Here is a 56,515-nt window from a genome sequence, read left to right on the forward strand (position 1 = left end):
TGCGCCGTTGCCGAAATGAAACGGCGCGATATTGCGGTACGTGCCGAGAGGTTTACGCGGGAGGTCATCTACCCCTCGTTGTTCCGACCAGGCCAGCCGGCGTCGAATGTTGAACTGTTACAGCGCGCAACCCGAGACTTGGCCAAGGCCACTACGCCACTCGCGTTCAACCGTGTGCTTGATGACCTCAGCGAAAATTACCAAGCGCGCAACAAACCCTGGGGCACGCCTTCCAGTTCCACCACTGTGGAGATGGCCAAGGCTTGGCGCATGCAGGTTTAGTTGTCTGGCCACTGAACAGCTACCGCGCCAGCCTGTCGTAGCTACAGGCACCCCCTCGGACTCTGGAACATCATGGCCACCAACGAAGACGGCAAGACCCCCAACCTGTCGCAGGAAGAGCAACAGGACGTGGACAAGAACCAGCCACCCCGTGCTGCGGTGCTCCACGAAATCATCCGTACCCAGGGCGACCAGGAGTTGGAGCGCAGTGTCGCCGCCTTGTGGTGGTCGGCCCTGGCCGCAGGCTTGACCATGGGCCTGTCGCTGATGGCCATGGGGCTGCTCAATTCACGCCTGCCGGACGGCGAAGCGTTCAAGGTGATCGCCAGCTTCGGCTACTGCGCAGGCTTCCTGGCGGTGATCCTGGCGCGCCAGCAACTGTTCACCGAAAACACCCTGACCGCCGTATTGCCGGTGATGAGCAAACCTACATTGGCCAATGCCGGGCGGCTGATCAGGCTCTGGAGCGTGGTACTGGTGGGCAACCTGTGCGGCACGCTGTTGGTGGCGTATGTGATGCTGCACCTGCCGATCTTCGACACCAAGACCGACATGGCTTTCCTGGAAATCGGGCGCAAGATCATGGAAAACGACGCCGGCCAGATGTTCGCCAAGGGCATCGTCTCCGGCTGGATGATCGCCACCATGGTGTGGATGATCCCTTCGATGGAAAGCGCCAAGATGTGGATCATCATTCTGATCACCTACCTGATGGCCCTGGGGGATTTCACCCATATCGTGGTGGGGTCAGCGGAAGTCTCATACCTGGTGTTTGCCGGTGAGTTGCCCTGGAAGGATTTCTGGCTGGTGTTTGCCGGCCCAACCCTGGCCGGCAATATCATCGGTGGCAGCTTTATCTTTGCGTTGATCAGCCATGCGCAGATTCGCAGCGAGAGCAAGCTGATTTCCCCTGACCACTCCGGGGCACGTCAGGGCAAGGAAAGGACGTGATCTCGTCCCGCAAAGACTGATGCGGACCCTTTGCGGGACACTTGGGTTAAAGTCTTCAGGCGTTGAGCGATGCGCTGGCAGGCTCGGCGACAACTGTGCGATCAGGCGCCCTCAGTTGACCCTCCCACCGGGCAATCACCAATGGCGCCAGCGCGTTGCCCAGCACATTCAGCGCCGTGACCGGCATGTCCATCAGGCGATAGACGCCAGCGATAATCGCCACCCCTTCCACGGGAAGGCCCGCCGCAGTCAAGGTCGCGGTAAGGATGATAAACATGAAACCCGGCACGCCCGCCGCGCCCTTTGACGTCAACACCATGATCAATACCAGCATCCCCTGATCCGCCAGGCTCAGGTCGATGCCATACGCCTGGGCGATGAACAACGTACCCAACGCAGCAAAAAGCGATGCGCCATCCAGGTTGAACGAATAGCCCAGCGGGATAACCATGCTGGTAATAGGGCGTGGTGCTCCATAGCGCTCCATTTTCTCGATCAGTTGAGGCATCACTGTCGCTGACGCGGCGCTGCTATAGGCCAGCAACAATTCACTGCGTATCTCCCGCACCAAGTGGAAGAAGCCGACACCCGCCAGGCGTGCAACTGCGCCCAATACGCACAATGCAAATAACAGCACTGCGACATAAGTCGTGCCGATCAGTTTGGCCAGCGGCAGCAAGGCACTGAGGCCAAAGCTGGCGATGGTGACTGCGATCAGCCCGAAAATGCCGATTGGCGAGTAATGCATGACCAGATGGGTGACTTTGAACATGGTGTCGGAGATGGCCTGCATCACACTGATCAAGGGGGCCTTGCGCTGCTCGGGCAGCATAGACAAGGCGCAGCCGAACAGGATGGCGAAAAACAGCACGGAGAGCAGCTTGCCTTGTGACATGGCCAAGACGATGTTATCCGGCACGATCGCCAATAGCGTTTGCCCCAGATTCTGCGTTTTGCCGTTGGCGGCCAGCTCTGTGACTGGCGTCTGCAACGTACTGCCAAATTCGGCACCCGAGCCGGGCTCGACGACGTTTCCAACGATCAGGCCAAAGACGATTGCAACACTGGTGATCGTGAAGAAGTAAACGAAGGTCTTCACGCCGACGCGTCCCAGGGCGGCAGGATTTCCCATGCCGGCAATGCCGACTGTCATGCAAGCGAAGACCAGAGGCACGACGATCATCTTCATCAGCTTGATAAACAAGTCACCTGCCGGTTGCAGCAAATTGTCAATGAACCACAGCTTGTGGTCGGGAAACTGGTTGAGAAGGATGCCGACGATTATCCCGGCAGCCAGGCCGATCATGATGCGAGTCACAAGGCTGGTTGGTTTTTTGGTGGTCATGGGGGTTGCCCTTATTGTTGTAGATGTCAGGGATTTATTGAGCGAACAGCCCGGCGAAGTCCTTGAACCCTTTCACCTCGATGGGGTTGCCGCTGGGGTCAAGAAAAAACATCGTGCGTTGCTCGCCTGGCTCGCCAGCGAATCGGATCACTGGCGGAATCTCGAAACATGTACCCAGGTGGGTAAGACGTTCGGCAAGCGTTAACCACTCATCAAGCGGTAACACCACACCGAGATGCGGCATCAGGACATGATGCTCACCCACCAGCCCGGTACGCGTGGTGGGAAACGGCGTACCCAGGTGCAGTGAAAGTTGGTTCCCGAAAAAATCGAAGTCGATCCAGGTCTCGCTGCTGCGGCCTTCCGTGCAGCCCAAAACATCTCGATAAAAAATGCGCGCCTGGTTTAGGTCATAAACATGATATGCAGCGTGGAAAGGTCTGTTCATGGGGGATCTCCGTGTGGGGGAGCCCTCAAATTAAACAGGCCGTGTGTCCAGGTAAAACGGGTTCGCCTTGGTCTGAGCGAAAGGAAAACTTATGGATGTTCGATTCCTGAGAAGTCTGGTCGCCGTCATTGAAGCCGGCTCCATTGCGGCGGCCGCGCGCCGCGAAAACCGTAGCGCAGCGGCGATCAGCCAGCGAGTCAAAGCGCTTGAGCGGACGCTGGGGTGCACGCTGCTTATGCGCACTGCGCATGCCGCGTGGCCCTCGGACCAGTGCCTATTGTTGTTACCAAAAATTCAAGCAGTCATTGAGCAGGCGCGTGAGTTGCAGGAGGACCTGAGCCAGGATGGCTTATCGGGGGAGATCAAGATCGGTGCCATTTCGACGGCATTGACCGGCGTCTTGCCGGGGGCGATCGAGCGACTGGCGCTGTCGGCACCTGGGCTGAGGCTGAAGATCACACCGGGAGATTCCAGAAGCCTCTATGAGAGATTGCTGGCCCAGGAGCTGGACGCGGCGATTCTTGTCAGGCCACCCTTTCAGCCACCCAAGGCGTTGGCGACGACCTTGTTGCGGGCCGAACCTCTGATCCTGATTGCCCCCGCTGAGTGGGGCACGCAAACGTTAGAAGCATTGCTGCGCGAGCGATCATTCATTCGCTACGACGCTCGTTCGTGGGGTGGGCAGATTGCCCAGCGTTTCCTCGACGAGCAGTCCTTTGATCCGCAAGTGTTGTGTGAGCTGGATGCCTTGGAAACCATCGTCATGTTGGTTGCCCAAGGCATGGGGGTATCACTGGTACCGCAGTGGGCAGGGATGTCTCGCAATGGCCTGTGTGTCTTGCCGGTCGACGACGCGCCGCGCTATGCGCGGGATCTGGTCGTCATGCATAGCTCGACGCCGCGCCGCCCACTGGCGATGCGTCACTTGCTTGAATACCTGCGCAATTGCAGCGCGCCCGCAGGCAAGCGTGTGGTGTAACGACGTAAATCCCCACCCCTTCACTGAGGTTCGGCGATGCGCTTTACGACTCGGCCAATGGTCAATCCCTGCACCAGGATCGACGACAGCACCACGATGTAGGTGATGCTCAGCAGCAGATCGCGCTCCGGGCCCAGTGGCAGGGCCAGCGCCAGTGCCACCGAGACCCCGCCGCGCAGGCCGCCCCAGGTCAGGATACGGATGGTGCCGCGTGGCACCGTGCGCCAGCGCCGCAGCAATAGGATCGCCGGGGCCACGGTCAGCAGGCGCGACAGCAGGATCGCCACCGCCAGCAAACTGGCTGCGAACACGTGCAGCCAGTTGAACGGCAACAGCAGCAGCTCCATGCCGATCAGCGCAAACAGCAGCGCGTTGAGCATGTCATCGAGCAATTCCCAGAAGCCGTCCAGGTAGCGCCGGGTCATGTCGTTCATCGCCAGCTTGCGTCCCAGGTTGCCGATGATCAGCCCGGCCACCACCATCGCGATCGGTGCGGAAACGTGCAGTTCGGTGGCCATCGCCGAGCCGCCGATGACCAGGGCGAGGGTCAGCATCACTTCGATCTGGTGCTGTTCGATGCTCTTGATCATCAGGTACACCAGGTAGCCGATCAGCCCGCCGAAGACCACGCCACCCACTGCCTCATGGGCGAACAGCATGGCCGTGGCGCCCACGGTGGGCGTCTCGCCCAGCTGCGCGATACCCAGCAATACGGTAAACACCACCACCGCCGTGCCGTCGTTGAACAGGCTTTCACCCACAATCGTGGTCTTCAGCGGTTTCGACGCATTGGCGGTTCGCAGCACGCCCAGCACCGCAATGGGGTCGGTGGGCGAGATCAGTGCGCCGAACAACAGGCAGTAAAGGAAGCTCACGTGCCAGCCAAACAGGGCGAAGATGTAATACGCCAGGCTGCCGATCACCACAGTGGCGATCAATACGCCGAAGGTGGCCAGCAGGCCGATGGGCCAGCGGTAGCTGCGCAGGTCGTTCAAGTTGACGTGCAAGGCGCCGGCGAACAGCAGGAACGACAACATCCAGTTCATCAGCAGGTCGCCGAAGTCGATCTGGCCGATCAGTTGCTGGATGCGTTCCTCCAGGCCTGGATAGCCGAGCACGCTCAGGCCTTGCAGGATCAGGGAAAACAGCAGGGCCGTGACCATCACGCCGATGGTGGGCGGCAGGCCGATAAAGCGGAAGTTCACATAGGTGAGCAAGGTTGTGAGGCAAATAAAGGCGGCGACAAGTTCAAGCATCCGGGGTCCTTGGAAGGTGGGGGGTGGGTTGTTAATGGGGGATGGACCGCAGTAGCGGCGTGAGGTTGCAAGGTCTTGGGTGAAAGTGCGGTAGAACCTTTCGGTATCGCGCGGCTCATAGCGGTTAGGTGCGATATCGGGTTTTTAGTGCTAGAACTCTAATCGCTGCATAAAACGACAAAAGGACTGAGTGATGACGGCTGCTTTCTGGTGTGTATTGATCGCGATTTTCCTGCCTTACCTGTGCACGGGCGTGGCCAAGTTCAGTGGCGGCAAGTTCGGGCCGCGGCAGAACCACGACCCGCGTGCTTTCCTGGATACCCTTGAAGGGTTTGCCAAGCGCGCCCACAGTGCGCAGCTCAACAGCTTTGAAGTGACACCCGCGTTTGCCGCCGCGGTGATTATCGCCCACCTGGCCGGCACGGCCGAACTGGTGACCATCAACGTGCTGGCTGTGCTGTTTATCACCAGCCGCCTGCTGTACATCATTTGCTACCTCGCCGACTGGGCGATACTGCGCTCGCTGGTGTGGGCGGTGGGCATGGCGTTGATTGCGAGCTTCTTCTTCGTCTCGATCTGAACCGGTTTCTGTAGGAACGAGCTTGCTCGCGAAGAACGAACAGATGACGCGGGCTGCCAGAAAGCGCTGCGTTATCGTTGACGTTTTTCGCGAGCAAGCTCGCTCCTACGGTGTGTTTTCGGCGAGTGTCAGGTTCCTGTGGGTGCATCCGGCACCTGCGGCAACGCCGCGCCCTTGGGCCACAGCATCCAGATCTGTCCTTGCTGCTTCATATTTCCCGCCAGCTCTCCGGCAGCATCACCCGTGCCCCAGAACAAATCCGCGCGCACTTCTCCGGTGATTGCACCGCCGGTGTCCTGCGCGGCGACCGGGCGTGCCAATGTTGAGCCGTCGGGCTTGGTAGTCGACAGCCACAACAGGCTGCCCAACGGAATCACCTTGCGATCCACTGCTACGCTGTAGCCAGCGGTCAACGGCACATTCAGCGAACCGCGCGGGCCTTCATTACTGTCGGGGCGAGCGCTGAAGAATACGTAGCTGGGGTTGCTGGCCAGCAGTTCCGGGATGCGCTCCGGGTGCGCCTTGGCCCAAGCGCTGATGGCACCCATGGTCACGTCTTCTTTTTTCAGCTCGCCTTGCTCCACCAGCCAACGGCCGATAGGGCGATAGGGGTAGCCGTTCTGGTCGCCGTAACCGACGCGCAGTTGGCGTCCGTCCTTGAGTTGAATGCGCCCCGAGCCCTGGATCTGCAGGAATTGCAGGTCCATTGGATTGGTCAGCCAGGCAATCGGCTTGGCGGTGGAGCCCTGGCCGTTGATGGCGCTGGCATCGTCATAGGGCTTGAGCACGCGGCCTTCGAGGCGGCCGCGCAGGCGCTTGCCCTTGAGTTCCGGGTAGATGCTTTCCAGATTGACGATGATCAGGTCATCCGGCACGCCATACACGGGTATGTGAGCGGCGGCGGTCTTGGTCAGGCTGCCGGGGTAGACCGGTTCGTAGTAGCCGGTGATCAGGCCGTTGGGGGTGTTGTCAGCCGAACGCAGGCCGAACACATCCAGGCGCTCCTTGAGAAAACTGCGCACCGCCACGGCATTGCCGGGCACGCTGGCTGCTGCGGCACAGGTCGCGCCCCATACCGGGTCTGCTTTGAGGCGCTGGCAGGCGCTGCGCCAGGATTCAAAACCGGCCAGCAAGTCCGCGTCGGACACGTTCGGCAAGGCCTCCCAAGGGGCATTCACGTAGGTGGCCACGGCGTGGGGTTTAATTATTTCATCTTTGCCGGCGTCTTTGCCCGCGTCGCAGCCTGCCAGCAGCGCAAACATCGGCAGAGCCCATGCCAGCCGGCGGCTCCAGTGTTTCAGTGTGAGATTCATACAAACAGTTCCTGAAGCGATTGCCCGCGCCGCAGCGCCTTTGGGCAACCCTTATTATTAATAGGGCTATTGGTCTTTACGAGCAGGGCGAGGATACTGGCCGCCGTTTCCCGTGACCCTGAGCCGCCATGACTTTTAAAAAAATGACGCTTGTGCTGTTGGCCTGCCTGACACTGTCCGCCTGCGGCGGCGTCGATCCGAATTCGCCCCTGGGCCAGCGCAAGGCGGTCTTCAAGCAGATGCTCAAGACCTCTGAAGACCTGGGCGGCATGCTGCGCGGGCGCATTGCCTTTGATGGCGTGAAATTCGCCGAAGGCGCGGTCAAGCTCGATGCGCTGTCCCATGAACCGTGGAAACATTTTCCGAGCGTACGCGAAGAGGATCACACCAGCGCCAAGGACGACGTGTGGCAAAAGCAGGCGCAGTTCCAGCAACTGGCACGCGACCTGGAAGCGGCCACCGGTGAGTTGGTGATCGCCAGCCAGGTGCAGCCCTACAAGGCCGGCAACCTTACGCCTGCCGTACAGAAAGTCGAAGATGCCTGCAGTGCCTGCCATAAACAATTTCGCGACCACTGACCGGTTTTACTGGTCGAGTTCTTCCACGGCGTCCTGCAGTTCCTTGCGTGACTCGGCGAGCTTGTCCTTACGCTTGTTGATCTTGTCCGCGTCGCCTTTTTTCATCGCCTTGTCGAGGTCGGCCTGACGGCGGCTGACCTCGTGCTTGGCGTCGAGTACCTTGTTTTCGCGCTCCTTCCTCAAGGCGGCATCCGTGCAGTTGGCGGTGACTTCGCTCAGGGCTTTTTCCAGGCCGGCTTGCTGGTCGCTGTTGCCGTGGGCCTTGGCCTGTTCGAGCTGGGTGCTGATGGCCTGGCGTTTGGCGGCACAGCCGGTGAGTGGGGTGGCTTCTTCGGCGGCGAGCAGTGGCGTGGCCATGAAACTGGCGACGGTCAACAGGGCGAAAGGGGCGAGGAATTTCATGGGGAGCTCCAGGTGCGCAAATAGCAGGGTGAATTCTGCTGTGATTCAAAGGTGGCTGGGTCGGGTTCAAAACCCGTCTATTCCGGCCATGCGTAATGTTTCAGCCAGGGTCTGTACATGTGGGTCGCGAAAAAAAGCGCTCAGTTGCGCCGCGCGGCCCGGGCCGATGCCATCGATGGCCAGCCAGGCCTGGGTGTCTCTGGCGACCAGCGTCTGCCAGTCGCCTTCCAGGTTGTTACGTGCCGCAGGCGGTACACCCAAGGCCTTGAGCCATTGTGCAAAGGGGCGTTGCCGAGCGCTGTGGAGGCCTTCGAGCAGTCGTGCGCGGCTGCGCTCACCGAAGCCATCAATGTTAGCAAGCTCTGCCGCATCCAGGGTTAACCAATCGAGAAAGCCTGCGATTAGACCGGCCTGGATCAATATGTTCCACGTCTCGCGGCCTATGTGCGGCAGTGCCAGGCCCTGGTTGCCGCTCAGCCAGGTAAGGCGTGCGAGAAGCTGTTCTTCGCAGCCGGGCTCCAGCTGCCAGCAACTCAAGGCGTGAAAGTCCCGAGGGTCGGGTACTGGCAGGTCGACCCTGGTGGTATTGCGCAGGATCACCTGGTCCAGTCGAGGGATCACTTGGCCCGCCAGGCTGACGGACACCTGGTCGCCCGGGCGAATATCCAGGGCCTGCCAGCGCTTCAACGAGCCGGCGCTGACCCGGCTGATCCGGCGGTCGTCCAGGCGCACAGGCTCCAGTTCCAGAATCGGGGTGATACGTCCGGTGCGGCCGATCTTGAACTGCACCTCGCGTACCAGCGCCAGGGCCTGGGAGGCGGGGTACTTCCAGGCGACAGACCAGTAGGGCGCACTGGCCTGCCAGCGTTCAGCGGGTGCGCGCTGCGCCTGGTGCAGCACCACGCCGTCACTGGCAAAGGGCAGGGGGTGGTTGTACCAATAGGTGCGCCAATGTGCTGCTTCGATGATGTCCTGGATCGGCTGGCTATAGCGCTGGCTGTCGGTGAACCCCCAGCGTGCCAGGGTGGCCAGGCGCTCGGGAAACGCCGCAGGGCCTTCGGGCCAGGCCCAGATAAACAGGCCGATACCGGCAGCGTCGGTGTCGCTCAACTGCCGACGGTTCATTAGCCCGGCCACCTTGCTGCGCGCGTTGAGCCCGCCGTGTGCCGATTGCACATGCTCGTCGAGGCGCCAATAAAGTTCGCCTTGCAGCACCAGGTCAATGGGTTCCGGCAGTTGCTGGACAATGCCGGGGATCTTGCGCGCGGAGGTCGACCAGTCTTGGCCCAGCTTGCCATCGCCACGGCTGATCAGCTGTTTCAAGCGACCCTGGCGGTACACCAGGGTCACTGCAACGCCGTCCACCTTGGGTTGGATCCATACATCCTGGCGCGTGCCTAGCCAGGCTCCCACGGCTTGCTCATCCAGGCGTTTTTCGAGGCCGGTATGGGCGACCGGGTGCGGCAAGGTGCCCCGTGAACTGGCCAGCGGATCATCAGGCGCCGTGGGGTTGGGCACGCACTGGCGCCAGTGGGCCAGACGCTGGCGGGCCTGGTCGTAGAGTTCATCACTGACGGGGGATTGGCCGAGGCGGTGGTAACTGTCGTCCCACAGGCGGATTTGTTCGGCCAGGGTGCCGACCTGGGCCCTGGCCTCATCGGGGCAGTTTTCAGCCCAGGCCGAAAAGGGTAGAGCGCTGAGTAGCAGAGCAATCAGTAAACGCATCATGAGCATCCTTGCTCGAAAGGGGCGCCCAGCCTAAATGATCCCTTCACCCACAAAAAAGCCCCGACGCTGCGGGGCTTTTTACCGGGTGTTTCGGCTTACTTGAACAGGCCGCCCAGTGCTTTCACGGCATCAGGCTTATCAGCCTTGGCTTCCTGCTTGGCGTCGGCTTTGGCCTGGGCTTGGGCGAGTTTGTCACAACCTTTGTTGATCTGGTCTTGCGCCGCTTTGAAAGCCTTCACTTTCAAGCTGTCTTTGCTGGCTTCGGCCGCGTCGATCTTGGTTTGCAGGTCTGCGGATTGCTTTTGGCAGTCGCCGGAATTGCCGACACCCAGCTGGGAGCCCAGGGCGCCACTCAATGCGCTCAGGTCGGCGGCGTGGGCCGGCAGGGCGAACAGGCTGAGCAGAAGGGCGGCAGGGGCGAGCGTGGAGATGCGCATGAAAAACCTCAATGTTCGATTGCCTGCGCACTTATGAATCCCGGGCTGGTGCAGGGCAATATCCAAAATAAGGTGAAGGCCCGAGAGGGCGCGGATTCTAGAGGGCCATTATTGTGCCTGCAAGCTTTGGATCCAAAAAATGTGAAGGCGGTCCCGCAGGCAATAAAAAGCCCCGCCGGGCAAACCCGGCGAGGCTTTATGTACCGTGGGCGATTACAGGCCGGCGGCAGTGCGCAGGTCGTTGGCGCGGTCGGTTTTTTCCCAGGTGAAGGTGGTGAAGGTGTCGTCGCCGACGGTCTTCTGCGCAGGGGTACGACCGAAGTGGCCGTAGGCTGCGGTTTCCTGGTACATCGGGTGCAGCAGGTCGAGCATGGTGGTGATCGCGTACGGGCGCAGGTCGAAGATCTCGCGCACCAGCTTGACGATCTTGTCATCGCTGATCTTGCCGGTACCGAAGGTATTCAGCGAGATCGACGTCGGCTGGGCCACGCCGATGGCGTAGGACACCTGAATCTCGCAACGCTCGGCCAGGCCGGCAGCGACGATGTTCTTGGCCACGTAGCGACCGGCGTAGGCAGCGGAGCGGTCAACCTTGGATGGATCCTTGCCGGAGAACGCGCCACCGCCGTGACGGGCCATGCCGCCGTAGCTGTCGACGATGATCTTGCGACCGGTCAGGCCGCAGTCACCGACCGGGCCACCAATGATGAACTGGCCGGTCGGGTTGATGTGGAACTGGGTGTCCTTGCTCAGCAGTTCGGCCGGCAGCACATGCTTGACGATCAGCTCCATCACGCCTTCGCGCAGGTCGGCGTAGGAAACGTCCGGGTTGTGCTGGGTCGACAGGACAACGGCGTCAATGCCAACCACCTTGCCGCCTTCGTAGCGGCAGGTCACCTGGGACTTGGCGTCCGGGCGCAGCCAAGGCAGCACGCCGGATTTACGCGCTTCAGCCTGACGCTGCACGAGCTGGTGCGAGAAGGTGATCGGTGCCGGCATCAGCACATCGGTTTCGTTGCTGGCGTAGCCGAACATCAGGCCCTGGTCGCCGGCGCCCTGGTCTTCCGGCTTGGCACGGTCGACGCCCTGGTTGATGTCGGGCGACTGCTTGCCGATGATGTTCATCACGCCACAGGTCGCGCCGTCGAAACCGACGTCGGAGCTGTTGTAGCCGATGTTGGTGATCACGTCACGAACGATCTGCTCCAGGTCAACCCAGGCGGTAGTGGTCACTTCGCCGGCGATGATCGCTACACCGGTTTTCACCAGGGTCTCGCACGCCACACGGGCGAACTTGTCTTCAGCGATGATGGCGTCCAGCACCGCATCAGAAATCTGGTCGGCGATTTTGTCCGGATGCCCTTCAGACACGGACTCGGAGGTGAAAAGGGAGTATTCGCTCATCTCGATGTTTTCCTGATATTTACCGATGGTGAGTGTCGCCAGTCGGTCGCTGAAAGTGGCGGACCTGGATCTGGAAACCATTACGTAAACCTACATAGAGGCTTTCCCCGGGAACGAGTCCCGCAGCGGTGGCCCAACGGGCCAGATCGTCCTGTTCAAAACCCAACCAGAGATCACCGCAGGCCTCCCTGGCCCAATTCTGGTTGTGGCTGCATAAATCCGTAACCAACAGGCTACCGCCGGGGTGCAGCAACCCGGCCATTTGCTTTAAAGCGTCGGCGGGGGCGGCGAAATGGTGCAAGACCATGTTCAGCACCACGCAGTCGGCCTTGATCGTTGTGCTGCTCAGGGCGTCAGCCAACTGCAGGCTGACATTGCCCAATGCCTCGCGCTCACAGAGCTGGCGTGCCAGTTCGAGCATCGCCGGGCTGTTGTCCAGCGCCGTGACCTGCCGAAAGCGGCGTGCCAGTTCCGGCAGGAAGCCGCCATCTCCAGGCCCGACTTCCAGCGCCGTCGCTTCTTCACTGAAGCTCAGCTTGTCCAGTAGCGCCAGTACACTGTCGCGGTATTGGGCCAGACCTGCGATCAAGTCCTGCTGGGCGCGAAATTTTTCGGCAACCCGTGCGAAAAAGTCCTGGCTCGCGGCGGCACGTTGCCCGTGGACCTGGCCGATGCGTGACTGCACGTCATGGGGCAGGCTCAGGCTGTCCACTTCTTCAAGCAAGGCAGCGTGCAACTTGCCGCCGAGCAGGTCGGTATGGGGCAGGGCGCGGCGATAGAAAATCGCATTGCCTTCGCGGCGGGTGGCGACCAGGTCGGCCTGGGCCAGCACCTTCAGATGGTGGCTCATGCCCGACTGGCCGATGGCGAAGATCTGTGCCAGTTCCAGTACGCCGAATGAGTCGTTGGTCAGTGCGCGCAATACGTTCAGACGCAATGGGTCGCCAGCGGCCTTGCACAAGGCTGCCAGCTCTTCGCCGTCGTCAGGACGCAGGGTGGGCACAGGTAGGTTCATAAGGCCAGCAGTCTAGTGACGGGTGAGTATCCCCGCAAGGTCAATATCAAAAAGTTTTGATATTGATCGATAAGTGGCGGTTATAAGCCGTCGCTATAACCTTTAGACGAAGCGGTTAAAGGTTTCTGCAAGCGATTGCCGCCCAAAGCACAGGAAAAACACCTGCAAGTGACTATCTGTCATTGCCCGCAGGCGGTGGCTGAGGGAAAATGCCGATCCTTTTTTCCGTTTCTTTTAATCATTCACTCTTCAAAATCCTCAGGAGAACAGCGATGCCCAGCCGTCGTGAGCGTGCCAACGCCATTCGTGCCCTCAGCATGGATGCCGTGCAAAAAGCCAACAGCGGCCATCCCGGTGCCCCGATGGGCATGGCGGATATCGCCGAGGTACTTTGGCGTGATTACCTGAAGCACAACCCGAGCAACCCGTCGTTCGCCGACCGTGACCGCTTCGTGCTGTCCAACGGCCACGGCTCGATGCTGATCTACTCGCTGCTGCACCTGACCGGCTACGACGTCACCATCGATGACCTCAAGAGCTTCCGCCAGCTGCACAGCCGCACCCCGGGTCACCCGGAATTCGGCTACACCCCAGGCGTCGAGACCACCACCGGTCCCCTGGGCCAAGGCCTGGCCAACGCCGTAGGCTTCGCGCTGGCTGAAAAAGTCCTGGGCGCGCAGTTCAACCGCCCTGGCCACGACATCGTCGATCACCATACCTATGTGTTCCTGGGTGATGGCTGCATGATGGAAGGCATTTCCCACGAAGTCGCGTCCCTGGCCGGTACCCTGGGCTTGGGCAAGCTGATCGCCTTCTACGATGACAACGGTATCTCCATCGACGGCGAAGTCGAAGGCTGGTTCACCGATGACACCCCCAAGCGTTTCGAAGCCTACAACTGGCAGGTAATCCGCAATGTCGACGGCCACGATCCGGAAGAGATCAAGACTGCCATCGACACCGCCCGCAAGAGCGCGCAGCCGACCCTGATCTGCTGCAAGACCACCATCGGCTTCGGCTCGCCGAACAAGCAAGGCAAGGAAGACTGCCACGGCGCCCCATTGGGTGACGCTGAGATCGCCCTGACCCGCGAAGCGCTGAAGTGGAACCACGGCCCGTTCGAAATCCCGGCCGACATCTACGCCGAATGGGATGCTAAGGAAAAAGGCCTGGCCACCGAAGCCGAGTGGGATCAGCGTTTCGCTGCCTACTCCGCCGAATTCCCTGAGCTGGCCAATGAGCTGGTACGCCGCCTGGCCGGTGACCTGCCTGCCGATTTCTCGGAAAAAGCCTCGGCCTACATCGCCGAAGTCGCGGCCAAGGGCGAGACCATCGCCAGCCGTAAAGCCAGCCAGAACACCCTGAATGCCTTTGGCCCGCTGCTGCCTGAGTTCCTCGGTGGTTCGGCCGACCTGGCCGGTTCCAACCTGACCCTGTGGAAAGGCTGCAAAGGTGTCTCGGCCGAAGACGCCAGCGGCAACTACATGTACTACGGCGTGCGCGAATTCGGCATGAGCGCCATCATGAACGGCGTGTCCCTGCACGGCGGCCTGGTGCCTTACGGCGCGACCTTCCTGATGTTCATGGAGTACGCGCGCAACGCCGTCCGTATGGCTGCGCTGATGAAAAAGCGTGTGATCCATGTGTACACCCACGACTCCATCGGCCTCGGCGAAGACGGTCCGACGCACCAGCCGGTCGAGCAACTGACCAGCCTGCGGACCACGCCGAACCTGGATTGCTGGCGCCCAGCCGACGCGGTGGAATCCGCGGTGGCCTGGAAGCACGCGATCGAGCGCAAGGACGGCCCTTCGGCGCTGATCTTCTCCCGTCAGAACCTGCAACACCAGGTGCGCACCGAGGCGCAGATCGCCGACATCAGCCGTGGCGGCTACGTGCTCAAGGACTGCATCGGCGAGCCGGAGCTGATTTTGATCTCCACCGGTTCCGAAGTGGGCCTGACCGTTCAGGCGTACGACAAGCTGACTGCCCAAGGCCGTAACGTGCGCGTTGTGTCCATGCCGTGCACCAGCGTGTTCGAGGCCCAGGACGCCGGCTACAAGCAATCGGTGCTGCCGTTGCAGGTCAGCGCGCGTATCGCCATCGAAGCGGCGCACGCCGACTACTGGTACAAGTACGTGGGCCTGGAAGGCCGCGTGATCGGCATGACCACCTACGGTGAGTCGGCGCCGGCGCCAGCGTTGTTCGAAGAGTTCGGTTTCACCCTGGAAAACATCCTGGGTCAGGCTGAAGAGCTGCTGGAAGACTAAGTCAGTCTGCGTTGTCTGTACTGGCGCTATCGCGGGCAAGCCCGCTCCCACATTTGGATCTCGGTCTGATGTGGGAGCGGGCTTGCCCGCGATAGCGTCAGAACATTCAACACCGAACTAACCTTGATCGAGAACCCCATGCCCCAACCGCGTCCCTACAAAGTTGCACTCAACGGCTACGGCCGCATTGGTCGTTGCGTCTTGCGTGCTCTGTTCGAGCGAGGGGCGGCAGCCGGGTTTGAAATCGTTGCGATCAACGACCTGGCCGACATGGCCAGTATCGAATACCTGACACGCTTTGACTCCACCCATGGCCGTTTCCCCGGCGAAGTGCGGGTCGAAGGCGATTGTCTGCATATCAACGGCGACTGCGTGAAAGTGTTGCGCAGTGCCACCCCCGAGGGCATCGACTGGGCGGCGCTGGGCGTCGACCTGGTGTTGGAATGCTCCGGTGCCTATCACACCCGTGCCGATGGCCAGCGTTTCCTCGACGCCGGCGCACCGCGTGTGCTGTTTTCCCAGCCGATGGCCAGCGAGGCGGACGTCGACGCCACCATCGTCTACGGCATCAACCAGGATTGCCTGACCGGCAGTGAGCTGCTGGTGTCCAATGCCTCCTGCACCACCAACTGCAGCGTGCCGCTGTTGCGCCTGCTGGATCAGGCGATCGGCCTGGATTACGTGTCGATCACCACCATCCACTCGGCGATGAACGACCAGCCGGTGATCGACGCCTATCATCATGAAGACCTGCGCCGCACGCGCTCGGCGTTCCAGTCGGTGATTCCGGTATCCACCGGTCTGGCGCGCGGCATCGAACGCCTGCTGCCGGAACTTGCCGGGCGAATCCAGGCCAAAGCCGTACGGGTGCCGACGGTGAACGTGTCCTGCCTGGACATCACCATGCAAACCGTCAGCGACACGGATGCGACGGAGGTCAACCGGATCCTGCGCGACGCCGCCACCAGCGGCCCGCTCAAAGGCTTGCTGGCCTACACCGAGTTGCCCCACGCCAGTTGTGATTTCAACCATGACCCGCATTCGGCGATTGTCGATGCCAGCCAGACCCGCGTTTCCGGCCCGAGGCTGGTGAACATCCTGGCCTGGTTCGACAACGAATGGGGCTTTGCCAACCGAATGCTGGATGTTGCGGAACATTATCTGCATATCGCCTCTAAACAACCTCAACAGTAATTCAGGAACTGCCACCCATGACCGTGTTGAAGATGACCGACCTCGATCTGCAAGGTAAGCGCGTACTGATTCGCGAAGACCTCAACGTCCCCGTCAAGGACGGTGTTGTCACCAGCGATGCGCGAATCCTGGCCTCGCTGCCGACCATCAAGCTGGCCCTGGAAAAAGGCGCGGCCGTGATGGTCTGCTCCCACCTGGGTCGCCCGACCGAAGGTGAGTTCTCCGCCGAAAACAGCCTCAAGCCGGTAGCCGACTACCTGAGCAAGGCCCTGGGCCGTGACGTGCCGTTGCTGGCTGACTACCTGGGCGGTGTCGACGTTAAGCCTGGCGACATCGTGCTGTTCGAAAACGTGCGCTTCAACAAAGGCGAGAAAAAGAACAGCGACGAACTGGCCCAGCAATACGCCGCCCTGTGCGACGTGTTCGTGATGGACGCGTTCGGCACTGCCCACCGTGCCGAGGGTTCGACCCACGGCGTGGCCAAGTTCGCCAAGGTGGCGGCTGCCGGCCCATTGCTGGCGGCTGAACTGGAAGCACTGGGCAAGGCCCTGGGCGCTCCGGCCCAACCGATGGCGGCCATCGTTGCCGGCTCCAAGGTGTCAACCAAGTTGGACGTGCTCAACAGCCTGAGCCAGATCTGCAACCAATTGATCGTTGGTGGCGGCATTGCCAATACCTTCCTGGCGGCAGCAGGCCACCCGGTGGGCAAGTCCCTTTACGAGCCGGACCTGCTCGACACCGCCCGTGCCATCGCCGCCAAGGTCAGCGTGCCGTTGCCGGTGGACGTGGTGGTTGCCAAGGAGTTCGCTGAAACCGCCGAAGCCACCGTCAAGCTCATCGCCGAGGTGGCCGCCGACGACATGATCCTGGACATCGGCCCGCAAACTGCAGCCAACTTTGCAGAACTGCTGAAAGCCTCCCAGACCATCCTGTGGAACGGTCCGGTCGGCGTGTTCGAGTTCGATCAGTTCGGCAACGGCACCAAAGTGCTGGCCAAGGCCATCGCAGACAGCTCGGCATTCTCCATCGCCGGCGGCGGCGACACCCTGGCGGCCATCGATAAATATGGCGTTGCCGACCAGATCTCCTACATTTCTACCGGTGGCGGCGCATTCCTCGAATTCGTCGAAGGCAAAGTCCTGCCCGCCGTTGAAGTGCTGGAAACCCGGGCCAAAGGCTAAGGCTCGTGATCCGGAAAAGGAGTATTCCCATGATCAAGTCGTTGGCAATGCTGATCGCGGCGGGCCTGATGGCCGGCTGCGGCAGCACGCCAAGCGCAGCGCCGGCGGCAGGCAAACCTGCCACGGAGCAGAAAAAAAGCTGCTACCAGGCTGACTGGCAAGCCGAGACCATGCCGGTGATCAACAAGCGCATCGGCAACGAACGGCTGGAGAAATACGACTCCGCGCCCAACGGTCAGGAACAGGGTTGCCCTTGACGGGTCTGATCAACTAACCGACGGCATCGGCGGCCTTTGGCCCCGCTGCGAGGATTGGCAATGAAAGGCGTTTTCGCCCTGGCAGCCCTGGCTCTACTGGCCGGTTGCAGCAGCATGAACATGTTCAACAAGGCAGAGCCTGCCGATAAGTGGACCACCTGGACCTGCGACAGCAAGGCCGAGGTCAACTGGCGCTTCGCCAACCAGGCCCGCAGTGAGGTGGATGTACGCCTCGGCGGTTCCGACCAGGTTTATCGCCTCAAACAGGATGTGGCGGCTTCGGGCGTGCTGTACAGCAACGACCAGTTGGCGTTTCACACAAAAGGTGAGGAAGGCCTGGTTTACTGGGTCGCCACCGACGATTTGATCGGGCGGGGCTGCAAGGCCCAATAAGATTTCAAATTTGATGAGATCCAAATGTGGGAGGGGGCTTGCCCCCGATAGCGGTTTGTCAGCACCCCCATGTGCTGACTGAGCCACTGTCATCGGGGGCAAATTCCCTCCCACATCAGCAATAACGATTCAGCACGCCAGGCATGCAAAGCCTGACCTGCAATAACTTGAATAGCAGCCGCCGCTACGGCAGGCTTGCACGATTAACGACCCTCGACCGGGAGAGACAACACAATGGCACTTATCAGCATGCGTCAAATGCTGGACCACGCAGCCGAGTTCGGCTACGGCGTCCCAGCCTTTAACGTCAACAACCTTGAGCAGATGCGCGCCATCATGGAAGCCGCTGACAAGACCGACTCCCCAGTGATCGTCCAGGCTTCGGCCGGTGCGCGCAAATACGCCGGTGCCCCGTTCCTGCGTCACCTGATCCTCGCCGCGATCGAAGAATTCCCGCACATCCCGGTGTGCATGCACCAGGACCACGGCACCAGCCCTGACGTGTGCCAGCGCTCCATCCAACTGGGCTTCAGCTCGGTGATGATGGACGGCTCCCTCGGCGAAGACGGCAAGACCCCGACCGACTACGAGTACAACGTACGCGTAACCCAACAAACCGTGGCCATGGCCCACGCCTGTGGCGTTTCGGTTGAAGGCGAACTGGGTTGCCTGGGCTCCCTGGAAACCGGCATGGCCGGTGAAGAAGACGGCATCGGCGCCGAAGGCGTGCTGGATCACAGCCAGATGCTGACCGACCCGGAAGAAGCCGCCGACTTCGTCAAGAAGACCCAGGTCGACGCCCTGGCCATCGCCATCGGCACCAGCCACGGCGCCTACAAGTTCACCAAGCCGCCGACCGGCGACGTGCTGGCCATCGACCGCATCAAGGAAATCCACAAGCGCATCCCTAACACCCACCTGGTGATGCACGGTTCTTCCTCGGTCCCGCAGGAATGGCTGGCGATCATCAACCAGTACGGCGGCGACATCAAAGAAACCTACGGCGTGCCGGTTGAAGAAATCGTCGAAGGCATCAAGTACGGCGTGCGCAAGGTCAATATCGACACCGACCTGCGCCTGGCGTCCACCGGCGCAATGCGTCGCCTGATGGCCACCAACCCTAGCGAGTTCGACCCGCGCAAGTTCTTCGGTGCGACTGTGACCGCGATGCGTGATGTGTGTATCGCTCGTTACGAAGCCTTCGGCACTGCGGGCAACGCTTCGAAGATCAAGCCGATCTCGTTGGAAGCGATGTACCAGCGTTACCTGAAAGGTGAGTTGAACGCTAAGGTGAATTGAGCCTTAGGCGTTAAAAAAGAAGCCCGCAGCGATGCGGGCTTTTTTTGTTTTTGATTAGGTAAGTTTAAGAGGCAGAAGATTCGCGGGATAATCGTTTAATTCTGCATTAGCTGACAGGTGCGTGCGATTGTTTTCTGTACAAATATAAATAGACCGCAATGGACAGCAATGCAGTTAAAAATGCCATGCCCGCAGCCACAACAAAAGGTGCTGGGCGACCACCTGCGATTATTAGCATTGTTCCTAAAGAAGGTCCCGTTATGACGCATAGTATTTGGATGCTTCTGAAAGACATGGATACTCTTCCGATATTGTCAGTAGGGCATAATTGCTGAAGGATTATATTTGAAGATATTATTAGCGTTTCATAACCGAAGCCATTCAAAAACCAAACCAATGGATAGAGATAGGCTCTTCCAGGTAATTGGAAAAATACTAAAACTGCGGTCAGGATTAATGCGGTAGAGAAAACAACTAATGCGCTGGACCGAAGAAGAATCTCATCGAAATTGCTCAATTTGAATTTCATCAGCAATGCGGCACATATTGCACCTCCGGCTGTTGCTGAGACGATTATTGAAAAATTAACTGGAGGTAAACCTTCATAGGCTAGAAAGGACGCCAAATGCGGGTCGTAAATTCCTAAAGCCAGCGATGTAAGCAGGGAGTACAAAAAGCCTATGCGTAGTTGAAAGGGCAAGGCATTGAATATAGAGAGTCCTCTTGTAATGTCGCGATAAAGTGGCAGGGCGTTGGTAGCGGTACCATTCATTTGCGTTCGGAATGCCAGGCAAATAGACCTTAAGAGTGGGAAGGTTAATAAAACGGCGACTGCCGAAAAAAGAATAAATTCTTAGGTGCTAATACTGCCGTTAACAAGCCTGCAAGTAACGGCGCAAAAATTTTGGAAGATTGATCAAATACACTCACGTGGCTGAAAAAAGATTTGCGCTCCTCGGCATGTATCAGTTGCCGAACTATAATGGTTATCGAAGGAAAGTAAAATAAATTTGACACACCTTTGAAAATAACGAAAAGCAAAAAGCTCTGAAGATCTGGAGACACTGCTAGCCCTACGGTAGACAGTGTGCGGAGTAAGACGCCGGATACTAGTGTTTTCCTTACGTCATATCGATCTATCAGCGTTCCTACGATAGGACCTAGAAACAACATAGGGGCGCCCAGGCAAAAAGCCAAGAACGCTATTGATGAAGGAGAGGCATGCCATAGATAAACGGGAACCGTGAAGATTAAAAAAATATCAAGCCATAGTGAGAAGCTGGATAGCGCTTGCACGCAAATAAGCTTACTTGACGTTTTCATCAGGTCGATCTGAATGTAGGAAAAGTGTGTCTTCAAATACGAAGCCGTCGAGTTCATGTTCACTGGCGAATCGATACAAGTCGCTAAGTCTATTTATAAAGCCGCGCCCGTTAAAATTTAAGGAAGTGTTACAACGTACGCCGACTCCTGATATAGCACGATAGGCGCTTAGCAGTTGATGTATACGAAAATTTTGCAATTCATTGACTGATTGAGGACGCGCTGAGTTATCAACGTGCGTCACCGCCGGAATGCTGGCTGAAATAACTTTACGAAACTCCAGCATGTAGGGTGAGGGGTTAGACGGGCAGAAGTATTCAGCCATACATTCTTCTAAACATATCGGTGCTATAGGGCGGAATCCTTCGCGCCTCTTGATTTTGTTCAACTTAATGAGATTCTCTCTAGGATAGGGCGCCGCTAATATTGAGCGATTTCCTAGTGCTCTAGGACCCATTTCATATCTGCCCTGCACCCAACCTAATATGCAGCCTTCATGAAGTAATCGCGCTACACGTCTCGTATCATAGGGTTCACTAATGAAGGTGCCTGATACGAAATCGGCTGCGGAAAAACTCACTAACCGCTCAAATTCTCTTGTGCTTATTTGGTATTGGACGTGATTTCTATAGTCCCACAATAAGAATAAGCTGCGCCATCTTTAAGCACTAAAAATATGTCGTTCGAGAGCCATTTTTTTTCGCAGTACACATAGTCGCCTGACCACCCATGAGTGAGGTTCATTTTTAGTGGCTGCCTGAGCCGAAGCCCATGCGGTACATCATTATTTAATCGCTAGCTTTCTGCTATCAGAAGCTTCGATAGCGCTACCCCCCATCGTTGGGAATAAATTTGTAGTGAGGTATAGTCACCGTCTTAATTGAGAAGTGAGGGGTCTGGTACGCGTCGTTTGACTGGTTGTTGAGCGTCGGTTCTATAATTACACGTTTCATATATAGTTCCTCTGTGTTGGTGCCTTCGCAGTTTTGCGATGCACTTAAACCGTATGAGGACTTATTATGAATGTCAATTTCTGTTTTTTGAATTGTATTGTTTTTCAGCTGAGTCTTTGTGTGTTTTTGTAGGGAGTTGTCGGATAGTTCTGATTAGTATTTCCTACATCTCGCTCCATCGCGGATATCTAAAAATACTGATTAATACACAAGGCGGTAACATCCAGTTGCATATATGCCGAAGATTCGGTTGTCGTTGTGGTTCACATGTTTTTCTTCGCGGGTGCTCAATTTAGAGCGTTCAGTCGGGGGCACCAAGTGCGGCGTATGGAATGTCTACGTTGATATTGGCCTGTATCTGGGGTTTACCCTAGTTGCCGTGAACGCCGTACTGGGGGTAACTCCTCGAAGATCCAGCCGATTTTTCAGGGAGGGCTGTACCAGCTCTCAGCAAAATCTAGTACAGCGCTTAAATCCTGAGCAACAGGCATAAAAAATCCGGAGTTCTTATCAGACTCCGGATTTTCCGGCTGCTTGAGGATTAGTCAACAATCCTTAAGTGAACAGCATTGCGCGTTACTGCAGGCTTGTTGTTAGGATTTGATTACCCCGCGGGTGGGGTATCAAAGCCTCGTCGCTCAATCACATAAAAGACATCGCTCACGTCCTGCACCAGAATGCTTGCGGTATTGGCAACGTTATTAAGATCACGCTCGGCGAAGTCCGGCAGGCTGGAGCAGGCGATCAGATTGAGGTATTCAAGGGCGGCGTTGAGGCGTTCACGCAGGCAGGCGTGGAGGTCGCTGTCGATTAACAGCACCGGGTAATCGGTGGCAGTTTCGGTGCAGGGGGTGAAATGACGGGGTGGCAGCTGTGTGCGGGTTCGCAGACCGAGGATACGAGGAACCCGGCAGGCCCGAAGGTCTCCCATACACAGCCATCATAAAATAAACGCTGGGCGCAACAGCGCTCGTCGTTTAGCGGGATGGCGGAGTGTCAGTCGCGGGAAGTACTGGCTACACTCCGCCATCGCGGGCAAGCCCGGCTCCTACAGGGCTCGTGGCTGTTCAAGAGGTGGGAATAGTCTCTGACGCCGTCGGGCAATGCCTGCTCGAATCGAGGCCGATCCGTTCACTCGTGATCAATATCCAACTTCGCAAACGTCACCTTCGCGCCTTCCTTGCTGTCCCCACTGTTGTCCTGCACATAAGCGCCCGCCTTGAAGTACAGCGGTTTGGCGGCCCACGCCGCACCAATGCGCTCGTTCCACTCGCTGTCGGCGGCATACACGCTGAGCAGCCCGGCTTTGTTGAGGTTGATCACGTAGGTAAAGCTTTTCTCCAGCGGCACATTGGACGCGACGATGATCACGCGGCTTTCATCTTCATCCGGGCGCATGCGCACCTTGGCGACGATGTTGCCGGTCTGGGTCTTTTCCTTGAACTGGTATTCGAGCTTGATCAGCGGTTTCTGGCTGTCGTAGGCGTGGATCTGGCCGATGACGATCTTGCCGCTGGAGGGCACCTGGTTGACCGCCAGGGTGGCGCGCAGGAAGTTGTCGGCTTCGGGGTAGGTCCAGTTGCGCAGGCGGCCGTCGGCGTAGGTTTCGCGCAGTTCGCTGCGCGGGTACACGGCGTTTTCGGTACGAGTGCCGGTGACGGGGGTCCAGAATTGCACGTTGCTGCCTTCGGCCTGGAAGTATTGGTCATTGAAGCCGCTGAGCAGCCTGGGGGTGTCGATGGTCGCGGGGGGCGAGCCGACCGGAATGCTCAGGTTCCAAGTGGAGAGGTCGATCATGGCATTGGCCTTTTACAGGGGGTGAAGGCTTTGGCCCGGGGGCCTGACAGGTTCTTTATAGGCGGTGGTCGGCCAGTTGTTAAACGTTTGCTGGCAATTTATTGGCGCCAAGGGAATGCCAAAAAGCCATGTTTCCCATGAATCGTGGGCTGTAGAGGTTGACCGTTAGTCGGCTGACTGAACTTTGGCGTAATGATGGCATCCACGTCACTTCTGATTTTCAGGATCCGGGGCTAGAGTGAGGCCTCAATGTTTGTCCGGGTTTTCTCTCAGAAGTGACCGGAGTAGACCCAAGGAAGAGACCTAGCATGGAATGCGTTCCACCTCATGGCGATGGCAGTTCGGTTCTTCTGGTGGTCGATGACTACCCGGAAAATCTGATCAGCATGCGTGCACTTCTGCAACGTGATGATTGGGTGGTGGTAACGGCCGCGTCCGGGGTGGAAGCCCTGGAGTTGCTGCTGCAGCATGAGGTCGACCTGGTGCTGCTGGATGTGATGATGCCCGGCATGGACGGTTTCGAAGTCGCCCGCTTGATGCGCGGCAGCCAGCGCACGCGCATGACCCCGATCATATTTCTGAGCGCCAACGCTCAATCCCCCGCCGCCGTGCTGGAAGGCTACGCCAGCGGCGCCATCGACTACCTGTTCAAGCCCTTCGACCCGCACGTCCTCAAGCCTAAGGTCCAGGCGTTGCTGGAGCACCAGCGCAACCGCCGAGCCTTGCAGCGCCTGAGCCATGACCTGGAGTCCGCCCGGGCGTTCAATGCGTCGGTGTTGGATAACGCCGCCGAGGGCATCCTGGTGGTGAGTGAAGAGGGCGTGATCGAATACGCCAACCCGGCGATTTCGCGCCTGCTCAATGCTACGATCCAGGAGCTGCAAGGCCAGGATTTCCTGCGTTTCCTGCAAAAGCCCCACGTGCCCGTCTGGCTGGAATCGCAGATGTACGCCGGCTACCGCCGCGGTGAAACCTGGCGCCTGCATGATGCGCTTCTACGCACCGGCCGCGGCCAGCAGGTGCCGGTGGCGTTGTCCTCTGCGCCGCTGCCCGCTGAACAGAAGGCCATGGTGGTGACGGTGCTGGATATGTCCGAAGTGCGTCACTTGCACCAGCAGCTGGAGTTCCAGGCCGTGACCGACCCGCTGACCGGTCTGCTGAACCGGCGCGGTTTTTACCAGGCGGTGGAAAACACCTTATCGCGCAGTGAACGGACAGAGCAGTCCCTGGTGTTGCTGTACCTGGACCTCGACGGTTTCAAGCGGGTCAACGATTCCCTGGGCCATGATGCCGGCGACCGCGTATTGCGCTGGGTCTCGGAGCAATTGCAGGGCTGTCTGCGTTCCTACGACATTATCGGCCGCATGGGCGGCGATGAATTCACGGCGTTGCTGGAGCTGGACTTTCCGGAGCAGGCGGCAAAGGTTTCGGAAAAACTGATCGAACGAGTGTCGGTGTGCCAGCAGGTCGACGGTTTGGATGTCATGCTCGGCGTCAGTATCGGCATTGCCACCTTCCCGGATTGCGGCGCGGATTTGAGTGGTTTGCTACGTGCGGCCGACATCGCCATGTACGAAGCCAAGCGCGCCGGCCGTCAGCAATATCGCTATTACGACCAGGAAATGAACGGCCGCGCCCGCTCGCGGCTGATGCTCGAAGACAGCGTGCGTACGGCGATTCAAAACAAGGATTTCACCCTGGTCTATCAGCCCCAGGTTTCGCTGGTGGATGGGCGCTTGCGCGGCGTTGAGGTGTTGTTGCGCTGGCAGCACCCCAGCGTCGGCGATGTGCCGCCAGGGCTGTTTTTACCGTTGCTGGAAGAAGCACGGCTGATCAGCCAACTGAGCGCATGGATTTACCAGCAGATCGCCGCCCAGCGCCAGGCGTGGCAGGCCGCGTTCGACGATGAGTTGGTGCTGAGTGTGAGCCTGAGCAGCAGCCAGTTCAATATGCCCAACCTGGTCAATCAACTGCAGCAGATGCTGGAGCGCTATGGGCTGGAGGGGTACCAGTTGGAGGTGGAAATCGGCGAGGATTGCCTGATGAGCAACCTGGAAGAGGCCGCCAAGCAGCTCAAGTTGCTGCGCCGTATCGGCGTGCGTATCGCCCTGGATGACTTCGGTTCGGGACAGTGTTCCCTGGCGCATTTGCGCGACCTGGCCTTCGATACGCTCAAGCTTGATCCGCAATTGGTTGCGCGGCTGCCGGGCTCGGTGCGGGACGCGGCAATGGCGCGCAGCATTATTGAGCTGTGCAGGCATTTTGAGGTTGTCGTGGTGGCCGAGGGCGTGGAAACCCAGGAGCAGGCCCAGTGGCTCAAGGCCCAAGGTTGCCCGTTTATCCAGGGGCCGTGGGCGGCGCAGCCCCTGATGGCTGAAGAAGTGGTCGACTGGTCACGCGCCCGCGTGCGCTGAATTCGCTACACTGGCGCCCATCCGAATTCTGTTGCAGACCCCAATGACCGCGCTGAAATACCTCCAGGCCTACCCCGCTGCCCTCCAGGAGCAAGTACGTCAACTGATCGCCAAGGACCAGTTGGGCGCCTACCTGGAGCAGCGTTACCCCGATCGCCATGGGGTGCAGAGCGACAAAGCCCTGTACGCCTATGCCCAGGCCTTGAAGCAGGAACACCTGCGCAACGCGCCGGCCATCGACAAAGTGCTGTTCGATAACCGCCTGGACCTGACCCACCGCGCCCTGGGCCTGCACACTACGATTTCGCGGGTGCAGGGCGGTAATCTCAAAGCCAAGAAAGAGATCCGCATTGCCTCGCTGTTCAAAGAGGCCGCACCGCAATTCCTGCGCATGATCGTGGTTCATGAACTGGCGCACTTCAAGGAATCGGACCACAACAAAGCGTTCTACAAACTCTGCGACTACATGATGCCCGGCTACCACCAGGTTGAATTCGACCTGCGGGTGTACCTCACGTATCGCGACCTGCAGGGCAAGCCCTGAGCGCACAAGGCGACCAACCATGGATGTGAGCAAGACCAAAAGCAGCTTCTACCGCCGGCTGTACGTGGCGTACCTGATCGACAGTGGGCTGGCCAGCAGCGTCCCGGCGCTGACCGACATCACCGGTATGCCCCGGCGCACCGCGCAGGACACGATTGCGGCGCTGGCGGACCTGGATATTGTGTGTGAGTTCGAGCAGGAAGAGGGGGCCCGCAACCATGCCGGGCATTATCGGATTCGCGATTGGGGCGCGATTGATCGGGGGTGGATCGAGGTGAATCTCAGCCAGATCAAGCGGGTTCTGGATTATCCCTGAGTTCAGCGGTGGCGGCCTCAAGTACGCCGCATCCCGATATGTGGAATGTCATCCTCCAGGTATTCCTCACCCGCCACCACAAACCCATACCGCCCGTAATACCCCTGCAGATGGGCCTGGGCTGACAGGAAGATCGGCGTCTCAGGCCAGATATCGTCAATCTGCCTGAGGGTTTCTTCCATCATCTGGTGCCCCAGCCCGGTGCCCCGTGCAACCGGCGCCACGATCACGCGGCCGATCACCACGTCGCCGCCCTGGGACTCCGGGTCCAGCAGGCGCAGGTAGGCCACCAGTTCGTCGTCTTTCCAGGCCATCAGGTGATGGGTATCGCCCGCCAAGTCTTGCCCATCGATGTCCTGGTAGACGCACTTCTGCTCGACAACAAAGACCTCGCCGCGCAAACGCAAAATGGCGTACAGCTGCTCCTTGCCGAGGTCGGTGTGATGTTTGCAGACCCAATCGACTGTCATGGTGTGTTCTCACTTGAATGTCTGTTCTGGATAGTAAGCGCGGCGGACGACTCTGTCTAAATCGACTATTTTTGTGAGTGAAATCAATTTGCCATTATTGAGTGCTCTCGACGTCCGTTTCTTTGTGTAATCTGAGCTAATGTTAGAACCTCAGGCCCTGCCTGAGCCAAGGCCACCGCCTGCCGCCAAGGATTTTGAGCATGCCGCGATTGTCTCGTGCCGTTGCTTTGATTGGAGTGTTGTTGCTGGCGACACCTGTGTTCGCACAGCGTCTGCGCCTGGTCGCGGATGCCTGGCCACCGTTTACCGATGCCACCTTGATCAACGGTGGCCTGGCCACCGATATAGTCACCACGGCCCTGGCCCGTGCGGGCTATGCCAGTGACTTCGAACAAGTGCCCTGGGCGCGGGCGCTGATGGGTGTGGGCGACGGGCGCTATGACGTGCTGGTCAACGCCTGGTACGACGAGGCCCGTACACACTTGGGGCAGTTTTCCGGCGAATACCTGCTCAATCGCGTGCGTTTCATCAAGCGCCGTGACGATCCCATCGAGTTTCAGAACCTGGAGCAGTTGCACGACTATCCCATTGCCGTGGTGCGCGGTTATGCCTACTCGGCGGCGTTTGATGGGGATGGGCAGTTGCAGAAAGTGCCGGTGCATAACTTCGCCATGGCGGTGCGCATGCTGGCGGCGCAGCGGGTGCGGTTGACCGTGGAGGATGAGTATGTGGCGCGCTATTACCTGTCGCGCGAGTCGGCGCGGGTGCGCAATGCGGTGGAGTTTCTGCCCACGCCGCTGAGCGAAAACAGCCTGCATATCCTGGTCAGCCTGAAGAACCCTGAGCATGCGCAGATCGTTGCCGGCTTTGACCGCGAGATTGCCAGGATGAAGGCGGATGGCAGTTATGAGCGGCTGATGAAGGCCCATGGCATGTAGGGCCTGTGTGGGCCTCATCGGGGGCTTGCCCCCGATAGCGGTCTAAGCCGCGCTGGTGTCCTTGATCAAATGCGCCGCCAGCGTGCGCAACGGTCCCAACTGTCTGCATATCAACGCCAACTGCGTCTGCACCAGCCGCTGCCCTTCATCAATCTCATCCGGCATCTGCTCCAGGTCCGCCGCCAGGGCCTCCTCGGCATCGCTCTGAATCGCAATCGGCTGCTTGTTCGCCAGCCCGGTGGCGATTTCGTCAATGCTCGCCGCCAGGCTATTGCCGGCGCCATCGATCAAGTGCGCGCGCACCTCGGCCGGCAGTTGGGTTTCGCGGTGTGCCCCGAGCCCCGACAGGTAGCTGAGCAAGGTGTGCGACAGCACCAGGAAGCGGAAGCCCACGTCCGCTTCCTTACGGAAATGCCCAGGTTCCATCAGCATATTGGCCAAGGTAGTGGACAGCGCTGCATCGGCGTTGTGGGCATTGCGCCGGGCCAGGCGGTAGGCCAGGTCGTCGCTCTTGCCAGCGGCGTATTGCTGCATGATCTGGCGCAGGTAGATGCTGTTGCAGGTCAGGGTGTTGGCCAGCACTTTGTTCAGGCGCCGGCCTTGCCAGTCCGGGAGGAACAGGAACACCGCCAGGCCCGCGATCAGGCTGCCGAGCAGGGTATCGAACAGGCGTGGCAGGAACAGTCCGTAGCCATCGCCCACCTGGTTGAAGCAGAACAGCACCATCAGGGTGATCGCCGCCGTGGCCAGGGTGTAGCGGGTGGTGCGGTTGATAAAGAACACCAGGCCGGCGGCGATGGCGAACATCGATTGCACAAGCGGGCTTGGGAACAGGTCGAACAGCGCCCACGCCACGGTGAGGCCGATGGCGGTGCCGATGATTCGCTGGCCGAGCTTGCGCCGCGTGGCACCGTAGTTCGGTTGGCAAACGAACAGCGTGGTGAGGATGATCCAGTAACCCTGGGAGGCGTGGATCGCATGCAGCATGCCGTAGCCGATGGTCAGCGCCAGGGACAGGCGCAGCGCGTGGCGGAACAGCAGCGATGTCGGCGTGAGTTGGGTGCGCAGGCGCGTCCACATTTCCTTCAGGTTGCGTGGGGCGCGGTCCAGCAGGTTGCTGTCGGTGGCGTCGGCCAGGGCGTCGGGGTTGCTGGCGTCGCCGAGCAGGCGGTCGAGGGTGGACAGGTTGGCCGCCAGGGCGCGCAAGGAGCGCAGCAGGCCGCGCCAGGCCGGGTTGCTCTGGATGCGCAGGTGTTCCAGGGAGGCGTTCAGGTCGCTGAGGGCTTCGGCGAAGCTGTCGTCATAGATGAACGGCTGACGCAACTGGATCGACTCGGCCAGGGACTGGCAGGCCTTGCCTTGCTGGCGCAGCAGGCGTTGGCAGCGGAACAGCACATCGCTGTGGAAAAACGCATCGGCCAGGGCGTTGTAAGGATAGTGGGAGGAGCTGGCGCGTTCGTGGATGTCCTGGGCCAGGAAGTACAGCTTGAGGTAGCGACTGACCTTCGAGCCGGGTCGGCCATTGCCGACGCGGTGCAGGATGATTTCCTTCGCCGCATTCAGCGCCGCCACCACCCGGCCATTTTGCTGGGCCAGTTCCAGGCGGCGGGCTTCTACGTCCAGTTGGCGAATCGGTTCGAACAACGACGACTTGAGCTTCAGGTAGCGCCCCAGCTCACGGAACAACCGCGCCAGGCTCTGCTGCACCGGCTGGTTGGAAAACAGCGCCTGCCACAGCACCGACAACGCACCGTACCAGGCGGCGCCGGCCACCAGCAGCAACGGCTCATGCCAGAAATCACTGACGGCGCCGCCGCGCTGGTCCACACCGATCATGGTGTAGACCGACAGGATCAAGGTGGCCGAAGCAATCGCACCATAGCGTTCGCCCAAGGCGCCGAGCATGGTCAGGCAGAACGTGGCCAGGGCCAGGGAGATGGCGAAAATCCAGGGGTAGGGGAACAGCAGCTCCACCGACAGCGCGGCAATGCTGAAACACACCAGCGTCACTGCCAGGGCGTTGAGGCGGCCTTGCCAGCTGTCGTCGGTCTCGGCCAGGGCGCTGGCGATAATCCCCAGGAACAGCGGGATCAGCAGGGTCATTTCATCCTGATACCAGCACAGCGCCATGCTGCCGGTGAGGGCGATAAACACCCGGATGCTGTAGCTGAATTTATCCAGCGCCCACAGGCGCCGCATGGACTGCTTGAACGAGGTCGATGACATGAAGTCTGGAGTCTTCCGGGACGATGCCGCTAAATTGAGCCATCAGTGACGCCACGGCAAGGGTGGTGATCACATCTGGCAGCAAATTATTCCCAGGCATACCGCAAATCAAAATGTGGGAGGGAGCAAGCCCCCTCCCACATTCTTCAGGCGTACTGCGCTGCGGCGTAACCCGACGCCCACGCCCACTGGAAGTTAAACCCGCCCAGATGCCCGGTCACATCCAGCACTTCCCCAATAAAGTACAAACCCGGGCTTTTCAGTGATTCCATGGTCTTGGACGAGACTTCCCGCGTATCCACCCCACCCAAGGTCACCTCGGCCGTGCGGTAGCCCTCGGTGCCCGCCGGCACCAGTTGCCAGCTCGAGAGTTTTTGCGCGATGTCGGCCACTTCAGCGTGGGTGTACTGCTTCATCGGCTTGGACGCGAACCAAGTGTCCGCCAGCAGATTGGCCATCTTCTTGGTGAAGATTTCACCCAGCAGGGTTTTCAGCTCGCTGTTGGGGCGCTCCACCTGCTGTTGTTGCAGCCAGGTGTGGGCGTCGTGGTCGGGCAGCAGGTTGATCTCCAGCGTGTCGCCGGACTCCCAGTAAGAGGATATCTGCAGAATCGCCGGGCCGCTGAGGCCGCGATGGGTAAACAGGAGGTTCTCGCGAAAGCTCTGGCCGTTGCAGCTGACCAGGCAATCCACCGAGGTCCCGGACAACTCGCCGCACAAGTCCTTGAGCTGGTCGGTGATGGTGAACGGCACCAGCCCGGCGCGGGTCGGCAACAGCTCATGGCCGAACTGCCTGGCGACTTGATAGCCAAAGCCGCTGGCGCCCAGGGTCGGGATCGACAGGCCGCCGGTGGCGATCACCAGGGATTCGCAGCGCAGTTCACCCAAGGTGGTTTGCAACTGGTAGCCGCTGTCGACCTTGGCGATTTCTTCAATCGAGGTGTCCAGGTGCAGGCTCACGCCGGTCTGGATGCACTCGTCCAACAGCATGCCGAGGATGTCACTGGATTTGTTATCGCAGAACAGTTGGCCGAGTTTCTTCTCGTGGTACGGCACGCCGTGCTTGGCCACCAGGCCGATAAAGTCCCACTGGGTATAGCGGGCCAGGGCCGACTTGCAGAAGTGCGCGTTGTGCGAGAGGAAGTTGGCCGGCTCGGTGTACATATTGGTGAAATTGCAGCGGCCACCGCCGGACATCAGGATCTTCTTGCCGGCCTTGTTCGCATGGTCGAGCAACATCACCTTGCGCCCACGCCCGGCGGCGGTCAGTGCGCACATCAAGCCTGCGGCGCCGGCGCCAATGATCACAACTTCGGTCGAGCGCACAGCAATGTCCTCACAAAAATACGGGTCTGAAATGCAATCAAAACTGGGGGAGGGGGGTTGCTGTGGTGAGGGGAGCTTGCTCCCGATTCAATGGGGCTGCTTCGCAGCCCAGCGCGGGGCAAGCCCGCTCACCACAGCAGGCCCGCTCCCACATTGGATCTCCATATAGGTCGGAGATCGTGTTACAGGATCCGCACACGCAACGAACGGCCTTTGATCTTGCCGTCGTTCAAGCGCTGCAACGCCTGCTTGGCGATGCCGCGTTCCACGGCCACGAAGGCCTGGAAGTCGAAGATCGCGATCTTGCCGACCTGGGCACCGGGGATGCCGGCTTCACCGGTCAATGCGCCGAGGATGTCGCCCGGGCGCACCTTGTCTTTGCGCCCGGCGGCGATGCATAGGGTGCTCATCACCGGCAGCAGCGGACCACCGCTTTGCGGCTTGAGGTTGTCCAGTTGGTCCCAGTTCAGCGGCGACTTCTGCAGTTGCTCGATGGCTTGGGCGCGGTGTGCTTCGGACGGCGCCACCAGGCTGATGGCGATGCCGGTCTCACCGGCGCGACCGGTACGGCCCACGCGGTGGATGTGGATTTCCGAGTCGCGGGCCAGTTCGACGTTGATGACCATGTCCAGCGCGTCGATGTCCAGGCCGCGGGCGGCGACGTCGGTGGCCACCAGCACCGAGGTACTGCGGTTGGCGAACATCGCCAATACCTGGTCACGGTCGCGCTGTTCCAGGTCGCCATGCAGGCCGACGGCGGAAATGCCCTTGGCCGTCAGGTGGTCGACGGTTTCCTGCACTTGCTGCTTGGTGAAGCAGAACGCCACGCAGGAGGCCGGGCGGAAATGCGCCAGTACCTTGGTCACGGCGTCCATGCGTTCTTCCGGGGAGATCTCGTAGAAACGCTGCTCGATCTGGTCGTCGGAGTGGAACGCTTCGGCTTTCACTTGCTGCGGCGCGCGCATGAACTTCGAGGCCAGCTGCTTGATGCTCACCGGGTAGGTGGCCGAGAACAGCAGGGTCTGGCGGCGCGGCGGGGTCTTGCTGATGATGTCTTCGATGGCGTCGTAGAAGCCCATGTCGAGCATGCGGTCGGCTTCGTCGAGGATCAGGGTGTTCAAGCCGTCCAGCACCAGCGAACCCTTGCGCAGGTGTTGCTGGATACGGCCCGGGGTGCCGACGATCACGTGGGCGCCGTGCTCCAGGGAAGCGATCTGCGGGCCGAGGGACACGCCGCCGCACAGGGTCAGGACTTTGATGTTGTCTTCGGCGCGGGCCAGGCGGCGGATTTCCTTGGCGACCTGGTCGGCCAGCTCACGGGTCGGGCACATCACCAGGGCCTGGCAGCCGAAGTAGCGCGGGTTGATCGGGTTCAGCAGCCCGATGCCGAACGCCGCGGTCTTGCCGCTGCCGGTCTTGGCCTGGGCAATCAGGTCCAACCCCTTGAGGATCACCGGCAAGCTTTGCGCCTGGATCTGCGTCATCTCGACATAACCCAGCGAGTCGAGGTTAGCCAGCATGGCGGCGGACAGGGGCAAAGTATTAAAAGCGGTGGCGATGGTAGTCACGGGACTGGCTCTGCAAAACAAAATGTCGCGCAGTGTACCAGCCCTGTAGGAATTTCCCCGCAAGTTCTAGACGAGACGCCGGTTAATGCTCGATATGCTGTTCCGGGCTGGCCGCCCGTTTGCCGTCTTGGGGCGACAGTTGCAGGAAGATCGCCGCCGCCAGCATCGCCATGATGCCCACGGTGAGGAAGGTCAGCTGGAACGCGCCGAGCACCGTGCTCACGCCGTCGTTGCCCGATTCGGCGGTAAACCCGCCGAGCAATGCACCGGCACAGGCCACCCCCAGGCTCAGGGACAGTTGCGCCACCACCGACAGCAGACTGTTGCCGCTGCTGGCCTGGGCGTCGTCAAGGTCGATGAGGGTGACGGTGTTCATCGCGGTAAATTGCAGCGAGTTGATCGCCCCCAGCACCGCCAGCATGGCCAGCAGCAGCGGGTAGGGCGTCTGTTCGCTGACCAGGCCCATGCTCGCCAGCATGATGCCCAGGGCCAGGGTGTTGCCGGTCAGCACCACGCGATAACCCAGACGCTCGATCAACGGACGCGCCACCGACTTGGCGAACATCGCCGCCGCCGCCAGGGGCAGCATGCTCATGCCGGCCTGGGACGGCGAATACCCCAGGGCCACCTGCAGCAGCAACGGCACCAGGAACGGCAAGGCACCGCTGCCCAGGCGCGCGAACAGGTTGCCGAGGATGCCCACCGCGAAGGTGCGGGTCTTGAACAGCGCCGGTGAAAACAGCGGGTTATCGATATGCCCGGCGCGCAGCCAGTACGCCGCCAGGCACGCCAACCCGCCGAACAGCAGCAGCATCACCCGCAGGTGCGGCAGGTGCAGCTCGCCCAGGCCTTCCATGGCAATGGTGATCAGCACCATCGCCGCGCCGAACAACAGGAAACCGATGCCATCGAAGCGTGTGCGCTCGCTGCCGCGCAGGTCGGGGATGAATTTCCACACGGCGTAGCAACCGATCATGCCCACCGGCAGGTTGATCAGGAAGATCCAGTGCCAGGTCAGGTATTGCACCATCCAGCCGCCCATGGTCGGGCCGAGCAAGGGCCCGAGCAGACCGGGGATGGTGATGAAGCCCATGATCCGCACCAGTTCGGAGCGGGGGTAGGCACGTAGCACCACGAGCCGCCCGACCGGCAGCATCAGCGCACCGCCGAGGCCCTGGATGACCCGCGCGCCCACCAGCATGGTCAGGCTGCTGGACAGGGCGCACAGCAAGGAGCCGATGCTGAACAGCATGATCGCGCCAAAGAAGATTTTTTTGGTACCGAAGCGGTCGGCGATCCAGCCCGAGGCCGGGATCAGTAAGGCGACGGTGAGCATGTAGGCGATCACCACCCCTTGCATGCGCAGCGGGTTTTCCGCCAGGTCCCGGGCCATGGCCGGCAGTGCCGTGTTGAGAATCGTCCCATCCAGCGATTGCATGAAGAAGGCAATCGCGACCACCCAGGGGAGCCAGCGGGCGGTCTTGGCATCGAGAGGGGCACGATCTGGCATGGGGTACCTTTTTGTTAGCCGGCTATGTGTCGGCGATTATGCGCCATTCGTCGCTCCTTTTCCCACTGGCGGTTCATCTAAGTCCGACAAGTTCGCGTGCTCTCCCACCAGGAAATCCAACAACGCCCGGTGCACCGCCAAAGCCGCCTCGCGGGACTCCAGGTCGAGTAAATGCCCAGTGTGTTCGGCCACCGCAAAGCTGCTGTGGCCCACGTACTGTTTGAACAGTCGGGCCTCGGCGGCGGGGGTGTATTCGTCCAGCGCACCATTGAGAAAGTGCACCGGGGTTTCGATCTGCCGCAGCGCCGGCAGGTAGTTGCCATCACCCAATGCCAGCACCTGGTGGATATGAAAGCGCGCCTGACGGTACTCGGTGGTGGCCATGTTCGACAGGTGCCGATGGTTGTTGCGCTTGAGGCGTGGCGACAGGTATTTGCCGACGGTCTCGTTCAGCAGGTGACCGACGGCGGATTTGTCATCGGCGTCGATCAGCACCCGCACGCGCTCCACATAGTCGAGCATGGCCTGGTTGAGGTTGGGCGCCAGGGCCATCACCACCGAGCTTTCGATCGACGGCGGGTTGTGCGCCAGGGTCAGCAGCGTGGAGATGCCGCCCCAGGAGGCCGAGACCAGGTGGTTGACCTGGAAGCGCTCGACCAGGGCGCGCAGGATTTGCACCTCGTCATCCTTGGTCACCAGATCCAGGTCGGTGTTGTGTTCGCGGGAATAGCCCGAGAAGGGCAGGTCGAACAACAACACATTGAAATGCTCGGCCAGGCATTTGCTGGTACGGGCGAATGAGCGTGTGGTGGACAGCGCGCCATTGACCATCAGGATGGTCTTCTTTTCCGAATCGTTTCCCAACTGCTCAACATGAACGTTGTAGTGCTTGAACAGCTTTTCTATGACAAAACTTCCATGGTTCATGTCAACGCTCCAGCTTGCCCTTCCCGGGCAAGGTCGTGCTCTCGTGGGTGAGGTGGCGGGGTGCCACTAACCGTTATAACGAGGTTTTTCGCAGGCGACAACAGGCTGCCCGTGCAGACTGGGAGGAAGAGAATTTACGGTAGGAAGGTCTGAAACCGGGATGTCTGAAATCAGCACAGGACAAGGTGGGAGAGGGCAAGCCCGCTCCCACAGGGGGGTGTATCTACAGGGTCAGGGTCAGGCGTTTAACCAGGGCACCCGGCAACAGGTTGGACGCGGTATTGCGCTGGCCGTAGGTGCTGGCCGACAGCAGCAGTTCCCGCTCGGCGGTCAGCGCTTCCAGTTGCGAACCGAGCAACTGGTAGACACTGTCATCAAAACGCATGGTGCTGACTGGCGCCTTGATCTCGCCGTCTTCCACCCAGAACGTGGCAAAGCGCGTCATGCCGGTCAGGCGTGCGGCGGGCAGGTCGGAGTAGTTCAGGTACCACAGGTTGCTGATGTAGAGCCCTGTGCCCAGTTGCTTGAGGATATCGGCCTGGGCCAGGTTGCCCGCCGCGATCTGCAAGGCGCTGGGGGATTCGTCGCCGCTGGCGCCGTTGGCGCTGAGGCCATATTCGGCGGCGCTGCGCGAGTTCACCAGTTGGCCGTCGGCCTGGCCGGCGTTGATCAGCGTGACGTCACTGCGCGGGTAGCCTTCGCTGGAGAACGCCTGGCTCAGGGAATCGGTGATGTGTTCTTTCACCGTCACCAGGGGGCTCAAGGACTGCTCGCCGGCATACAGCCGTTGCAACGAGCTGCCTTTGCTGGCGATGGCCTGGGCGGAAAAACCACCCCAGGTGATGATGCTGATGATTTCTTCCAGCGCCGCCGGCGCGAGGTAGGCGCGGTACTGCCCGGGCGCCACGGTGTGCAGCGGGCGGCCGAGGAATTCCAGCTGTTCGCGGGCCCGTTGGAAGCGCCGGGCGAACTCGGCGCTGTCCCAGGCGTCGCCGGCGTAGCTGGCCTTTACCGCTTCGCCATTGGCGTGGAACAGGCTGAAATCGAAGTTGAAGCTATTGGCCTGATGCCAGCCAAACGCACCGTCCGAACTCGCGAAGCCCCGGCTGATTGGGCCGGCGGCATAGAAACCGACCAGGTCGAGGCCATCGGCGGCCTGGCTGATTTCTTCCAGTACCTGGGCCAGGTCGGGCAGGGGGCGGGCCTGTTCGTGGTGGCTTTGCCAGGCGTTGTGGTTGAGCAGCAGGTACGGGTCATGGGGCAGCAGCGGCAGGGTTTCGCGCAATTGCTGCAGGCCGTCGGCGAGGCGCTGGCGATCCAGCTCGGGCTCGCCGGCCAGGGTGATGCCGAGGTCGGCATGGCGGCCATCGCTGATCAGCTTGAGGTTGAGGCTGGCCTGCTGCACGTGCCCGGCCTGACGCACCTTGGCGTGGTTGAAGCGCACGAACTCCGACGATTCTGCCGCGTAGCCCAGGTGGAATTGTTCCTTGTCGGTGATGGCCTGCTTGAGCCACTGCACCAATGCCTTGAAGGTGTTCATCAGGCATCTCCTCCAAATACGTCAACGTTGCTGAACACACAGGCCGGAGAAGCATGGCCGACGCGGATCACCTGGTTGGGCTCGCCCTTGCCGCAGTTCGGCGTGCCCAGCACCTTGAAGGTGCTGGCGTCGCCCACGGCGCTGAGGTTGCGCCAGAACTGCGCGGAAATCGCCCGGTAGTTGGGGTTTTTCACTACGCCCTTGAGCTCGCCGTTTTCAATCAACTGGCCCCACTCGCAGCCGAACTGGAACTTGTTGCGCGCATCGTCGATGGACCACGAACGGTTGGTCGACATCAGGATGCCGCTTTCGATGCCGCCAATCAGTTGCGCCAGGCTCTTATCGCCGGCTTCGATATTCAGGTTGGCCATGCGGTCGATCGGCGCGCGGTTCCAGCTGCTGGCGCGGCTGTTGGCCACGCCGCCCATGCCGGCGCGGAACTGCGACAACGCCCCACCCAGGGGCTTGAGCAGCAGCCCTTCGCGGATCAGGAATTGCTTGCTGGCGGCGGTGCCGTCGTCGTCATGGCCGTAGCTGGCCAGTTGCTCGGGAATGTCCGGGTCGAACGTCACGTTCAGCAGCTTGGAGCCGTATTGCAGGTGGCCGAAGTCACTGGCCTTCACAAAACTGGTGCCGGCGTAATTGCGCTCGTCGCCGAGGATACGGTCGAGTTCCAGCGGGTGGCCGATGGACTCGTGGATCTGCAGGATCATCTGGTCGGGCATCAGCAGCAGGTCGCGCGGGCCCTGGGGCGTGTTGGGCGCCAGCAGCAGTTGCAGGGCTTCGTCGGCAATGCGCGGCGCGGCGCCGACCAGGCCGAAACGGCTGATCACGTCAAACCCGCCTTGCTGGCCGAAGTTACTGCCGCCGAGGGTGCGCGACTGGCTGTCGTTGCCGTCGTAGGCGGTGACGTTGACGCCGGGGAACACAAACCGCTGGGCCTGGCGCAGTTCGGCGCCGGCACTGTTGAGGTAGATCTGCTCGACATGGGTCAGGCCGAGGCTGACTTCCCAGTTCACCAGGCGCTCGTCCTGGGGCACTGCAGAGGATTCATCGCCGAGCAGTTGGTAGCAGTCGCTCAAGGACGGGAAGGCGTGCTCCAGGTTTGGCGACAGGTAGTCGGCGACGTCGCTGGACACCGGTTGGTTGCGCAGGTCGAGCAGGGCGTGCGGTTTTATCAGTCGGGCTTGCTGTTCGGCGCGCTCGAGGGCGGCTTGCAGGCCAGGCAGGGAAATATCGTGGGTCGCGGCGTAGGTTTCCACACCGTTCAAACGCACGGTGAGCATGGCACCTTCGTCGTGGTTCAGGTGCGGCGGTTCGGCGACGTTCTTGCGCACCGACAGGTACTGGCCGGACTCGCGCACGTAACGCAGGGAGAAAAATTCGGCGGTGGTGCGCAGGGCACTGAAGTGCTGCTTGAGTGTGGCGTGGTGGTCGAACATGGGGCCTTCCTTGTGGGCGGCTCAGCGCGGGCAGGCACACAGAGTAGGCCTGGGCTGGGGAGCGATCAAGGAGAGGTGATTCTTTGTAGCGAGTGCCCCTGTGGCGATCGGGCTTGCCCGCGTTGGGCTGCGCAGCGGCCCCCAAAATCTTGGGAGCGCTGCGCACTCCAGCGCGGGGCAAGCCCGCTCACCACAGGGTTTGGCGTTATTGCGCCAATGGCCCCACTTCACGCAACGGCTTGCCACGTACTGGCGCGTCGCCGGCCACGTAGTAGTCGGCAGTGCTGCGCGGCAGCGGCTGGCGGCCACGGATCTTGTCGGCGATTTTCTCGGCGATCATGATCGTCGGCGCATTCAGGTTGCCGGTGGTGATGATCGGCATGATCGACGCATCGACTACGCGCAGGCCCTGCATGCCATGCACGCGGCCTTCGCCATCGACCACGGCCATCTCGTCGTCGCCCATCTTGCACGAGCAGGACGGGTGGAACGCGGTCTCGGCGTGCTCGCGGATGAACTTGTCCAACTGCTCATCGGTTTGCACCTCGATGCCCGGGCTGATTTCGCGGCCACGGTACGGGTCCAGTGCCGGCTGCTGCATGATTTCACGGGTCAGGCGGATGCCGTCGCGGAATTCCTGCCAGTCCTGCTCGGTGGCCATGTAGTTGAAGAGGATGCTCGGGTAGTCCCGTGGGTTCTTCGACTTCAGTTGCACGCGGCCACGGCTCGGCGAGCGCATGGAGCCCATGTGCGCCTGGAAACCGTGCTCTTTCACACCGTTGCTGCCGTTGTAGTTAATCGCGACCGGCAGGAAGTGGTACTGGATGTTCGGCCATTCGAATTCTTCACGGGTACGGATGAAACCGCCGGCTTCGAACTGGTTGCTGGCGCCGATGCCGGTGCCGTTGAACAGCCACTCGGCACCGATGGCCGGCTGGTTGTACCAGAGCAGCGATGGGTACAGCGACACCGGCTGGGTGCATGCATATTGCAGGTACAGCTCAAGGTGGTCCTGCAGGTTTTCGCCGACGCCAGGCAGGTCATGGACCACCGGGATGTCGAGGCTTTCCAGCAGTTTGGCCGGGCCCACGCCGGAGCGTTGCAGCAGTTGCGGCGAAGCGATTGCACCGCTGCACACCAGCACTTCTTTACGCGCACGGGCTTCAACGCGCTCTTCGGCTGCACCGATCAGGTAACGCACGCCAACGGCACGCTTGCCTTCGAACAACACTTTGTCGGTGAGGGCGTGGGTGACGATGGTCAGGGTCGAACGCTTCTTGGCCGTGTCCAGGTAACCGCGCGCGGTGCTGGCGCGACGGCCGTTCGGCGTGACGGTACGGTCCATCGGGCCGAAGCCTTCCTGCTGGTAGCCGTTCAAGTCTTCGGTGCGCGGGTAACCGGCCTGCACGCCCGCTTCAACCATGGCGTGGAACAGCGGGTTGTTGCCGGCTTTAGGCGTGGTCACGCTGACCGGGCCATCGCCGCCGTGCCAGTCGTTCGGGCCGATATCGCGGGTTTCGGCCTTACGGAAATACGGCAGGCAGTCGAGGTAGCTCCAGTCTTCCAGGCCCGGCAGTTTCGACCAGTTGTCGTAGTCCATGGCGTTGCCACGGATGTAGCACATGCCGTTGATCAGCGAAGAGCCACCCAGGCCCTTGCCGCGTCCGCATTCCATCCGGCGGCCGTCCATGTGTGGCTCCGGATCGGTTTCGTAGGCCCAGTTGTAGCGCCGGCCTTGCAGTGGGAAGGCCAGGGCGGCCGGCATCTGGGTACGGAAGTCGAGGCGGTAGTCGGGGCCGCCGGCTTCCAGCAGCAGGACGGTGACGCCTTCGTCTTCGGTCAGGCGGGTTGCCAGGGTGTTACCGGCGGAGCCGGCACCCACAATGATGTAGTCGTATTCTTGGGACATAAATGCACCCTCTTTGAAGTGTGGTCAGGTCGGGCCTCATCGGGGGCGCGCGCCCTCCCACATTTGACCGGGTTTACACAGTCAAAGGTGGGAGGGGGCTCGCCCCCGATGGCGGCCTCAAAGGCACTACAGAACCCGGGTCTTAGAACACCGAGGCGTAGTCGCCCAGCTCAACCTGTACCGATTTGATGCGGGTGAAGTTGTTCAGCGAGCTGATGCCGTTTTCACGGCCCACACCGGATTGCTTGTAGCCACCCACCGGCATCTTCGCGTCGGATTCGCCCCAGGCGTTGATCCAGCAGATGCCCGCTTCCAGCTGGTGAATCACGCGGTGGGCGCGGTTCAGGTCCTTGGTCACAAGGCCCGCAGCCAGGCCGAAGTCGGTGTCGTTGGCGCGGCGGATCACTTCTTCTTCGGTTTCATAGGTGAGGATGCTCATCACCGGGCCGAAGATTTCTTCACGGACGATGGTCATCTCGTCGGTGCAGTCGGTGAACACGGTCGGGGCCACGTAGGCGCCTTTGGCCAGGTCGCCGTCGGTCAGGCGGTCGCCGCCGCACAGCACGCGAGCGCCTTCTTCCTTGCCTTTGGCGATGTAGCCCAGCACGCTTTCCATGTGGGCGAAGCTGACCAGCGGACCGAAGTTGGTGTTGGCGTCCTGCGGGTCGCCAACGCGGATGCGCGCAACACGCTCAACGATCTTGGCTTCGAATGCCGCTTGCAGGTGCTTGGGCACGAACACGCGGGTGCCGTTGGTGCAGACCTGGCCGGAGCTGTAGAAGTTGGCCATCATCGCGATGTCGGCCGCACGATCCAGGTCGGCGTCTTCGAACACGATCAACGGCGACTTGCCGCCCAGTTCCATGGTCACTTCCTTGAGCGACGAGCTCGAAGCGCTGGCCATGACTTTCTTGCCGGTGTCGGTGCCGCCGGTGAACGAGACTTTCTCGATGCGCGGGTGCTCGGTCAGCCAGGTGCCGACTTCACGGCCGCTGCCGGTCAAGACGTTGAACACGCCGGCTGGAACGCCGGCTTCGGTGTAGATCTCGGCCAGTTTCAGGGTGGTCAGCGAGGTGACTTCGCTTGGCTTGAAGATCATCGCGTTGCCGGCGGCCAGGGCCGGTGCGGATTTCCACAGGGCGATCTGGATCGGGTAGTTCCACGCGCCGATACCGGCGACCACACCCAGCGGCTCGCGGCGGGTGTAGACGAACGAGGTGTCGCGCAGCGGGATCTGCTCGCCTTCGATGGCCGGTACCAGGCCTGCGTAGTATTCCAGCACGTCGGCGCCGGTGACGATGTCGACGTACTGGGTTTCGGAGAAGGCTTTACCGGTGTCCAGGGTTTCCAGCGCGGCCAGTTCGTCGTTGCGCTCGCGCAGGATGTCGACGGCACGACGCAGGATGCGCGAACGCTCCATGGCGGTCATGGCGGCCCAGATTTTCTGGCCTCTTTCCGCGCTGACCACGGCACGTTCAACGTCGTCGAACGTGGCGCGTTGCACTTGGGCGAGAACTTCACCGTTAGCCGGGTTGATGGCGTCGAAGGTGGCATCGCTGCCAGCGTCGCTGTAGCCGCCGTCAATGTAGAGTTTTTGCAGGTCGAAACGGGCCATAAAGTCCTCGCAAGTGCATAAGTGGTTGGCGTTACCCGCCGCAAAGTGGGCCATGAGGGTGTGGCAACACTGGGCGGCGGACGTTCAGGGGTTGAGCGTTTATAAGGGCTCTAACTCACCTGCTTGGCCAATTGGAAATCCATGTATTCGTAAGCGATCCGTTGCGCCTGCGCCGTGTCGAAAGCGTCTCCCGACAGGGCACCGCGCAACCACAAACCGTCGATCAGGGCCGCCAGGCCTCTGGCTGCTTTGCGTGCGTGCGGCAGCGGCAGCACTCGGCGGAACTGGCAGCACAGGTTGGAATACAGACGTTGATCGTTGATCCGCTGCAACCTGTGCAATGACGGGTGATGCATGCTGGTGGCCCAGAAGGCCAGCCAGGTTTTCATTGCCGGGCCATTGACCTGGCTGGCGTCGAAGTTGCCCTCGATGATCACCCGAAGGTGCGCCCGTGGGCTGTCGTCCTTCAGTGCAAGCCTGCGTTCGTGGACGTTCTCGATCAGCACGTTCATCAGGTAGCGCATCGTCGCGGCGATCAGGCCGTTCTTGTCCTGAAAGTAGTGACTGATGATGCCGTTCGAGACCCCGGCCAAACGGGCGATCAGCGCAATGCTGGCATCTCCCATTCCGACCTGGTCGATGGCCGTCAACGTGGCTTCGATCAACTGTTGGCGGCGTATGGGTTGCATACCGACCTTGGGCATGTAGCACCTCTCCTTAGGCCTGCCGACGGGCGATGAACGTTCGTCGACTTGAAGGCCAGTCTATTTTGTTTTGATTGAACGTTCAATCAACAAAGAATAAGCTCTGCGACAAATGGTCGCTGCCTACGGGTATTTCCTACGTGAGGGCGGCGACATCCGGCACCTGCAAAAACCTTTGAAACAGGCGGTATCAAGGCCTGCCCACTGTCTGGTGGGGCTCAAGGATTTTCGGGGTGTCTTTATAACACCCGTCCGTCGACTGCCGAAAAATCGATAGGTCGGGATAACCGCTGCCTTGTGTTTCTCTCTCGCACTGCCCGGAGCATCTGCGCCATGAGTTCTGCCTCTCTTATAAAGACCCCGCCGGAAAAGGTGCGGGTCAACGGTTGGGTGTTCTACACCTCCACCGCACTGATTCTGTTGTTGACCGCCATTCTGATCATCGCCCCGCAGGAGGCCGGGCGCATGCTCGGCGTAGCTCAGGCCTGGCTTTCCAAAAGCTTCGGCTGGTACTACATGGTGGTCATCGCCGCTTACCTGGTGTTTGTGGTCGGCCTGGCGTTTTCGTCCTATGGCAAGTTGAAACTGGGCAGCAAGGACGACACCCCGGACTTCAGCTACGGCGCCTGGGCCGGCATGCTGTTCTCGTCGGGTATCGGCATCTCGCTGCTGTACTTCGGTGCCTCCGAGCCGCTGGATCACTACTTCAACCCGCCCGAAGGCGCCGCCGCCAGCAACAGCGCGGCACGCCAGGCGTTGCAGTTGACCTTTTTGCACTGGGGCCTGCATGGCTGGGCGATCTATGCGCTGGTCGGCCTGGCGGTGGCGTACTTCGCCTACCGGCATAACCAGCCGCTGGCCTTGCGTTCGGCGTTGTACCCGCTGGTGGGTGAGCGTTGGGTGAAGGGCGCGGCCGGTCACGCGGTGGACGGTTTCGGCATGTTCGTGACCCTGCTGGGCCTGGTAACGAACCTGGGCATCGGTTCGATGCAGGTGTCGTCCGGCCTGGAAAACCTGTTCGGCATGGCGCACAGCAACACCAACCTGCTGATCGTGATCATTGTGATGAGTACCGTGGCGACCATCGCCGCCGTGTCGGGCGTGGAGAACGGCATCCGCCGCCTGTCCAACCTCAACATCGTGCTGTTCAGCGGCTTGCTGATCTTCGTGCTGCTGTTCGGCCCGACCCTGCACCTGCTCAACGGCCTGGTGCAGAACACCGGCGACTACCTCAACGGCATCGTGCTGAAAACCTTCGACCTCTATGTGTACGAAGGCGACGGTGACAAGACCGAACGCTGGATGGGCCTGTGGACCCTGTTCTACTGGGCCTGGTGGATTTCCTGGGCGCCATTCGTAGGCATGTTCATCGCGCGGATTTCCCGTGGCCGTACGGTGCGTGAACTGGTGGCCGGCGTGTTGCTGATTCCCCTGGGCTTTACCCTGGCGTGGCTGTCGATCTTCGGTAACTCGGCGCTGGACCTGGTGCTCAACCATGGTGCGGTGGAGTTGGGCAAGACGGCGCTGGAACAACCGTCCATGGCTATCTACCAGTTGCTGGAGCATTACCCGGCGTCGAAAATCGTTATCGGCGTGTCGATCTTCGTGGGCTTTGTGCTGTTCCTGACCCCGGCGGATTCCGGCGCGGTGATGATGGCCAACCTTTCCTGCAAAGGCGGTAATGTGGATGAAGACGCGCCGCACTGGTTGCGCATCTTCTGGTCGGCGGTGATCACCCTGGTGACCATTGGCCTGCTGTTTGCCGGCAACTTCGAAGCCATGCAAACCATGGTGGTGCTGGCGGGTCTGCCGTTCTCGGTGGTGCTGATTTTCTTTATGTTCGGTTTGCACAAGGCGATGCGCCAGGACGTGGCGATCGAACAGGAGCAGGCGCAACTGGCTGAACGCGGGCGTCGCGGCTTCAGCGAGCGTTTGACGGCACTCGACCTGCAACCGAGCCAGGGCACTGTGCAGCGCTTTATGGACAAGCACGTCACGCCGGCGCTGGAAGAAGCGGCGACGGCGTTGCGTGAACAAGGTTTGGAAGTGCAGACGCTGCTGGGTAAATCCAAGCGCTGCATCGGTGTGCGCATCGAGATGGAAGAGGGCAACCCCTTCGTTTATGAAGTGAGCCTGGATGCTTACTCGTCGGCACCGAGCGACCTGCCCGAAGAAGAACGCACCCGCTATTACCGGGCCGAGGTGTACCTGCACAACGGGCCTCAGGAATACGACCTGATGGGCTTCGCCCAGGAACAGATCACCCGGGACGTGCTCGATCAGTTTGAAAGCCATCGGCAGCTCCTTGGCCGTGTCTATAGCTGATAGTTGAGCCTGGTGGTGCTTTAAATGTGGGAGGGGGCTTGCCCCCGATTGCAGTGTGTCAGTCAGTCCATCTGTTACTGATCCACCGCTATCGGGGGCAAGCCCCCTCCCACAGTTGTTTTGCAGTGTGTGTTAGCCCAGGTTTTTGCCCAGCAGGGCGTGGTAGAGCTCACTGTCGCCGAGGATCCCCACCACCTGGTTGTTGTCATGCAACACCAGCTTGTTCCCCGTCTGGTAACGAATCTGCAGCGCATCACGCATGCCGATATTCGAATCCACCAGGGTCGGCACCCGACCCAGGCCTTCCACCGGTTGCCCCGGCGCCCAGTTCTGCAGGTTCATCACCACGCCATTCTGCCGTGCGCCCTGGATGGTGTTGCCTTCGGACAGGTCCAGCCACGAATCGCCGCCCGGGTCGAGACACACCGAGCCGTTGACGCGTTTGCAATTGTCCAGCGTGCGCATCAGGCTGCGGCCGCACAGCACGTTCAGCGGGTTGGTGTGGGCGACGAAGGTGCGCACATAGTCGTCCGCCGGGTTCAGCACGATCTCTTCCGGCACGCTGTACTGGATGATCTTGCCGTCTTTCATGATCGCGATGCGGCTGCCCAGCTTGAGCGCCTCGTCGAGGTCGTGGCTGACGAACACGATGGTCTTGCTCAGCTTGCTTTGCAGTTCCAGCAACTCGTCCTGCAGGCCCTGGCGGATCAGCGGGTCGAGGGCGGAGAAGGGCTCGTCCATCAGCAGGATGTCGGCGTCCATCGCCAACGCGCGCGCCAGGCCGACGCGTTGTTGCATGCCGCCGGACAGCTCATCGGGCTTCTTGTTACGCCATTGGGTCAGGCCCACCAGCTCGAGTTTGTCGTCCACCAGCTTGCGCCGTTCTTTTTCCGGGCGGCCCTGCATTTCCAGACCAAAGCTGATGTTCTCGCGCACCGTCAGCCAAGGCATCAGGGCGAACTTCTGGAACACCATGGCGATGCGCTTGGTGCGCATCATTTTCAGCTCGGCGGGGCTGCAGGAGGCGATGTCGATCTGGCGACCTTCATGCTCGACGAACAGCTGGCCACGGCTGACGGTGTTGAGGCCGTTGATGCAGCGCAGCAGGCTCGACTTGCCGGAGCCCGACAGGCCCATCAGCACGCAGATCTCGCCTTTTTCCACATCCAGGCTGGCCTTTTCAACGCCGACAATCTGCCCGGTCTTTTTCAGGATTTCGTTACGGCTCATGCCCTGGTCCAGCAGCTTGAGCGCTTCGCGTGGGTCTTTGGAGAAGATCACGTCGACATTGTCGAATCGGATAATGCTCATGCATCACCCCCTACTTTGGCGTCGGGTTGTTTGCAGATGCGGTCGAGCATGATGGCCAGCAGCACAATCGCCAGGCCGGCTTCGAAGCCCAGGGCGATATCGGCGGTGTTCAGCGCGTTGACCACCGGCTTGCCGAGGCCGTCGGCGCCCACCAGGGCCGCGATCACCACCATCGACAACGACAGCATGATGCATTGGGTAATACCGGCAGCGATGCTCGGCATGGCGTGGGGCAGTTCAATGCGCGAGAGCAACTGACGGCGCGAGCAGCCAAAGGCCTTGCCGGCGTCCATCAACTCTTGCGGTACATCACGGATACCCAGGTAGGTCAGGCGGATCGGCGCGGCAATCGCGAACACCACCGTGGAAATCAACCCAGGCACCACACCCAGCCCGAAGAGGGTCAGGGTAGGGATGAGGTAGACGAAGGTCGGTACGGTCTGCATCAGATCGAGCACCGGCCGCATCATGGTGTAGAACAGCGGTTTGTGCGCGGCAACAATGCCCAGCGGCACACCGATGACCACGCAGACCAAGGTGGCGAACAGCACCTGCGCGAGGGTCTCCATGGTTTCCTGCCAGTACCCCAGGTTGAGGATCAGCAGGAAGGAGGCGATGACAAAAACAGTCAGTCCCCATTTACGTTGAATAAAGTGAGCCAGCAGCGCAATCAGACCGATCAATGCCAGCGGATTGAACCAGGTCAGCGCGAACGTCACGCCGTGGATCATCGTTTCCAGTGTCGATGCGATTGCGTCGAAGTAGTTGGCGCCGTGTTGGGTCAACCATTCGACGAAGGCAGCGATGTACTGGCCTAGTGGGATTTTCTGTTCAGTCAGCATGGTAGTGAATGTCCACATGCGAAGAGGGAAAACATCCCGGGGCAGCGCACCGCCCCGGGGTCAGCGGGATTACTTGGCGAGATACGCTTTGACGGCCTCCAGGCCTGGTTTGCCATCGACGGTATTGACTCCGGCGAGCCAGGTGTCGAGGACTTGCGGGTTATTTTTCAGCCAGGCCTTGGCGGCGGCATCGGGCTTCATCTTGTCGTCCAGGACGTTGCCCATCAGGGTGCTTTCCATGTTCAAGGTGAACACCAGGTTCTTCAGCAACTGACCGACGTTGCTGCATTCCTCGGTGTAGCCCTTGCGGGTGTTGGTGTAGATGGTGGCCTGGCCGTAGTTGGGGCCGAACGAATCGTCACCCCCGGTCAGGTACTTCATCTTGAAGCGGGTGTTCATCGGGTGCGGTTCCCAGCCGAGGAACACGATGGCCTGGTCACGCTTGGTGGCGCGCTCCACCTGGGAAAGCATCCCGGCTTCGCTGGATTCGACCACTTTGAAACCGGCGGTCTTGAGGCCGAAGGCGTCTTTGTCGATCAGCGTCTGGATGGTGCGGTTGCCGTCGTTGCCCGGCTCGATGCCGTAGATCTTGCCGCCCAGCTCATCCTTGAATTTGGCGATATCGGCGAAGTCTTTCAGGCCCTTGTTGTACAGCGCCTCGGGTACCGCCAGGGTGTACTTGGCGTTTTCCAGGTTGGCGCGCACGGTTTCCACGGTGCCGGCATCACGGTACTGCTTGATGTCGTTTTCCATGGTCGGCATCCAGTTGCCGAGGAACACGTCCATGTTCTTGCCGTCGGCCAGGGACTTGTAGGTCACAGGAACGGAAATCATCGTGGTCTTGGTCTTGTAGCCCAGGCCCTTGAGGATTTCGCTGGTGGTCGCGGTCGTGACGGTGATGTCGGTCCAGCCGACATCGGAGAAGTTGACGGTCTTGCACTGTTCCGGTTCTGCGGCGTGCGCCATGACTGGCAGACTCAGCATGGCGGCCAACAACAACGAGGGTGAACCTTTCATCTGGGTAGACTCCTGTGTTTTTTCTGGCGGCATTCGCCGCGCTTTATAAGTGTTGCGGTTGGAGCGTGCGGCAACAGCTCTGCCACGGTGCCTTGCAAACGAGTCGAGACTGATCATGTACCAGTGAAAATCTGACGCCTACAGGGGGCGTCGTATCCAGTACAGGGAGGGTCGTATCCAGTGTCGGTGACGTCGCTTACAGGTTTTTCCCAAGGTAAAACCGCTGTTTTTGCCCATCTGCACCGCTAAAAACGGCTGAAACAGGCGATCGCACGGGAGCGACGCTGGTGAGCATGGGTGCGTCGGTGTGAGACGCCGTGAGCGACAGCAAAAGCTTGATGATGCCGCCATCTGGGCGATCTGAGCGTAGCACCTCGTTCAAGCCTGGCCGTGCTTATCGAGGAGTTCTACCGCAATGGCTATCAGTGTTTTCGACCTGTTCAAGATCGGCATCGGGCCTTCCAGTTCTCACACCGTCGGCCCCATGCGCGCCGCGGCGTTGTTCGTCCAGGGGTTACGTGAACGTGAACTGTTGGAACAAGTCAGGCGTGTCGAAGTTCAGCTGTACGGTTCGCTGTCCGCCACCGGCGTCGGCCACGGCAGCGACACCGCCACCATCATGGGCTTGATGGGCGAGTGGCCGGACGCGATCGATCCGTCGCAGATCGGCCTGCGCATCCACACCCTGCGCGAAACCGACACATTGCTGCTCGACGGGCGTTTGCCCGTGCCGTTCGTGTGGGCCCGGGACATGCGCCTGCTCGACGAAAACCTGCCGTTCCACCCCAACGCCATGACCCTGGTGGTGTTTGGTGATGACGGCGAGCTGCACCGCGACACCTACTACTCAGTGGGCGGTGGTTTCGTGGTGGATGAAACCCAGGCGCAGAGCGGCGTGGCGGACATGGACCGCACCGAGTTGCCCTATGATTTCTCCAGCGCGGTGGAGTTGTTGCAGCTGTGCAAGACCCACAACCTGCGCGTTGCCGAGTTGATGCTGGCCAATGAAAAAGTCTGGCGCTCCGAAGACGAAATCCGCAGTGGCCTGATGAAACTCTGGCGCGCCATGCAGGCGTGCGTGGAGGAGGGCCTCAAGCACGAAGGCATCTTGCCCGGCGGCCTCAATGTGCGCCGTCGTGCCGCCAAGTTGCACCGCAGCCTGCAGGAGTTGAACAAGCCCAATGTGATCGGCTCGACCTTGAGTGCGATGGAGTGGGTCAACCTGTTCGCCCTGGCGGTGAACGAAGAAAATGCCGCCGGTGGACGCATGGTCACGGCGCCCACCAACGGTGCGGCGGGGATCATTCCGGCGGTGCTGCACTACTTCATGAAGTTCAGCGACGAAGTCACCGAAGCCAACGTGGTCGACTACCTGCTCAGTGCGGCGGCGGTGGGGATCCTGTGCAAGAAGAACGCCTCGATCTCCGGGGCTGAAGTCGGTTGCCAGGGTGAAGTGGGTTCGGCCTGCGCCATGGCCGCTGCCGGGCTGGCGGAGATCCTCGGCGCAACCCCGGAGCAACTGTGCAACGCCGCCGAAATCGGCCTGGAGCACAACCTCGGCCTGACCTGCGACCCGGTGGGCGGGCTGGTGCAAGTGCCGTGCATCGAGCGCAATGCGATTGCCGCGGTGAAGGCGATCAACGCGGCGCAGATGGCCCTGCGCGGTGATGGCCAGCACTTTATCTCCCTGGACCGCGTGATCCGCACCATGCGCGATACCGGGGCGGATATGCATGACAAGTACAAGGAGACTTCCCGGGGTGGGTTGGCGGTCAGTGCGGTGGAGTGCTGATTAGCTTGTTGTGATGAACAGGGCCTTTGTGGTGAGCGGGCTTGCCCCGCGCTGGGTAAAGGCACCACATAGTTTCAGATAAAACCCGGTCGCCTGATTTTGGGGCGGCTTCGCCACCCAGCGCGGGGCGAGCCCGCTCACTACAAGTGAACACTCCAACCAAAATCGCCACCTTTTAGCGCGTCGCAAACAGATAAGTAGCTTCCAAACGATTTTCCCCTCGACCACCCGTCACCTGTGCGTGCGGTGACAGACTTTTCCTACGCGCTGAAAGCGCCTTCCCACAAGTGATACCGAACTGCTCACACACCTTGAGCAGGGCCGCTCCGACGTCTATTTCAGCCATATCCCGTACTCCTCGCGTGGGCTTATTTAGACGCGTCATCAGGTCGTTTTCAGGATTTGTTGAATGGCCATTCAAATTTAGGCATGGCATTTGCTCTACCAATTCAAAGCCTCTCGCCTTGCCGGATGAAGAGCGCAATAACAAGAGCCTCGCCTGAGGCCATCACCTGCTTTGTGTGAGGAGATACCGCGATGACGTCGTTCAACTCCGGGGCCCAACCCCAGAACCGTGCGCCTCAATCCATCGGCTTTTTGCTGCTGGACAATTTCACGCTGATTTCCCTGGCGTCGGCCGTGGAACCGCTGCGCATGGCCAACCAGCTGTCCGGCCGCGAGCTGTATCGCTGGACAACCCTGAGTGTCGACGGCAATCAGGTATGGGCCAGCGACGGTCTGCAAATCACCCCAGATGCCTCCATGCACAAAGCCCCGGCCTTGGACACTGTGATTGTGTGCGGCGGCGTGGGTATCCAGCGCACCGTGACCCGTGAGCATGTGTCGTGGCTGCAAAGCCAGGCGCGCCAGTCCCGTCGCCTTGGCGCGGTGTGCACCGGCAGCTGGGCTCTGGCCTGTGCCGGTCTGCTCGACGGCTTCGATTGCAGCGTGCACTGGGAATGCCTGGCGTCGATGCAGGAAGCCTTCCCGCGCGTGTCGATGAGCACCCGTTTGTTCACCCTCGACCGCAACCGCTTCACCAGTTCGGGCGGCACCGCGCCACTGGACATGATGCTGCACCTGATCAGCCGCGACCACGGCCGCGAACTGTCGGCGGCGATCTCCGAGATGTTCGTGTACGAGCGCATCCGCAACGAACAGGATCACCAGCGTGTGCCGCTCAAGCACATGCTGGGCACCAACCAGCCGAAGCTGCAGGAAATCGTCGCGCTGATGGAAGCCAACCTCGAAGAGCCGATCGACCTCGACGAACTGGCGGTGTACGTCGCCGTGTCGCGTCGCCAACTGGAACGGCTGTTCCAGAAATACCTGCACTGCTCGCCGTCGCGCTACTACCTCAAGCTGCGCCTGATTCGCGCGCGGCAGTTGCTCAAGCAAACGCCGATGTCGATCATCGAAGTGGCCTCGGTGTGCGGGTTTGTCTCCACGCCGCACTTCTCCAAGTGCTACCGCGAATACTTCGGCATTCCGCCACGGGATGAGCGCGTAGGCTCCAACACCACCCAGCAGGTGGCGATGATGCCGATTCCGCAGGCGCTGGTATTGTCACCGTTGTCGGGGCCGATGTCGGCGTTGAGCCAGGCGCGCAATGAGTCGACGTTTGCGAGCGTACGGCTCTAAACCGAGTTGACTGCATCGGGGGCTTGCCCCCGATAGCGGTCTGTCAGGCGCCGGAGTTCTGCTTGAACTGCATCAGTGCCGGTAACAACTGTTTATCGATCGCCTGGCGCACCGCCGGCAAAATCGTCGCACTGCCAGTGTACATCTGCTCAACCATACCCTTGAGTGCCTTGGCCCGCGCTTCGCTCAAACCGCGTACCGCGCACTCGCAGGCCTGTTCGGCGCTGGCGCCGCTGGACACCTCGAAACCCAGGGAGCGCAGTTGGCTCAGCAGGTCATCCTGGTCAATCAAATCCGCATGCATCATGACGTTTATCCTGGTGAAGAGAGCGGGGATCGACTTGGATTCTGGTAGGCCCCCGGCCGGTCGGCAAGGGCAGAATGCACGAATGGCTCAGATGGCTATGAGCGTGTCGTTTTCGGGCCATTTACCCACTGAAGTAATAGGCACACTGTCCATCAGCAAGCAGCTTGAAGGTTTGGTCACCCTCGGGATGCACGGCTCACACAAGGCACTCTGCCCCGATCCAGTCACGGCTGGACCGGGGTTTTTTTAGCGCTGCAGCACCAGGATTCGTGAAAGCAGTTCGTCCCGGTCGATATAGCAACCCTGGAAGTGCCGCGCCCCGGAGGTGGGATCAAACGCATTGCGCGCATGCAACGTGCGGCGGTTATCGAAGCACCACAGCTCGCCCGGGTTCAGGCGCTTGACCAGCCGAAAGCGCGCCTCGCGCGTCATCGCGATAAAGCGTCGATAAGCCCGATACAGCAACGGCATCTGCGCCACCGACGTCTCGAACGGCCCACGCAAAAAGTTGGCCATGCGAATCTCTGCCACATCCCCCAAGGCGTCCAATGCGATGATCGGCGCGAGGCGACGATAGTCGCTGTGGCGGTCTTTGTTGCGAAACTCCACGGGTATTTCACACAAGGCACGAAACGCTTCGGGATCTTCCTCGCGCAGGGCATTGGCGATGGCAAACCCATCGACAAAAATACTTTCGCCCCCGTCGGCATCGTTGACCAGGCAATGCAGGAATTGCAGCCCCGGTTGCAGCTCCCGGGTCGGCAAATCACTGTGCAAGGGCAGGTTGAAAGCGGTGTAGGCATTGCTGTCGGCATCGGCCTTGGATTGCACGTTGAACAGCACGCCGAAATTGCTCTCGCGGATAAATGAAATACGCTGGGCGACACGCGCCAGGGAGCCGGGTTCGGTGGGTACGCCGCGCATTTGCGTCAGGCCCGCGTCACGCAAGGCCAGCAGCCATTGCAGCAGCGCTGCAGGGTCTTGCATGACCGCCGCGTAGTCGAATATAGGCAGTTCGAAGGTGTTGTCCCAGAGCCGCGATTTTGCTTTCGCCGCCCGGCGTTCGGCGCGGGATTCATCGTCGTAGGCATGGGCCCGCAGCCAGCCGGGATCGTACTGGCTGCGATGACCGCCGTGCCATTCCACGCTGAGGAATCCCTGGTCGATACGCACGCTGATGGCGCCGAGGTTTTCATCCACATCGACAATTTCCAGCACTTGCTCGCGGGTCACGCTGTACACGCATTGCGTGCACGGGCAGTTGTCCCGCAGCCACTGATGATGAAACGGGCTGACCCGGCCATCGGCCCATGTCACGCGAATCTGATCGTCCAGCACCTGTGCATCGGCGAGGTCGCAGAGCTTCGGGTAAGTACGGAAATCGGCAACAGCGGCGGCGGTTTGCATGATGGCTCCTTATTTTTTCGGGGGCAGTCCAATCACTCGGCCGAGGAGCGCGGGCCTTGGCAGGTCGGCTTGCTCAGCGCTGATTGCAATGAGTTTTTCCAATGTCGCCTCGGCAAACGGGGCCGAATGCGGACCCGCCAGGTCGACGTGCAGCAGCATCTGTTCGTTGCCGGCCAGTTCTTTCTCATCACCCACTAAATGCAGGCTGTGATAAAGGTGCAGGCGCTTGGCGTCGTGGGCGATCAGTTGCGTGCGCACCTCCACTTCGGCGCCCAGTTTCACCTCGTGCAGGTAGTTCAGGTGCAGTTCCAGGGTGAACAGCGAATGGCCGCTGGCTTCGCGGTTTTCGCTGTCCAGGCCGAGGGTGTCCATCAGCGCGTCGGTGGCGTAGCTGAAGATCAGCAGGTAGAACGCGTCGCGCAGGTGGCCGTTGTAGTCCACCCAGTCGGCAAGGACTGGGGTGGTGTAGGTGGTCAGTGCAGGCATGGTGAGGGTTCCGTTATTCGGCGAAGGTCATGCCGTGCTTGGCTTTGGTGGTTTTCACCGCTTCCAGCACCGCCAGAAGGCAATCATCACGATAGCGTTCCAGCGCCGAAATGCTGTGTTTGCCCAACTGGTCGCTGGTGCCATCGACCACATCGTCGATCAACTTGTCGGTCAGCTCCGGAGCCGGCAGGTAGGTCCACGGCAACTGCAACGCCGGGCCGAACTGCGCCATGAAGTGGCGCATGCCCGCATCGCCGCCCGCCAGGGTGTAGGTGAGGAAGGTGCCCATGAACGACCAGCGCAGGCCGGCGCCAAAGCGGATGGCATCGTCGATCTCGCCGGTGGTGGCCACGCCGTCATTCACCAGGTGCAACGCCTCGCGCCACAGCGCTTCGAGCAAGCGGTCGGCGATAAACCCGGGGACCTCCTTGCGCACATGCAGCGGGCGCATGCCGAGGGATTCGTACACCTTGATCGCGGCCTGGATCGCTTGCGGCGCGGTGTGCTTGCCGCCGACCACTTCCACCAGCGGCAGCAGATAGACCGGGTTGAACGGATGGCCGACCACACAGCGTTCCGGGTGGGTCGAGCCCTCGTAGAACTCACTCGGCAACAGCCCCGAGGTACTTGAACCGATCAATGCATCGGGCTTGGCCGCGGCGCTGATCTTGCTGTGCAATTCCAGCTTCAGCTCCAGGCGTTCGGGGGCGCTTTCCTGGATGAAGTCGGCGTCTTTCACGCATTCTTCGATGGTAGCCACAAAGCGCAGGCGGTCTTGGGATGCGCCGGGTGCCAGGCCCTGTTTTTCCAGGGCGCCCCAGGCATTGGCGACGCGCTTGCGCAGCGCCGCTTCGGCACCCGGCGCCGGGTCCCAGGCCACCACATCCAGGCCGTGGGCCAGGGCACGGGACACCCAGCCGCTGCCGATAACACCGCTGCCCAGGGCGGCGAAGGTTTTGATCTCAGTGATAAAGCGCATGGCAAATTCCTAAAGCGTTCGGTGATTCCCTGTGGGAGGGGGCAAGCCCCTCCCACATTTTTTGATTCGGTTAGCCGCGTTTGGTAAGGCCCATCTTGATGCGACCCTCCGCCGGGGTCATGACCCGCGCGCCCAGGCGACTGAGGATTTCGCCGGCGCGTTCCACCAGTTGACCGTTGGTGGCGAGTACACCCTTGTCCAGCCACAGGTTGTCCTCCAGGCCGACCCGCACGTTGCCGCCCAGCAGCACCGCTTGCGCGGCCATGGGCATTTGCATGCGGCCGATCCCGAACCCGGCCCACACCGCATCGGCCGGCAGGTTGTCGACCATGGCCTTCATGGTGGTGGTGTCGGCCGGCGCGCCCCATGGGATGCCCAGGCACAGTTGGAACAGCGGGTTGTCGAGCAGGCCTTCCTTGATCATCTGCTTGGCGAACCACAGGTGGCCGGTGTCGAAGATCTCCAGCTCGGCCTTCACGCCCAGTTCCTGGATGCGCTTGGCGCCCGCCCGCAGCTGCGCCGGGGTGGAGACGTAAATCGTGTCGCCGTCACCGAAGTTCAGGGTGCCGCAGTCCAGGGTGCAGATTTCCGGCAGCAGCTCTTCCACATGGGCCAGGCGGGTCAGCGGGCCGACCAGGTCGGTATTGGGACCGAACTCCATCGGGTGCTCGCCGCCGCCGATCTCGAGATCGCCGCCCATGCCGGCGGTGAGGTTGACGATGATGTCGATGTCGGCCTCACGGATGCGCTCCATCACTTCGCGGTACAGGGCAACGTCGCGGCTGAACTTGCCGGTCTCGGGGTCGCGCACATGGCAGTGCACCACGGTGGCGCCCGCCTTGGCGGCTTCCACCGCAGCGGCGGCGATTTGCTTGGGGGTGACCGGCACGTGTGGGCTTCTGGCGGTCGTGTCGCCAGCACCGGTGAGTGCGCAGGTGATGATGACGTCGTGGTTCATGAGGCAGGTTCCTTACAGGCGTGGTGATGCCGTTCGCGGTCGGTAGTGACCGCGAAACGGTGATTCGAAGAAGGTTATTTGCTGGTCAATTGCAGGTTGGCCGCCGCCGGTTTGCCGTCGAAGGTGGTCACGCCTTCGAGCCAGCGCGCCTGGTCCTGGGGGTGATCCTTGAGCCACTGCCTGGCGGACTCGAGGGCATCCTTGTGATCCAGCAACGGCTGCATCATCCGGCTCTCGTCGGCGGCGGTGAAGGTCAGGTTGGTCAGCAGCTTGTGTACGTTGGGGCACTGTTCGGCGTAGGTCGGCGCGGTCACGGTCCAGACGGTGGCCATGCCTTCGTTCGGGCCCAGGGCGTCATCGCTGCCGGTGAGGTAGGTCATCGCGATATTGACGTTCATCGGGTGCGGCGCCCAGCCGAAGAACACCACGGCTTCCTTGCGGCGTACCGCACGGTCCACGGCGGCAAGCATGCCGGCCTCGCTGGATTCCACCAGTTGGAACTTGCCCAGGCCGAACTGGTTCTTGGCGATCATCGCCTTGATCTGGGTGTTGGCCCCCGAGCCCGGCTCGATGCCGTAGATCTTGCCGCCCAGCTCCTTCTCGAATTTGGCGATGTC

General features: G+C 60.7%; 52 protein-coding genes (2 of these 52 only partly in view). 18 read left to right on the plus strand and 34 right to left on the minus strand.

What is annotated here, in order from left to right; translation table 11 throughout:
* A protein-coding gene (locus AC07OP_RS17170) for a patatin-like phospholipase family protein (protein ID WP_495102047.1) crosses the window boundary here: on the plus strand, positions 1-282 show its end. It extends 1,638 nt beyond the left edge of the window; only the last 282 of its 1,920 coding nucleotides appear in the window; the start codon falls outside the window, past its left edge; the stop codon is at positions 280-282.
* A 72-nt stretch (positions 283-354) separates the two neighbouring features.
* Complete coding sequence (locus tag AC07OP_RS17175) at positions 355-1,233, plus strand: formate/nitrite transporter family protein (protein ID WP_115485604.1); 879 nt, start codon at positions 355-357, stop codon at positions 1,231-1,233.
* Between the two features lie 55 nt (positions 1,234-1,288).
* On the opposite strand, the gene AC07OP_RS17180 is transcribed toward AC07OP_RS17175, so the two are convergent.
* On the minus strand, positions 1,289-2,578 hold the full coding sequence (locus tag AC07OP_RS17180) for a cation:dicarboxylate symporter family transporter (protein WP_227451204.1): 1,290 nt from the start codon (positions 2,576-2,578) through the stop codon (positions 1,289-1,291).
* A 34-nt stretch (positions 2,579-2,612) separates the two neighbouring features.
* On the minus strand, positions 2,613-3,026 hold the full coding sequence (locus tag AC07OP_RS17185) for a VOC family protein (RefSeq protein ID WP_115485605.1): 414 nt from the start codon (positions 3,024-3,026) through the stop codon (positions 2,613-2,615).
* 91 nt (positions 3,027-3,117) lie between these two features.
* Between AC07OP_RS17185 and AC07OP_RS17190 the strand changes: the two genes are divergently transcribed.
* Entirely contained in the window at positions 3,118-4,005 is an 888-nt protein-coding gene (locus AC07OP_RS17190; RefSeq protein WP_115485606.1) for a LysR family transcriptional regulator, read from the plus strand.
* Between the two features lie 20 nt (positions 4,006-4,025).
* Here the strand turns inward: AC07OP_RS17190 and AC07OP_RS17195 are convergent, their stop codons facing one another.
* Positions 4,026-5,261 (minus strand): cation:proton antiporter, encoded by a 1,236-nt coding sequence (locus AC07OP_RS17195; protein WP_115485607.1) that lies wholly within the window; start codon positions 5,259-5,261, stop codon positions 4,026-4,028.
* A gap of 193 nt (positions 5,262-5,454) precedes the next feature.
* Here AC07OP_RS17195 and AC07OP_RS17200 point away from each other — a divergent pair, with 193 nt between their 5' ends.
* The gene (locus AC07OP_RS17200; RefSeq protein WP_065938151.1) at positions 5,455-5,841 is read left to right on the plus strand and encodes an MAPEG family protein; all 387 of its coding nucleotides are present in this window, start codon (positions 5,455-5,457) and stop codon (positions 5,839-5,841) included.
* A 128-nt stretch (positions 5,842-5,969) separates the two neighbouring features.
* On the opposite strand, the gene mltA is transcribed toward AC07OP_RS17200, so the two are convergent.
* The gene (gene mltA / locus AC07OP_RS17205) at positions 5,970-7,154 is read right to left on the minus strand and encodes a murein transglycosylase A (RefSeq protein WP_115485608.1); all 1,185 of its coding nucleotides are present in this window, start codon (positions 7,152-7,154) and stop codon (positions 5,970-5,972) included.
* Positions 7,155-7,282: 128 nt separating this feature from the next.
* Between mltA and AC07OP_RS17210 the strand changes: the two genes are divergently transcribed.
* Positions 7,283-7,732, plus strand: a complete 450-nt coding sequence (locus AC07OP_RS17210; RefSeq protein WP_495102023.1) for a c-type cytochrome — start codon at positions 7,283-7,285, stop codon at positions 7,730-7,732.
* Positions 7,733-7,738: 6 nt separating this feature from the next.
* Here AC07OP_RS17210 and AC07OP_RS17215 read toward each other — a convergent pair whose 3' ends face one another.
* From AC07OP_RS17215 to AC07OP_RS17235, 5 genes are all read right to left on the minus strand, one after another.
* Positions 7,739-8,134 (minus strand): DUF1090 domain-containing protein, encoded by a 396-nt coding sequence (locus AC07OP_RS17215; protein ID WP_027606045.1) that lies wholly within the window; start codon positions 8,132-8,134, stop codon positions 7,739-7,741.
* 66 nt (positions 8,135-8,200) lie between these two features.
* Positions 8,201-9,862: an NAD-dependent DNA ligase LigB gene (ligB, locus tag AC07OP_RS17220; RefSeq protein WP_495102022.1), complete on the minus strand. Its 1,662-nt coding sequence runs from the start codon at positions 9,860-9,862 to the stop codon at positions 8,201-8,203.
* Positions 9,863-9,957: 95 nt separating this feature from the next.
* Positions 9,958-10,299 carry a hypothetical protein gene (locus AC07OP_RS17225; RefSeq protein WP_065938155.1) on the minus strand — a complete coding sequence of 114 codons (342 nt, stop codon included), beginning with the start codon at positions 10,297-10,299 and terminating at the stop codon, positions 9,958-9,960.
* A 213-nt stretch (positions 10,300-10,512) separates the two neighbouring features.
* Complete coding sequence (gene metK, locus AC07OP_RS17230; protein WP_027606042.1) at positions 10,513-11,703, minus strand: methionine adenosyltransferase; 1,191 nt, start codon at positions 11,701-11,703, stop codon at positions 10,513-10,515.
* Positions 11,704-11,722: 19 nt separating this feature from the next.
* Positions 11,723-12,718, minus strand: coding sequence for an ArsR/SmtB family transcription factor (locus AC07OP_RS17235; RefSeq protein WP_065938157.1), 996 nt, complete (start codon positions 12,716-12,718; stop codon positions 11,723-11,725).
* A 272-nt stretch (positions 12,719-12,990) separates the two neighbouring features.
* Between AC07OP_RS17235 and tkt the strand changes: the two genes are divergently transcribed.
* The 6 genes from tkt to fba all read left to right on the plus strand — a co-directional run bounded on the left by tkt (position 12,991) and on the right by fba (position 19,312).
* Positions 12,991-14,988, plus strand: a complete 1,998-nt coding sequence (tkt, locus tag AC07OP_RS17240) for a transketolase (protein WP_065938158.1) — start codon at positions 12,991-12,993, stop codon at positions 14,986-14,988.
* 138 nt (positions 14,989-15,126) lie between these two features.
* Entirely contained in the window at positions 15,127-16,182 is a 1,056-nt protein-coding gene (gene epd, locus AC07OP_RS17245) for an erythrose-4-phosphate dehydrogenase (RefSeq protein ID WP_027606039.1), read from the plus strand.
* Positions 16,183-16,199: 17 nt separating this feature from the next.
* Positions 16,200-17,363: a phosphoglycerate kinase gene (locus AC07OP_RS17250; RefSeq protein ID WP_495102021.1), complete on the plus strand. Its 1,164-nt coding sequence runs from the start codon at positions 16,200-16,202 to the stop codon at positions 17,361-17,363.
* Positions 17,364-17,392: 29 nt separating this feature from the next.
* Positions 17,393-17,620, plus strand: coding sequence for a hypothetical protein (locus AC07OP_RS17255; RefSeq protein WP_495102020.1), 228 nt, complete (start codon positions 17,393-17,395; stop codon positions 17,618-17,620).
* A gap of 60 nt (positions 17,621-17,680) precedes the next feature.
* Positions 17,681-18,013: an MliC family protein gene (locus AC07OP_RS17260; protein ID WP_017531025.1), complete on the plus strand. Its 333-nt coding sequence runs from the start codon at positions 17,681-17,683 to the stop codon at positions 18,011-18,013.
* Between the two features lie 234 nt (positions 18,014-18,247).
* Entirely contained in the window at positions 18,248-19,312 is a 1,065-nt protein-coding gene (gene fba / locus AC07OP_RS17265) for a class II fructose-bisphosphate aldolase (protein ID WP_003177554.1), read from the plus strand.
* A 106-nt stretch (positions 19,313-19,418) separates the two neighbouring features.
* Here fba and AC07OP_RS17270 read toward each other — a convergent pair whose 3' ends face one another.
* The 5 genes from AC07OP_RS17270 to AC07OP_RS17290 all read right to left on the minus strand — a co-directional run bounded on the left by AC07OP_RS17270 (position 19,419) and on the right by AC07OP_RS17290 (position 23,385).
* Positions 19,419-20,084 (minus strand): MFS transporter, encoded by a 666-nt coding sequence (locus tag AC07OP_RS17270; RefSeq protein ID WP_495102019.1) that lies wholly within the window; start codon positions 20,082-20,084, stop codon positions 19,419-19,421.
* A 44-nt stretch (positions 20,085-20,128) separates the two neighbouring features.
* Positions 20,129-20,692 (minus strand): MFS transporter, encoded by a 564-nt coding sequence (locus AC07OP_RS17275; RefSeq protein WP_495109914.1) that lies wholly within the window; start codon positions 20,690-20,692, stop codon positions 20,129-20,131.
* Complete coding sequence (locus AC07OP_RS17280) at positions 20,619-21,215, minus strand: carbamoyltransferase C-terminal domain-containing protein (protein ID WP_495102017.1); 597 nt, start codon at positions 21,213-21,215, stop codon at positions 20,619-20,621. Before AC07OP_RS17280 ends, AC07OP_RS17275 begins: the two co-directional genes overlap by 74 nt.
* A 977-nt stretch (positions 21,216-22,192) precedes the next feature.
* Positions 22,193-22,519, minus strand: a complete 327-nt coding sequence (locus AC07OP_RS17285; protein WP_495102016.1) for a fructose-bisphosphate aldolase — start codon at positions 22,517-22,519, stop codon at positions 22,193-22,195.
* A 200-nt stretch (positions 22,520-22,719) separates the two neighbouring features.
* Positions 22,720-23,385, minus strand: coding sequence for a polysaccharide lyase family 7 protein (locus AC07OP_RS17290; RefSeq protein ID WP_065925486.1), 666 nt, complete (start codon positions 23,383-23,385; stop codon positions 22,720-22,722).
* Positions 23,386-23,693: 308 nt separating this feature from the next.
* Between AC07OP_RS17290 and AC07OP_RS17295 the strand changes: the two genes are divergently transcribed.
* The 3 genes from AC07OP_RS17295 to AC07OP_RS17305 are packed head-to-tail and all read left to right on the plus strand — an operon-like array spanning position 23,694 to position 26,659.
* The gene (locus tag AC07OP_RS17295) at positions 23,694-25,799 is read left to right on the plus strand and encodes a putative bifunctional diguanylate cyclase/phosphodiesterase (protein WP_495102015.1); all 2,106 of its coding nucleotides are present in this window, start codon (positions 23,694-23,696) and stop codon (positions 25,797-25,799) included.
* A 43-nt stretch (positions 25,800-25,842) separates the two neighbouring features.
* Entirely contained in the window at positions 25,843-26,343 is a 501-nt protein-coding gene (locus AC07OP_RS17300) for a M48 metallopeptidase family protein (RefSeq protein WP_065925484.1), read from the plus strand.
* A gap of 19 nt (positions 26,344-26,362) precedes the next feature.
* Positions 26,363-26,659 carry a winged helix-turn-helix domain-containing protein gene (locus AC07OP_RS17305; RefSeq protein ID WP_495102014.1) on the plus strand — a complete coding sequence of 99 codons (297 nt, stop codon included), beginning with the start codon at positions 26,363-26,365 and terminating at the stop codon, positions 26,657-26,659.
* Positions 26,660-26,676: 17 nt separating this feature from the next.
* Here AC07OP_RS17305 and AC07OP_RS17310 read toward each other — a convergent pair whose 3' ends face one another.
* A complete protein-coding gene (locus tag AC07OP_RS17310) occupies positions 26,677-27,129 on the minus strand; it encodes a GNAT family N-acetyltransferase (protein WP_027606031.1) in 453 nt (150 codons plus the stop codon).
* A 200-nt stretch (positions 27,130-27,329) separates the two neighbouring features.
* Here AC07OP_RS17310 and AC07OP_RS17315 point away from each other — a divergent pair, with 200 nt between their 5' ends.
* Positions 27,330-28,067 carry a substrate-binding periplasmic protein gene (locus AC07OP_RS17315; protein ID WP_495102013.1) on the plus strand — a complete coding sequence of 246 codons (738 nt, stop codon included), beginning with the start codon at positions 27,330-27,332 and terminating at the stop codon, positions 28,065-28,067.
* A 42-nt stretch (positions 28,068-28,109) separates the two neighbouring features.
* Here AC07OP_RS17315 and yccS read toward each other — a convergent pair whose 3' ends face one another.
* The 10 genes from yccS to betI all read right to left on the minus strand — a co-directional run bounded on the left by yccS (position 28,110) and on the right by betI (position 42,833).
* Complete coding sequence (gene yccS / locus AC07OP_RS17320; protein ID WP_495102012.1) at positions 28,110-30,293, minus strand: YccS family putative transporter; 2,184 nt, start codon at positions 30,291-30,293, stop codon at positions 28,110-28,112.
* Between the two features lie 146 nt (positions 30,294-30,439).
* The gene (locus AC07OP_RS17325) at positions 30,440-31,618 is read right to left on the minus strand and encodes a BaiN/RdsA family NAD(P)/FAD-dependent oxidoreductase (RefSeq protein WP_065925479.1); all 1,179 of its coding nucleotides are present in this window, start codon (positions 31,616-31,618) and stop codon (positions 30,440-30,442) included.
* Positions 31,619-31,800: 182 nt separating this feature from the next.
* Positions 31,801-33,138 (minus strand): ATP-dependent RNA helicase DbpA, encoded by a 1,338-nt coding sequence (dbpA, locus tag AC07OP_RS17330; protein ID WP_235865629.1) that lies wholly within the window; start codon positions 33,136-33,138, stop codon positions 31,801-31,803.
* A 130-nt stretch (positions 33,139-33,268) separates the two neighbouring features.
* A complete protein-coding gene (gene mdtD, locus AC07OP_RS17335; RefSeq protein ID WP_141156198.1) occupies positions 33,269-34,696 on the minus strand; it encodes a multidrug transporter subunit MdtD in 1,428 nt (475 codons plus the stop codon).
* 36 nt (positions 34,697-34,732) lie between these two features.
* Positions 34,733-35,623 carry an alpha/beta fold hydrolase gene (locus AC07OP_RS17340; protein WP_495102011.1) on the minus strand — a complete coding sequence of 297 codons (891 nt, stop codon included), beginning with the start codon at positions 35,621-35,623 and terminating at the stop codon, positions 34,733-34,735.
* A gap of 223 nt (positions 35,624-35,846) precedes the next feature.
* On the minus strand, positions 35,847-37,163 hold the full coding sequence (locus tag AC07OP_RS17345) for a TldD/PmbA family protein (RefSeq protein WP_495102010.1): 1,317 nt from the start codon (positions 37,161-37,163) through the stop codon (positions 35,847-35,849).
* On the minus strand, positions 37,163-38,605 hold the full coding sequence (locus AC07OP_RS17350; RefSeq protein ID WP_495102009.1) for a TldD/PmbA family protein: 1,443 nt from the start codon (positions 38,603-38,605) through the stop codon (positions 37,163-37,165). Before AC07OP_RS17350 ends, AC07OP_RS17345 begins: the two co-directional genes overlap by 1 nt.
* Positions 38,606-38,810: 205 nt before the next feature.
* Positions 38,811-40,514: a choline dehydrogenase gene (betA, locus tag AC07OP_RS17355; protein ID WP_065925474.1), complete on the minus strand. Its 1,704-nt coding sequence runs from the start codon at positions 40,512-40,514 to the stop codon at positions 38,811-38,813.
* Between the two features lie 142 nt (positions 40,515-40,656).
* Positions 40,657-42,129 carry a betaine-aldehyde dehydrogenase gene (betB, locus tag AC07OP_RS17360; RefSeq protein ID WP_495102008.1) on the minus strand — a complete coding sequence of 491 codons (1,473 nt, stop codon included), beginning with the start codon at positions 42,127-42,129 and terminating at the stop codon, positions 40,657-40,659.
* A 110-nt stretch (positions 42,130-42,239) separates the two neighbouring features.
* Positions 42,240-42,833, minus strand: a complete 594-nt coding sequence (betI, locus tag AC07OP_RS17365) for a transcriptional regulator BetI (RefSeq protein ID WP_053128113.1) — start codon at positions 42,831-42,833, stop codon at positions 42,240-42,242.
* Positions 42,834-43,223: 390 nt separating this feature from the next.
* Between betI and AC07OP_RS17370 the strand changes: the two genes are divergently transcribed.
* On the plus strand, positions 43,224-45,158 hold the full coding sequence (locus AC07OP_RS17370) for a BCCT family transporter (RefSeq protein WP_256558122.1): 1,935 nt from the start codon (positions 43,224-43,226) through the stop codon (positions 45,156-45,158).
* A 132-nt stretch (positions 45,159-45,290) separates the two neighbouring features.
* Here the strand turns inward: AC07OP_RS17370 and choV are convergent, their stop codons facing one another.
* The 3 genes from choV to AC07OP_RS17385 form a co-directional block, all read right to left on the minus strand.
* Complete coding sequence (gene choV / locus AC07OP_RS17375; RefSeq protein ID WP_092490299.1) at positions 45,291-46,469, minus strand: choline ABC transporter ATP-binding protein; 1,179 nt, start codon at positions 46,467-46,469, stop codon at positions 45,291-45,293.
* Positions 46,466-47,311: a choline ABC transporter permease subunit gene (gene choW, locus AC07OP_RS17380; RefSeq protein WP_016972877.1), complete on the minus strand. Its 846-nt coding sequence runs from the start codon at positions 47,309-47,311 to the stop codon at positions 46,466-46,468. Before choW ends, choV begins: the two co-directional genes overlap by 4 nt.
* Positions 47,312-47,380: 69 nt before the next feature.
* Entirely contained in the window at positions 47,381-48,328 is a 948-nt protein-coding gene (locus tag AC07OP_RS17385) for a choline ABC transporter substrate-binding protein (RefSeq protein WP_495102007.1), read from the minus strand.
* A 415-nt stretch (positions 48,329-48,743) separates the two neighbouring features.
* Between AC07OP_RS17385 and AC07OP_RS17390 the strand changes: the two genes are divergently transcribed.
* Together AC07OP_RS17390 and gbdR are read left to right on the plus strand one after the other, a co-directional pair.
* On the plus strand, positions 48,744-50,120 hold the full coding sequence (locus AC07OP_RS17390; RefSeq protein ID WP_495102006.1) for an L-serine ammonia-lyase: 1,377 nt from the start codon (positions 48,744-48,746) through the stop codon (positions 50,118-50,120).
* Between the two features lie 537 nt (positions 50,121-50,657).
* Entirely contained in the window at positions 50,658-51,761 is a 1,104-nt protein-coding gene (gene gbdR, locus AC07OP_RS17395; RefSeq protein ID WP_065938176.1) for a choline metabolism transcriptional regulator GbdR, read from the plus strand.
* Positions 51,762-51,804: 43 nt separating this feature from the next.
* Here the strand turns inward: gbdR and AC07OP_RS17400 are convergent, their stop codons facing one another.
* The 6 genes from AC07OP_RS17400 to AC07OP_RS17425 all read right to left on the minus strand — a co-directional run.
* Positions 51,805-52,068, minus strand: coding sequence for a hypothetical protein (locus tag AC07OP_RS17400; protein ID WP_027606014.1), 264 nt, complete (start codon positions 52,066-52,068; stop codon positions 51,805-51,807).
* Between the two features lie 246 nt (positions 52,069-52,314).
* Entirely contained in the window at positions 52,315-53,475 is a 1,161-nt protein-coding gene (locus tag AC07OP_RS17405; RefSeq protein WP_495102005.1) for a gamma-butyrobetaine dioxygenase, read from the minus strand.
* Positions 53,476-53,484: 9 nt separating this feature from the next.
* Positions 53,485-53,961 carry a thioesterase family protein gene (locus tag AC07OP_RS17410; protein ID WP_115485621.1) on the minus strand — a complete coding sequence of 159 codons (477 nt, stop codon included), beginning with the start codon at positions 53,959-53,961 and terminating at the stop codon, positions 53,485-53,487.
* A gap of 13 nt (positions 53,962-53,974) precedes the next feature.
* On the minus strand, positions 53,975-54,940 hold the full coding sequence (locus AC07OP_RS17415; RefSeq protein ID WP_421535239.1) for an L-carnitine dehydrogenase: 966 nt from the start codon (positions 54,938-54,940) through the stop codon (positions 53,975-53,977).
* 70 nt (positions 54,941-55,010) lie between these two features.
* On the minus strand, positions 55,011-55,898 hold the full coding sequence (gene cdhC, locus AC07OP_RS17420) for a 3-dehydrocarnitine:acetyl-CoA trimethylamine transferase CdhC (RefSeq protein ID WP_027606009.1): 888 nt from the start codon (positions 55,896-55,898) through the stop codon (positions 55,011-55,013).
* Between the two features lie 74 nt (positions 55,899-55,972).
* Positions 55,973-56,515 carry the 3' portion of a choline ABC transporter substrate-binding protein gene (locus tag AC07OP_RS17425; protein ID WP_092490303.1) on the minus strand. Its footprint extends 402 nt past the window's final position, so only the last 543 of its 945 coding nucleotides appear in the window; its start codon lies beyond the right edge, outside the window; its stop codon occupies positions 55,973-55,975.

It is taken from the genome of Pseudomonas sp. GW821-FHT09D08 (assembly GCF_059416305.1).

What these genes read in the sequence shown, in the direction of transcription:
- AC07OP_RS17255 (WP_495102020.1), top strand. Translation starts at nt 17,393, where the DNA reads ATGATCAAGTCGTTGGCAATGCTGATCGCGGCGGGCCTGATGGCCGGC.
- AC07OP_RS17315 (WP_495102013.1), top strand. Translation starts at nt 27,330, where the DNA reads ATGCCGCGATTGTCTCGTGCCGTTGCTTTGATTGGAGTGTTGTTGCTG.
- AC07OP_RS17305 (WP_495102014.1), top strand. Translation starts at nt 26,363, where the DNA reads ATGGATGTGAGCAAGACCAAAAGCAGCTTCTACCGCCGGCTGTACGTG.
- betI (WP_053128113.1), bottom strand. Translation starts at nt 42,833, where the DNA reads ATGCCCAAGGTCGGTATGCAACCCATACGCCGCCAACAGTTGATCGAA.
- AC07OP_RS17300 (WP_065925484.1), top strand. Translation starts at nt 25,843, where the DNA reads ATGACCGCGCTGAAATACCTCCAGGCCTACCCCGCTGCCCTCCAGGAG.
- AC07OP_RS17175 (WP_115485604.1), top strand. Translation starts at nt 355, where the DNA reads ATGGCCACCAACGAAGACGGCAAGACCCCCAACCTGTCGCAGGAAGAG.
- AC07OP_RS17405 (WP_495102005.1), bottom strand. Translation starts at nt 53,475, where the DNA reads ATGCAAACCGCCGCCGCTGTTGCCGATTTCCGTACTTACCCGAAGCTC.
- metK (WP_027606042.1), bottom strand. Translation starts at nt 11,703, where the DNA reads ATGAGCGAATACTCCCTTTTCACCTCCGAGTCCGTGTCTGAAGGGCAT.
- AC07OP_RS17415 (WP_421535239.1), bottom strand. Translation starts at nt 54,940, where the DNA reads ATGCGCTTTATCACTGAGATCAAAACCTTCGCCGCCCTGGGCAGCGGT.
- AC07OP_RS17410 (WP_115485621.1), bottom strand. Translation starts at nt 53,961, where the DNA reads ATGCCTGCACTGACCACCTACACCACCCCAGTCCTTGCCGACTGGGTG.
- AC07OP_RS17285 (WP_495102016.1), bottom strand. Translation starts at nt 22,519, where the DNA reads ATGGGAGACCTTCGGGCCTGCCGGGTTCCTCGTATCCTCGGTCTGCGA.
- AC07OP_RS17250 (WP_495102021.1), top strand. Translation starts at nt 16,200, where the DNA reads ATGACCGTGTTGAAGATGACCGACCTCGATCTGCAAGGTAAGCGCGTA.
- AC07OP_RS17390 (WP_495102006.1), top strand. Translation starts at nt 48,744, where the DNA reads ATGGCTATCAGTGTTTTCGACCTGTTCAAGATCGGCATCGGGCCTTCC.
- choW (WP_016972877.1), bottom strand. Translation starts at nt 47,311, where the DNA reads ATGCTGACTGAACAGAAAATCCCACTAGGCCAGTACATCGCTGCCTTC.
- yccS (WP_495102012.1), bottom strand. Translation starts at nt 30,293, where the DNA reads ATGTCATCGACCTCGTTCAAGCAGTCCATGCGGCGCCTGTGGGCGCTG.
- AC07OP_RS17345 (WP_495102010.1), bottom strand. Translation starts at nt 37,163, where the DNA reads ATGAACACCTTCAAGGCATTGGTGCAGTGGCTCAAGCAGGCCATCACC.
- AC07OP_RS17340 (WP_495102011.1), bottom strand. Translation starts at nt 35,623, where the DNA reads ATGAACCATGGAAGTTTTGTCATAGAAAAGCTGTTCAAGCACTACAAC.
- AC07OP_RS17235 (WP_065938157.1), bottom strand. Translation starts at nt 12,718, where the DNA reads ATGAACCTACCTGTGCCCACCCTGCGTCCTGACGACGGCGAAGAGCTG.
- tkt (WP_065938158.1), top strand. Translation starts at nt 12,991, where the DNA reads ATGCCCAGCCGTCGTGAGCGTGCCAACGCCATTCGTGCCCTCAGCATG.
- AC07OP_RS17180 (WP_227451204.1), bottom strand. Translation starts at nt 2,578, where the DNA reads ATGACCACCAAAAAACCAACCAGCCTTGTGACTCGCATCATGATCGGC.
- AC07OP_RS17350 (WP_495102009.1), bottom strand. Translation starts at nt 38,605, where the DNA reads ATGTTCGACCACCACGCCACACTCAAGCAGCACTTCAGTGCCCTGCGC.
- cdhC (WP_027606009.1), bottom strand. Translation starts at nt 55,898, where the DNA reads ATGAACCACGACGTCATCATCACCTGCGCACTCACCGGTGCTGGCGAC.
- epd (WP_027606039.1), top strand. Translation starts at nt 15,127, where the DNA reads ATGCCCCAACCGCGTCCCTACAAAGTTGCACTCAACGGCTACGGCCGC.
- AC07OP_RS17400 (WP_027606014.1), bottom strand. Translation starts at nt 52,068, where the DNA reads ATGATGCATGCGGATTTGATTGACCAGGATGACCTGCTGAGCCAACTG.
- AC07OP_RS17290 (WP_065925486.1), bottom strand. Translation starts at nt 23,385, where the DNA reads ATGATCGACCTCTCCACTTGGAACCTGAGCATTCCGGTCGGCTCGCCC.
- AC07OP_RS17310 (WP_027606031.1), bottom strand. Translation starts at nt 27,129, where the DNA reads ATGACAGTCGATTGGGTCTGCAAACATCACACCGACCTCGGCAAGGAG.
- mdtD (WP_141156198.1), bottom strand. Translation starts at nt 34,696, where the DNA reads ATGCCAGATCGTGCCCCTCTCGATGCCAAGACCGCCCGCTGGCTCCCC.
- AC07OP_RS17195 (WP_115485607.1), bottom strand. Translation starts at nt 5,261, where the DNA reads ATGCTTGAACTTGTCGCCGCCTTTATTTGCCTCACAACCTTGCTCACC.
- choV (WP_092490299.1), bottom strand. Translation starts at nt 46,469, where the DNA reads ATGAGCATTATCCGATTCGACAATGTCGACGTGATCTTCTCCAAAGAC.
- AC07OP_RS17270 (WP_495102019.1), bottom strand. Translation starts at nt 20,084, where the DNA reads ATGAATGGTACCGCTACCAACGCCCTGCCACTTTATCGCGACATTACA.
- AC07OP_RS17275 (WP_495109914.1), bottom strand. Translation starts at nt 20,692, where the DNA reads ATGAACTCGACGGCTTCGTATTTGAAGACACACTTTTCCTACATTCAG.
- dbpA (WP_235865629.1), bottom strand. Translation starts at nt 33,138, where the DNA reads ATGCTGGCTAACCTCGACTCGCTGGGTTATGTCGAGATGACGCAGATC.
- AC07OP_RS17260 (WP_017531025.1), top strand. Translation starts at nt 17,681, where the DNA reads ATGAAAGGCGTTTTCGCCCTGGCAGCCCTGGCTCTACTGGCCGGTTGC.
- betB (WP_495102008.1), bottom strand. Translation starts at nt 42,129, where the DNA reads ATGGCCCGTTTCGACCTGCAAAAACTCTACATTGACGGCGGCTACAGC.
- AC07OP_RS17210 (WP_495102023.1), top strand. Translation starts at nt 7,283, where the DNA reads ATGACTTTTAAAAAAATGACGCTTGTGCTGTTGGCCTGCCTGACACTG.
- ligB (WP_495102022.1), bottom strand. Translation starts at nt 9,862, where the DNA reads ATGATGCGTTTACTGATTGCTCTGCTACTCAGCGCTCTACCCTTTTCG.
- AC07OP_RS17295 (WP_495102015.1), top strand. Translation starts at nt 23,694, where the DNA reads ATGGAATGCGTTCCACCTCATGGCGATGGCAGTTCGGTTCTTCTGGTG.
- AC07OP_RS17215 (WP_027606045.1), bottom strand. Translation starts at nt 8,134, where the DNA reads ATGAAATTCCTCGCCCCTTTCGCCCTGTTGACCGTCGCCAGTTTCATG.
- AC07OP_RS17200 (WP_065938151.1), top strand. Translation starts at nt 5,455, where the DNA reads ATGACGGCTGCTTTCTGGTGTGTATTGATCGCGATTTTCCTGCCTTAC.
- betA (WP_065925474.1), bottom strand. Translation starts at nt 40,514, where the DNA reads ATGTCCCAAGAATACGACTACATCATTGTGGGTGCCGGCTCCGCCGGT.
- AC07OP_RS17225 (WP_065938155.1), bottom strand. Translation starts at nt 10,299, where the DNA reads ATGCGCATCTCCACGCTCGCCCCTGCCGCCCTTCTGCTCAGCCTGTTC.
- AC07OP_RS17185 (WP_115485605.1), bottom strand. Translation starts at nt 3,026, where the DNA reads ATGAACAGACCTTTCCACGCTGCATATCATGTTTATGACCTAAACCAG.
- AC07OP_RS17385 (WP_495102007.1), bottom strand. Translation starts at nt 48,328, where the DNA reads ATGAAAGGTTCACCCTCGTTGTTGTTGGCCGCCATGCTGAGTCTGCCA.
- mltA (WP_115485608.1), bottom strand. Translation starts at nt 7,154, where the DNA reads ATGAATCTCACACTGAAACACTGGAGCCGCCGGCTGGCATGGGCTCTG.
- gbdR (WP_065938176.1), top strand. Translation starts at nt 50,658, where the DNA reads ATGACGTCGTTCAACTCCGGGGCCCAACCCCAGAACCGTGCGCCTCAA.
- fba (WP_003177554.1), top strand. Translation starts at nt 18,248, where the DNA reads ATGGCACTTATCAGCATGCGTCAAATGCTGGACCACGCAGCCGAGTTC.
- AC07OP_RS17190 (WP_115485606.1), top strand. Translation starts at nt 3,118, where the DNA reads ATGGATGTTCGATTCCTGAGAAGTCTGGTCGCCGTCATTGAAGCCGGC.